Annotated in this window: 45 protein-coding genes and 1 pseudogene (1 of these 46 running past the window's edge); 33 read left to right on the top strand and 13 right to left on the bottom strand. The window is 38.7% G+C overall.

Going from position 1 to position 57,671, the window contains the following annotated elements:
• From ADICYQ_RS29385 to ADICYQ_RS18610, 6 genes are all read left to right on the top strand, one after another.
• On the top strand, window positions 1-120 hold the final stretch of the coding sequence (locus tag ADICYQ_RS29385) for an HAD family hydrolase (protein WP_200861910.1). 252 nt of this gene lie to the left of the window's left edge; the window shows 120 of its 372 coding nt (coding positions 253-372); its start codon lies beyond the left edge, outside the window; it ends in the stop codon at window positions 118-120.
• Window positions 110-388, top strand: a complete 279-nt coding sequence (locus tag ADICYQ_RS29380; RefSeq protein WP_200861909.1) for an HAD family hydrolase — start codon at window positions 110-112, stop codon at window positions 386-388. The genes ADICYQ_RS29385 and ADICYQ_RS29380 overlap by 11 nt, the downstream gene beginning before the upstream one ends.
• Window positions 389-823: 435 nt before the next feature.
• Window positions 824-1,825, top strand: coding sequence for an alpha/beta fold hydrolase (locus ADICYQ_RS18625; protein ID WP_020892062.1), 1,002 nt, complete (start codon window positions 824-826; stop codon window positions 1,823-1,825).
• Window positions 1,826-2,479: 654 nt separating this feature from the next.
• Window positions 2,480-2,962, top strand: coding sequence for a hemerythrin domain-containing protein (locus ADICYQ_RS18620; protein ID WP_040417099.1), 483 nt, complete (start codon window positions 2,480-2,482; stop codon window positions 2,960-2,962).
• Between the two features lie 10 nt (window positions 2,963-2,972).
• Window positions 2,973-3,413 (top strand): RrF2 family transcriptional regulator, encoded by a 441-nt coding sequence (locus tag ADICYQ_RS18615; protein ID WP_020892060.1) that lies wholly within the window; start codon window positions 2,973-2,975, stop codon window positions 3,411-3,413.
• 19 nt (window positions 3,414-3,432) lie between these two features.
• Window positions 3,433-3,831, top strand: a complete 399-nt coding sequence (locus ADICYQ_RS18610; protein WP_020892059.1) for a group III truncated hemoglobin — start codon at window positions 3,433-3,435, stop codon at window positions 3,829-3,831.
• Window positions 3,832-4,040: 209 nt separating this feature from the next.
• Here the strand turns inward: ADICYQ_RS18610 and ADICYQ_RS18605 are convergent, their stop codons facing one another.
• From ADICYQ_RS18605 to ADICYQ_RS18585, 5 genes are all read right to left on the bottom strand, one after another.
• On the bottom strand, window positions 4,041-4,640 hold the full coding sequence (locus ADICYQ_RS18605) for an SCO family protein (RefSeq protein WP_020892058.1): 600 nt from the start codon (window positions 4,638-4,640) through the stop codon (window positions 4,041-4,043).
• Between the two features lie 37 nt (window positions 4,641-4,677).
• The gene (locus ADICYQ_RS18600) at window positions 4,678-5,442 is read right to left on the bottom strand and encodes a formylglycine-generating enzyme family protein (protein ID WP_020892056.1); all 765 of its coding nucleotides are present in this window, start codon (window positions 5,440-5,442) and stop codon (window positions 4,678-4,680) included.
• Window positions 5,442-6,914, bottom strand: a complete 1,473-nt coding sequence (nirK, locus tag ADICYQ_RS18595) for a copper-containing nitrite reductase (RefSeq protein ID WP_020892055.1) — start codon at window positions 6,912-6,914, stop codon at window positions 5,442-5,444. Before nirK ends, ADICYQ_RS18600 begins: the two co-directional genes overlap by 1 nt.
• A 460-nt stretch (window positions 6,915-7,374) precedes the next feature.
• Complete coding sequence (locus ADICYQ_RS18590) at window positions 7,375-8,601, bottom strand: M56 family metallopeptidase (RefSeq protein WP_020892054.1); 1,227 nt, start codon at window positions 8,599-8,601, stop codon at window positions 7,375-7,377.
• Entirely contained in the window at window positions 8,598-8,969 is a 372-nt protein-coding gene (locus ADICYQ_RS18585) for a BlaI/MecI/CopY family transcriptional regulator (RefSeq protein ID WP_020892053.1), read from the bottom strand. The genes ADICYQ_RS18590 and ADICYQ_RS18585 overlap by 4 nt, the downstream gene beginning before the upstream one ends.
• A 334-nt stretch (window positions 8,970-9,303) precedes the next feature.
• Here ADICYQ_RS18585 and ADICYQ_RS18580 point away from each other — a divergent pair, with 334 nt between their 5' ends.
• Entirely contained in the window at window positions 9,304-10,509 is a 1,206-nt protein-coding gene (locus ADICYQ_RS18580; protein WP_235114798.1) for a hypothetical protein, read from the top strand.
• 83 nt (window positions 10,510-10,592) lie between these two features.
• Here ADICYQ_RS18580 and chrA read toward each other — a convergent pair.
• A pseudogene (gene chrA, locus ADICYQ_RS30875) lies at window positions 10,593-11,809 on the bottom strand (chromate efflux transporter).
• 9 nt (window positions 11,810-11,818) lie between these two features.
• Complete coding sequence (locus tag ADICYQ_RS18570; protein ID WP_020892049.1) at window positions 11,819-12,799, bottom strand: isopenicillin N synthase family dioxygenase; 981 nt, start codon at window positions 12,797-12,799, stop codon at window positions 11,819-11,821.
• Window positions 12,800-13,036: 237 nt separating this feature from the next.
• On the opposite strand from ADICYQ_RS18570, the gene ADICYQ_RS26260 reads away from it, so the two are divergent.
• Together ADICYQ_RS26260 and ADICYQ_RS26255 are read left to right on the top strand one after the other, a co-directional pair.
• A complete protein-coding gene (locus ADICYQ_RS26260; RefSeq protein WP_051160280.1) occupies window positions 13,037-13,309 on the top strand; it encodes a hypothetical protein in 273 nt (90 codons plus the stop codon).
• Window positions 13,310-13,365: 56 nt separating this feature from the next.
• Window positions 13,366-13,803, top strand: coding sequence for a hypothetical protein (locus ADICYQ_RS26255; RefSeq protein ID WP_020892047.1), 438 nt, complete (start codon window positions 13,366-13,368; stop codon window positions 13,801-13,803).
• A gap of 16 nt (window positions 13,804-13,819) precedes the next feature.
• Here ADICYQ_RS26255 and recO read toward each other — a convergent pair whose 3' ends face one another.
• Window positions 13,820-14,485 (bottom strand): DNA repair protein RecO, encoded by a 666-nt coding sequence (gene recO, locus ADICYQ_RS18560; RefSeq protein ID WP_040417085.1) that lies wholly within the window; start codon window positions 14,483-14,485, stop codon window positions 13,820-13,822.
• 33 nt (window positions 14,486-14,518) lie between these two features.
• Complete coding sequence (locus ADICYQ_RS18555; protein WP_020892045.1) at window positions 14,519-15,097, bottom strand: thymidine kinase; 579 nt, start codon at window positions 15,095-15,097, stop codon at window positions 14,519-14,521.
• Window positions 15,098-15,669: 572 nt separating this feature from the next.
• Between ADICYQ_RS18555 and ADICYQ_RS18550 the strand changes: the two genes are divergently transcribed.
• Complete coding sequence (locus tag ADICYQ_RS18550) at window positions 15,670-16,767, top strand: DUF8457 domain-containing protein (protein WP_040417083.1); 1,098 nt, start codon at window positions 15,670-15,672, stop codon at window positions 16,765-16,767.
• Complete coding sequence (locus ADICYQ_RS18545; protein ID WP_040417081.1) at window positions 16,767-17,456, top strand: 2'-5' RNA ligase family protein; 690 nt, start codon at window positions 16,767-16,769, stop codon at window positions 17,454-17,456. The genes ADICYQ_RS18550 and ADICYQ_RS18545 overlap by 1 nt, the downstream gene beginning before the upstream one ends.
• A 27-nt stretch (window positions 17,457-17,483) precedes the next feature.
• Here ADICYQ_RS18545 and ADICYQ_RS18540 read toward each other — a convergent pair whose 3' ends face one another.
• Both ADICYQ_RS18540 and ADICYQ_RS18535 read right to left on the bottom strand, forming a co-directional pair.
• Entirely contained in the window at window positions 17,484-19,346 is a 1,863-nt protein-coding gene (locus ADICYQ_RS18540) for a sialidase/neuraminidase family protein (protein WP_020892041.1), read from the bottom strand.
• 4 nt (window positions 19,347-19,350) lie between these two features.
• Entirely contained in the window at window positions 19,351-20,448 is a 1,098-nt protein-coding gene (locus ADICYQ_RS18535) for an acyltransferase family protein (RefSeq protein WP_040417079.1), read from the bottom strand.
• Between the two features lie 75 nt (window positions 20,449-20,523).
• Between ADICYQ_RS18535 and ADICYQ_RS18530 the strand changes: the two genes are divergently transcribed.
• The 10 genes from ADICYQ_RS18530 to ADICYQ_RS18490 all read left to right on the top strand — a co-directional run bounded on the left by ADICYQ_RS18530 (window position 20,524) and on the right by ADICYQ_RS18490 (window position 36,491).
• A complete protein-coding gene (locus tag ADICYQ_RS18530) occupies window positions 20,524-23,136 on the top strand; it encodes a family 20 glycosylhydrolase (RefSeq protein WP_020892039.1) in 2,613 nt (870 codons plus the stop codon).
• Between the two features lie 458 nt (window positions 23,137-23,594).
• The gene (locus tag ADICYQ_RS28950; protein WP_020892037.1) at window positions 23,595-23,795 is read left to right on the top strand and encodes an RNA polymerase sigma factor; all 201 of its coding nucleotides are present in this window, start codon (window positions 23,595-23,597) and stop codon (window positions 23,793-23,795) included.
• Window positions 23,792-24,121 (top strand): RNA polymerase sigma factor, encoded by a 330-nt coding sequence (locus ADICYQ_RS28945; RefSeq protein ID WP_020892036.1) that lies wholly within the window; start codon window positions 23,792-23,794, stop codon window positions 24,119-24,121. The genes ADICYQ_RS28950 and ADICYQ_RS28945 overlap by 4 nt, the downstream gene beginning before the upstream one ends.
• A 462-nt stretch (window positions 24,122-24,583) precedes the next feature.
• Window positions 24,584-25,999 carry a hypothetical protein gene (locus tag ADICYQ_RS18520; RefSeq protein WP_040417076.1) on the top strand — a complete coding sequence of 472 codons (1,416 nt, stop codon included), beginning with the start codon at window positions 24,584-24,586 and terminating at the stop codon, window positions 25,997-25,999.
• Between the two features lies 1 nt (window position 26,000).
• Entirely contained in the window at window positions 26,001-27,443 is a 1,443-nt protein-coding gene (locus tag ADICYQ_RS18515) for a hypothetical protein (RefSeq protein WP_040417098.1), read from the top strand.
• Window positions 27,444-27,830: 387 nt separating this feature from the next.
• Window positions 27,831-31,025, top strand: a complete 3,195-nt coding sequence (locus ADICYQ_RS18510) for a SusC/RagA family TonB-linked outer membrane protein (protein WP_020892033.1) — start codon at window positions 27,831-27,833, stop codon at window positions 31,023-31,025.
• Window positions 31,026-31,042: 17 nt separating this feature from the next.
• Window positions 31,043-32,524 carry a RagB/SusD family nutrient uptake outer membrane protein gene (locus ADICYQ_RS18505; RefSeq protein WP_040417075.1) on the top strand — a complete coding sequence of 494 codons (1,482 nt, stop codon included), beginning with the start codon at window positions 31,043-31,045 and terminating at the stop codon, window positions 32,522-32,524.
• Between the two features lie 97 nt (window positions 32,525-32,621).
• A complete protein-coding gene (locus ADICYQ_RS18500; RefSeq protein ID WP_040417073.1) occupies window positions 32,622-34,118 on the top strand; it encodes a sulfatase family protein in 1,497 nt (498 codons plus the stop codon).
• A 129-nt stretch (window positions 34,119-34,247) separates the two neighbouring features.
• Entirely contained in the window at window positions 34,248-35,258 is a 1,011-nt protein-coding gene (locus ADICYQ_RS18495; protein WP_040417071.1) for a sialidase family protein, read from the top strand.
• Window positions 35,259-35,303: 45 nt separating this feature from the next.
• Complete coding sequence (locus ADICYQ_RS18490; RefSeq protein WP_020892029.1) at window positions 35,304-36,491, top strand: sialidase family protein; 1,188 nt, start codon at window positions 35,304-35,306, stop codon at window positions 36,489-36,491.
• A 68-nt stretch (window positions 36,492-36,559) separates the two neighbouring features.
• On the opposite strand, the gene ADICYQ_RS18485 is transcribed toward ADICYQ_RS18490, so the two are convergent.
• Both ADICYQ_RS18485 and ADICYQ_RS18480 read right to left on the bottom strand, forming a co-directional pair.
• On the bottom strand, window positions 36,560-37,435 hold the full coding sequence (locus ADICYQ_RS18485) for an AraC family transcriptional regulator (protein ID WP_020892028.1): 876 nt from the start codon (window positions 37,433-37,435) through the stop codon (window positions 36,560-36,562).
• Window positions 37,436-37,526: 91 nt separating this feature from the next.
• Complete coding sequence (locus tag ADICYQ_RS18480) at window positions 37,527-37,967, bottom strand: c-type cytochrome (protein ID WP_020892027.1); 441 nt, start codon at window positions 37,965-37,967, stop codon at window positions 37,527-37,529.
• A gap of 99 nt (window positions 37,968-38,066) precedes the next feature.
• Between ADICYQ_RS18480 and ADICYQ_RS18475 the strand changes: the two genes are divergently transcribed.
• The 12 genes from ADICYQ_RS18475 to ADICYQ_RS18430 all read left to right on the top strand — a co-directional run bounded on the left by ADICYQ_RS18475 (window position 38,067) and on the right by ADICYQ_RS18430 (window position 56,843).
• Window positions 38,067-39,386, top strand: a complete 1,320-nt coding sequence (locus tag ADICYQ_RS18475) for an amidohydrolase (RefSeq protein ID WP_051160278.1) — start codon at window positions 38,067-38,069, stop codon at window positions 39,384-39,386.
• Between the two features lie 815 nt (window positions 39,387-40,201).
• Window positions 40,202-40,393, top strand: coding sequence for a hypothetical protein (locus tag ADICYQ_RS18470; RefSeq protein WP_020892023.1), 192 nt, complete (start codon window positions 40,202-40,204; stop codon window positions 40,391-40,393).
• Window positions 40,360-44,475: a PAS domain S-box protein gene (locus tag ADICYQ_RS18465; RefSeq protein ID WP_316929324.1), complete on the top strand. Its 4,116-nt coding sequence runs from the start codon at window positions 40,360-40,362 to the stop codon at window positions 44,473-44,475. Before ADICYQ_RS18470 ends, ADICYQ_RS18465 begins: the two co-directional genes overlap by 34 nt.
• A gap of 2 nt (window positions 44,476-44,477) precedes the next feature.
• On the top strand, window positions 44,478-44,654 hold the full coding sequence (locus tag ADICYQ_RS26875) for an ATP-binding protein (RefSeq protein ID WP_020892021.1): 177 nt from the start codon (window positions 44,478-44,480) through the stop codon (window positions 44,652-44,654).
• A complete protein-coding gene (locus tag ADICYQ_RS18460; RefSeq protein WP_020892020.1) occupies window positions 44,651-45,058 on the top strand; it encodes a response regulator in 408 nt (135 codons plus the stop codon). The genes ADICYQ_RS26875 and ADICYQ_RS18460 overlap by 4 nt, the downstream gene beginning before the upstream one ends.
• A 262-nt stretch (window positions 45,059-45,320) precedes the next feature.
• Window positions 45,321-48,488 (top strand): CheR family methyltransferase, encoded by a 3,168-nt coding sequence (locus tag ADICYQ_RS18455; protein WP_020892019.1) that lies wholly within the window; start codon window positions 45,321-45,323, stop codon window positions 48,486-48,488.
• Between the two features lie 492 nt (window positions 48,489-48,980).
• On the top strand, window positions 48,981-50,483 hold the full coding sequence (locus tag ADICYQ_RS18450; RefSeq protein ID WP_051160277.1) for a hypothetical protein: 1,503 nt from the start codon (window positions 48,981-48,983) through the stop codon (window positions 50,481-50,483).
• Window positions 50,484-50,672: 189 nt separating this feature from the next.
• Window positions 50,673-52,175: an Alkaline ceramidase domain protein gene (locus tag ADICYQ_RS18445; protein ID WP_020892016.1), complete on the top strand. Its 1,503-nt coding sequence runs from the start codon at window positions 50,673-50,675 to the stop codon at window positions 52,173-52,175.
• 75 nt (window positions 52,176-52,250) lie between these two features.
• Window positions 52,251-52,418, top strand: coding sequence for a twin-arginine translocation signal domain-containing protein (locus tag ADICYQ_RS27820; RefSeq protein WP_020892015.1), 168 nt, complete (start codon window positions 52,251-52,253; stop codon window positions 52,416-52,418).
• Entirely contained in the window at window positions 52,415-53,785 is a 1,371-nt protein-coding gene (locus tag ADICYQ_RS18440; protein WP_200861907.1) for a N,N-dimethylformamidase beta subunit family domain-containing protein, read from the top strand. Before ADICYQ_RS27820 ends, ADICYQ_RS18440 begins: the two co-directional genes overlap by 4 nt.
• A gap of 57 nt (window positions 53,786-53,842) precedes the next feature.
• Complete coding sequence (locus ADICYQ_RS18435) at window positions 53,843-55,330, top strand: neutral/alkaline non-lysosomal ceramidase N-terminal domain-containing protein (protein WP_020892013.1); 1,488 nt, start codon at window positions 53,843-53,845, stop codon at window positions 55,328-55,330.
• A 43-nt stretch (window positions 55,331-55,373) separates the two neighbouring features.
• A complete protein-coding gene (locus ADICYQ_RS18430; protein ID WP_081652393.1) occupies window positions 55,374-56,843 on the top strand; it encodes a neutral/alkaline non-lysosomal ceramidase N-terminal domain-containing protein in 1,470 nt (489 codons plus the stop codon).
• Window positions 56,844-57,671: the final 828 nt, after the last annotated feature.

Below are 57,671 nucleotides of genomic sequence, written 5' to 3'. Positions count from 1 at the left end.
ACAGAAGACTGCCTGATTAAAGGTGTGAAATCCTTTATTGAAAAGCTAAAAGCGAAAGAGTATAAAATCGGATTGGCAACTAATTCTCCAAAAAAGAATAATCCCTGTTGTGTTAAATAAATTAGATGCTTTGCATTTATTTGATGCTACTTTATCAGCGGAATCAGAATTAAAAGGAAAGCCTGACCCTGCTATTTATTTCAGTGCTGCTGAAAAGTTAGGTGCTGACCCAGCAGAATGCATTGTAATTGAAGATTCTTTTTCAGGAATGTTGGCCGCAAAAAATGCAGGGATGAAGGTCATTGCTTTTACAAATGGAGGTAAAGTCAGAAATTTTGAAATTTCAGACCATCAAATAGACAGCTTTGAAAGTGATGAGATACCATAATGGGAACTTTAATTAATGAGCCAAAATTTACGGCTTGGATTTTTTGAGTCATCCAATTCCCAGTAAATCTCAAAATTTTCGAATTAATCCCTGCTTTAATAATTCCTTTTTCTCAAGATTGAGCTCTTGGCTGAATAGGGTACTGACGGCTGTTTTGAGTTCAATTGCCAATTCCTGATGGTATACTGATAACTTAAGAGAGGTGTTGTCTTTTGATCTTGGACGGAAATTTGCGGAGATTAAATACACATTGAATTTTTAATGCAATTCTAATTTCTGTCCGGTAGGATGCTATATCTAAAAATAGCAAATGGGTTGCGTGTGATTTTATGGCAATAACCGAATTATTAAACCCTTATGTGAGGAAAGCGTAAGGCAGTATATCAAGTGCCCAAATAACATTTATGATCAGAAAGACACTTTAATGAACGTAAAATGACAAAAAGAATATTAATCGTAATCTTATTTTTAAGTAGCTACCAGTACACTTCAGCACAGGATGACAATTTGCAATGGTTAGATATTGAGCTTTCAAATTACCAATATCCCTATGCTGTTTCCTATTTGCCATTGGACATCCAAGAACAAGATTTGAAGATGGCTTATATGGATGTAAAGCCAGATCATTATAATGGGAAAAATATTGTTTTATTCCATGGTAAAAATTTCAATGGCGCTTATTGGGAAAGGACCATCGAAGCATTGACAAAAGAAGGGTATCGGGTGATTGTTCCTGATCAGGTAGGTTTTGGCAAATCATCAAAGCCAGCCCATTTTCATTATACTTTCCAACAGCTTTCACTAAATACCAAAGCATTACTTGATTCCTTGAATATCAAGGAAACGGCTATTTTAGGACACTCTATGGGAGGGATGTTGGCCTCTCGATTCGCATTAATGTACCCTGAGACAACTGAAAAGCTAATTTTAGAAAATCCCATAGGACTTGAAGATTGGAAACTAAAGGTTCCCTATAAACCTGTTGAGTGGTGGTACCAAAATGAATTGAAAAAGAATTATGAAGGCATTAAAAAGTATCAACTTGAAAGTTATTATGATAATAAGTGGAAACCAGAATACGACCAATGGGTAAATCTCTTGGCAGGGTGGACACTTAATTCCTCTTATGAAACCATTGCATGGAACTCGGCACTTACTTATGATATGATTTTTACTCAGCCTGTAGTTTATGAGTTTGAAAATATCTCATCACCCACCTTATTTATTATTGGGACTAGAGACAGAACTGCACTTGGTAAACCTTTGGTAACTGAAGAAGTTAGGGAAACCATGGGCTTATACAGTGAATTGGGTAAAATAACCCAAGAAAAGATTCCCAATGCGCAGCTAGTAGAACTTCCAGGGATTGGGCATTTACCTCATATTGAAGATTTTAATGGGTTTATTAATCCATTAATCACCTTTCTAAAAGAATAGTTTTTAAAACAGAATTTTGCGATCCTAAAATGAAATGATTACATCCAGCAATAATAGGTTTATTGCTGGATTTGCTTTTAAATATTGTAGCCAATAATTATTGAGTTATTTTCCCATCAAAGGAACTTAAAAGTTAATCAAAGCGGTTTATTTGATGTCTATCCTGAATTAATTTGCTTGACACCCAATTTAATTAATTCAGGAAATTGTTGTCCAAATTAGCCATTTGGATTTTTTCAGTTGCTAGATTTTCTTGATTTGAGAAATGGGTTAGGGAATTTGTGACCTTGAAATCCAAGTTGTTTTAGGGGAGGGATTTAGTAGGCACTAGACAAAATATTTCATTGAAATTTATTTTGAAAGGATAAGGTGCTAGGTTCAATTGTAACTTAAGTAAGTATGTTTGTTTTATAAACGTATCTGAAGTTTAGGGTATAAAACCCAGGTTTGGGTTTTCAGTTGTTGGGTTCCTAATTAAGTGATTATCCTATGGTTAACCTTATTCTGTAAAGTGGATTGGATCTGGCTGTAATGGATATTGTGGTACAGTTCTAATTAAAGATAAAAATGTCTTTTTAATTACTTGTATACTCTTTATCTTTGAATAGTTTTTAAATATTGGGCGATTATTCGCCTATAAAAAGTAAGCCTGTTATGGGAAAACCGCTAAAGAGACACCCGGCATTTGTGCCAGTTTCTAGAGATCATCATTTTGGCTTGTTGTTAGTATGGAAGGTACGGCAGGGGCAAGAGAAAGGAATTCAACCTGAAAGATTACACAATTATGTGAAATATTTCTTCTTAACGCATCTGGAACCTCATTTCTTTCTAGAGGAAAAAGTGATATTCTCGTATATGGCAAAAAATGATTTGCTTAGAAAAGAAGTAGAAGGGCAACACAAGGAGATTAGAAAGTTATTCAAAAAACTTGATGTTCTCAAAGAAGATGAATTGTCAGCGCAATTGACGGAACTTTGTGTGCTCGTAGAGGCACATATTCGTTTTGAGGAAAGGAAGCTTTTCCAATATTTGCAAGTAGAATTACAAAGCAAAGAACTAGAGGAAATGGAGGAGAAAGTAGCGGCAATCCACAAACCCACAACAGAAGAGTGGGAGGATAAATTTTGGGTTAAATAAATTAAAGAATATGTTTTCTAAAGCATGTGAATATGGAATTAGGGCAGTTATTTACATTTGGTCCCAGAATACAAAAGGAGTGAAATTAGGAGTCAAAGACATCTGCAAAGAGATAGATGCTCCCGAGTTTTTTACTGCCAAAATTCTACAATCTCTAGCGAAACAAGATTTAGTGAGTTCTACAAAAGGACCCAATGGGGGTTTCTATATAAGTGATGACCAAGAAAACATGAGGTTGTTGGACCTTGTAAAGGCCATTGATGGCGACAAGCTTTTCAAAGGATGTGGTCTAGGTTTAAAGCAGTGCTCAGAATCCCATCCTTGTCCTATTCACAATGACTACAAAGCAATTAGAGAAAATTTAGCTAAATTGCTTTCAGAGAAAACGATAAAAGGACTTGCAAAGGAAGTTGTTTCTGGAAAAGCTACTTTGTCAACTATTCTGGAATAATCTTTAACTGAATTGTAAGGTGGGGAACGAAAAAGAAGATTTAGATTCAATAGATAAAATCAAGAAGTTGGTGGATCTTTTTTACGGAAAAGTAAGGGAAGACACACTGATTGGGCCAATTTTTGAACAGAAAATAAAAGGTAATTGGGAGAAACACCTTGGAAAGATGTACCTGTTTTGGCAGACGGTTTTACTTAAGGAGCATACTTATTATGGAAGTCCCTTTCCGCCGCACGCAAAATTACCGATAGATAAGCAGCATTTTGAGCGTTGGTTGTTTTTATTTCAGGAAACACTCAGGGAGAATTTTTTTGGTGAAAAGGCAACTGAAGCCCTCTGGAGAGCAGCAAAGATGGCTGAAATGTTTCAGATAAAAATTGCGTATTACCAAGGAAGAAATATGAGCCCTCTAAGTTGAAATACAAAAACCGTTGCTTATAAAGACGCCTTTTTATTAACCTAAATTGGCGATTTATTTGTTGATAAGACCACATCAAAAACAGCCAAATAGTGCTATTTTTGAATCAGTCCTAGTGATAGATTGCACAGGTTAATCAATGTTCTCAGCCTTTAAAAAATTTGGAATGCCTGGATGAAGTCGGGAAATACTTTTGAACAGCATTGGAATTAAATTTTACTAATCTCAAGAATTTGGTCAACAATCTCATCATTTTCTAATCCCAGCCCTTCTTTTTGGAATTGCAATACTCCTTCTTTGTCAAAGACACTAATGATATTAGAGTGAGAAAAATCCATAGGGTTTATCTTTTTGTATTTTACAGATAGGATGTTGGCAAAATCTCTTACGCTGTCTTCGGTACCTTGAAGAAATAGCCATTGATCAGCACTCATTTCGTTTTCAGCTGCAAATTTCTTTAGTCTTTCAGGAGTATCAACCAAGGGGTCAATACTTACCAATACATAGCGAGGTTGCGTCGCTGCTTTAGTCCCAACTTTTTCTTCAATAAAACGCATATCAGCAACCAATCTCGGGCAAGCAGTTTGGCATGAAGTATAGATCATTACAACCACTAGTGGCTGCCCTTTAAGGTCTATGAAAGATATTTGATTACCATCTTGTGTATTCCAGTTGCTGGGTAAATTGTAAATGGACATTTCATTCAATTCCTGGACTTCTTCTGGCGTTATTTTGGTTGAAGGTGTTTGTTCTTTGCAGCCTTGAATGAATACTACAAGTGCCAATATTATTGTGATTGATATCTTCATGAGCGTGTCAATTATGGCAGATTATGCCGCATTAAATTTATTGTTTGATGTCTTTAGCACATCTGAAACCTAGGTTGGTCATACTGTAACGGGCCTTTAAACTAGAGCGCATAGCGTACCGCATAAAAGCTGCATAGTTCATCAGATCATTGGCACCTAATGCACCACTTGCACAAAATAAGCCTTGATCTGTATTGCCATTGTTTCTCGACTCACCTGTAATGATGATAGAGTTGAAATCAAGCGTCCACTCCCAGACCAATCCATGTAAATCATATACCCCGTAGACATTACTTGGTTTACTGCCTACTTGTAGTAAATAGGTTTTTGGGGTTTCATAACTTCTTAAAATCGCTAAATTATAAAGGCTATCTCCTCGGGCATCTTCTTTTACTTCATTGGCCATGGCTATATATTCCCACTCATCGACTGTGGGTAAACGTTTGCCTTGACATGCGCAATAAGCCTTTGCCGCAAACCAGGAAACTTGAATAACTGGACTGTTTTTCAATACTGATGGATAGGATAGATCATTTTCCCAAACTTCTAAGTATCTTTTGTCTGCAAATAATCCTTTTACCTTAGATTTTTGCCATTCCGGATATTCTTTCACGAATTCCAGGTACGCTTCATGTGTTACAGGAAGTGGGTCAATATAAAAGGCACTTACATTTACTTCTTCATTTGAGTTGCCATAGAGTGGGAGGTAAGACCCCCCATCTATTTTTTTCATCGCATTTTCCTGACCAAAAGTGGAAAAATGGATCAATGCAAGTGCCCCTATTAATACCCAATTTTTCATTATCTTTGTGCTTTTACCATTTGCGGTGTGACGACTTTTCCACTATTGCCCCAGCTATTGTATACGTAGGTCAAAACATTGGCAATCTCGCTATCATTCATTTGTTGCGCAGGCATTATACTATTATAAGTCTTACCGTTAACAACTAGCTCACCTGACAAGCCATGGAGCAATATCCCTATAGAGCGATCTACATCTGCATTGAGATAATCTGATTTAGCAAGTGGGGGGAAGGCATTTGGAATCCCTTCACCGTTTGGCTGATGACAAGCAAAGCATGCTTGCATGTAAAGGTTTTTACCGGCAATAAGTTGCTCTTCTTTGGTAAGATTTGCAGGAGCTTCAATTTCCAGTTCACTTTTAGGCATATTCTGTATTACGCTGCCTTCTGGTTGATATATCCCTTCCATTATTGCGCCGGCAAAAATCTCCTTGTTCTCTTCTCCGGACACGGAAAGAATACCTAAAGCCCCTTTATTAAATGCCCTGAAAATACTATGGTCTACAATTACCAGATTGGAGGGTACATCTGCCACAAATTCTACAATAGCAGATCCGCCAGCAGGAACCAGAGTTGTTTGAACATTGTGATTGAATTGTTCACCTCCTTCAAGGTAAACTTTGTCAAAAATCTCACCGATAACATGGAAGGAGGAAACTAAATTTGGGCCTCCATTACCGAAAAATATCCTGATGTTTTCACCAACTTTAGCTGTGATACTGTTGTCACCTGAGAGGCCATTAACCTTTCCATTAAACAATACGTAATCAGGGTTTTCATCAATGGCTTTTTGCATGCTAAATGGTTGTAATCCTTGCTGTCCAAATTTTCCTTCTGTATAAAAGTCACCTTGCATTACATAAAACTCTCTATCCACAGGAGGTAATCCTCCCTCTGGTTCAACCAATATCAAACCATACATGCCATTTGCAATGTGCATACCAACAGGTGCTGTTGCACAGTGATATACGAACAGGCCTGGGTTGATAACTTTAAAAGAGAACACCTTTTGCTGGCCTGGAGCAACAAATGAAGCTTCCGCTCCACCTCCTTGTCCTGTTACCGCATGAAGGTCTATATTGTGTGGTAGTTTGTTGTCTGGGTGGTTGCTGATAGTGAATTCTACGACGTCACCGACTCTCGTCCTGATGAAGGAACCGGGTACTGAGCCACCAAATGTCCAATACATATAGGTGACTCCATCTGCCATTTCACCCTCCTTTTCGATGATTTCCATTTCAACAAAAAGTTTTTTTGCAGGCCTGTTTCCAACTGGTGGTGGTACGTTTGGTGGTGCGGTAAGTGTGGCATGTTCTTCTCCAAATACCTTTATTTTAGAATAATCAGCAACACTTTTTGGCGTGTACCTTTTTTCTGATTCATTGCTTTGGCATCCAACTATTATTACTGGAATTAAAAGGATAAAAAGATAAAAATATCCTCTAAATGAATTCAATTTTTTTATTTCCATGATAAACTAGTATTTATATAGGTTGTGATTTTTTATAAGCTTCTTTTGGTACTGTTTTATGTGGTAAAGATAGTAAGAGAGCGTTCCACCTGATAAAGCAAAAATTAGGTCAGATCATGACATTTGTCATGTAATGAGATATTAATTGTAATAATACATTTTATTTTGAATAAATAAAAAATATAATTATTTACATCTTTAATAATGTTATAAAAAATTACATTATTTTGAATATATGTAAATGTACCATATTAAAATAGTAATGACGAGTGGAACGTGGTATTTCTACTTGGTTTTCATTGTCTTGATTAAAAGACTGTTAATCAGGTCGGTTTTTAATCACCTGTATAAAAACAAAGGTTACATGAATAATTGCATGTAACCTTTGTTAGATGACCTTATCAAAGTTTTTAATGCTACCCGCATTGACTAAAGGTCTAATTTAATTGGATGCTAAGTTTCAATTTTGTTTTAATTTTACGGTTTTATAATCTTTGAAACTAACAATAAGGGTTGCTGTTGAACTTGTTTTTATAGTGAATTTTCCATTAATATCTGTTACAGTTCCTACAACTACCGAACTTGTTTTAGTTTGCTCGACTATAATAGTGGCACCTGGAAGTAGGTTTCCTTTGGGATCTTGGACCGTACCTTTCCACATTCCATTGGCATATTTGGCATTAACTTTCAATGCATTCTTATTTGAATGGATTTCTCCATTGCTTATTTCCCCTTGAAATTCGGGTTGTTTGTCCAACGTGATGTCTTGGATCTCAAACAATTGTGTCTGAGTATTTGGAGGAATCGGATTTGGCTGATGGGCACTGATCTTTAATGAAAATCCAGTAACTATCAGTAATGTTGATAAGCTGAAATAAGCGATTCGAAGGCGCATAGTCGTTTTCTTTAAGGGTTTATTTAACATGATTAAACGGTGTTTTAGTGTGGAAGAAGATATGGCACTTGTCAATGCCATCGGGGTGTTATGGACAGTGAGTTTTAGAAGGAGTTTTTTGTATTTTATTGGGTGGACAAAATTTTGCACGTCTTGGTCGGCAAGGTATTCATGGTTAAGCACCATGGCTTTCTTCACCATAAATACAATTGGATTGAACCAAAAAACCACAGTAAGGAACTCCATTATTGCCAAATCAATATAATGGTTTTGTCTGATGTGAGCGAGCTCATGTTTTAGGATCATATCGGTCTTTTCGCTGGCTTCCCTATAAGTTGAGGGATGCATGAAAATGAATTTTCCAAAACTAAATGGAGACAAGACTTTTTCTGATAAAACAAGCATTGCACCTTTCATGGGCTGTAATGAGTCCTTTTTGGTCCAGTTGATTAACCTGATTAATGCACTTGATTTTATCGCGAGAAGGATAAAAGACACGGTCAGGTAAACCGTTAAAAGCCAAAATAGTGGAGAGATGCCCGTTGAAGGCGAAGGAATAACCTGAGAGGGATGAGCTTGCTGCTGGGCCAGTTGAAGATAGCTCGTCTGGACTGCGATTTCCTGTGGCAGAAATACGGGAATACTAAAGAAGGGAACAAGCATGGCTGCAGGTATCAAAAATATAAGCACCCAACGGTTTAATAGAAATGTTTTCTCTTTGGCCAGAAAAAGGCGAAAAAGCAGCATAAGGATTGCCGAACAAGCGATAAATTTGATTAAGTCTACCATCATTTTTTTCTTCTTTCAATTTCCGTTTCGACGAGTTTTTTAATTTCTTCCAATTCTTTTGTGGTTAGATCAGCTTTTTTGGTGAAAAATGAGGCAAACTGAAGAGGAGAATCAGAGAAAAAATCCTTAATGATGGTCTTTACCTGTCCAGAAAAGTAATCCGGCTTCTTTACAAGTGCATGGTATTGTCTTGAATTTCCAAACAATTTGAACCCCACATACCCTTTTTGCTGCATGCGTTTCAGTAATGTTGCCACGGTGCTGGGAGCAGGTTTGGGTTCCGGAAGAACTTCCAATAGTTCTTTCATAAATATGGGCTGGTTCGACCAGATCAATTCCATCAGTTTTTCTTCGGATTTGGATAAATTCATTCTATGTTTGCGTAATGTGTTCTACAAATGTAGATAAATATTTTATAACTCAAAATTTAAGTTGACTTTTTTTTCATAAATGCTTACTTACCAAATGATTCAATAGAATAAGTGGCCTAAAACAATATAGACATGATCAGCTTTTCTTTTTCTCACCAAAATAAGACGATAGCCAGGTTTTTAGCATAGCGCCATATAAAAAGATAAAACTATCTTAATTTATATGTAATTTTGTTTTATATGATTTAGTGAGGTTATTGGTTAGGGCGTTGATTGCACGAATGTCCAATACAAATACAGTCGAATAATGAGGAAATCCTGGGTTTTAATTTCAATGCTTAATTTTTTTATTGCGGCTGTTATGGGCTTGTTGCTTAGGGCGGTTTTTGTTTGGGAGCTAAACTGGTTGGATTACAAGAACATGCTACATGGCCACTCTCATGTTGCCCTTTTAGGTTGGCTATATATTGGGTTTTTTTTAATGATCCACGGTAGATTCCTAAGCAAGGAAATGGCCTCAAAACCCATCTATTCATGGCTATTTTGGTTGACTCAAATGGCTGTAACTGGTATGATGGTAGCCTTTCCCTTGCAGGGCTATGCAGGGTTTTCAATATTTTTTTCTTCCCTTCATATTCTTTTAAGCTACCTATTTGTTTTCAGGGTATGGAAAGACCATAATAAGGAAGATGTACAAATAACCCTCTTATTGAAAACCGCATTAAGCCTTCTCGTCCTATCTACACTTGGTGTCTGGGCGGTAGCTGTGATTATGGGGTCCGGAGGTGGTGGTGGGATCCTTTACCAGGTAGCCATTCAATTTTATCTGCACTTTCAGTTCAATGGTTGGCTATTATTTGCGCTCTTAACCCTTGTTTTAAAAGACTTCAAACCAGTAATTCCTTGGTCAGGTTTTCGTATTGTTTACTGGTTGATTTTAAGTAGCCAGATTTTGACTTTTGCATTGGTATTGTTCTGGGCCTATAAGTGGAATTGGGCTTATTACATCAATGCTGTCGGGGTTGTTATTCAGCTTGTTGGCTTAGGGGCTATTCTTTTTTCAAAAAAGATAGCTGCACAAAAACCATCACTTTCTTTCTCTTCAGTAGCGAAACAATTTTTGATGCTGGCTTTAATTGTAGGGCTTATTCGGGTGGCTTTTCAAACCCTGTTGGTAGTGCCGGTGCTAGCCGAAATGGCTGTTTTTCTTCGCGTATTTATTATTGGTTTTATTCACCTTAATATGCTGGGATTGTTCTCTGCCTACTTGATGTTTTCCTTTTTTAATACCTATGCTTCAGGATCTTCTGAAGATGTGTTAAAACCAGCGATATGGCCATTTTATTTGGGGTTTATAGGTTCTGAAATGCTTTTGTTTGCCCAAGGCTTTTACATTTGGCAGAAATGGGGCACTTTGACTTATTTCCATGAAGGCATGTTTTTACTCAGTTGCTTTTTACCATTAGGGATTTTTATTTATATGTATCTATTTCATCGAAATAGCCACAATGGCGTTGAGATGCTATCAATAGAGGTGTAATTCTTACCAGTCATTGGCATTAAAATAGTCAATTGATTTAAAGAAGAATTTCATGAAATAAGAATGACTTCTTCGCATTTCGGCTAAAGAAAAAAATTATTCATTGTCCATTGGTAGATCAGTCCTATGCCTGCTCCTAATACGATGATCAAAGGAGAAGGGATTTTACTGTACCTTAATAAAATATAGGTGCCTATGATAATCATTATGTTAATGAAATTGTTTTCCATAGGTTCAAATAAAAGGTAAGCTGCGGCAATTAGCATTCCGCAACTGACCGCATTTATACCCTCTAAAGCTGCTCTTACAGGCCGGTATTTTTTTAAGGCGTCCCAAAATCGAATCACGAAAAATATAAGAAAAGTACCAGGTAGGAAGATGCCGGCAGCAGCCACTAACCCTCCTGCAATCATTCCTGGGGCTCCCCATTCTCTCATGGACAATGCTCCAATATAAGAGCTAATACTAAAGGTTGGTCCCGGAATGCTTTGAGAAATGGCATAGCCGGTCAAGAATTCTTCTGAGCTCAAGTAGTGTTTAAACTCCACAAATTCTGTGTAGAGGTAAGGGACTAGCACCTGTCCTCCTCCAAAAATCAGAGACCCATTTCTGTAAAAAATTCTCAAATAATCTAACTGGCAAAAAATTTTGTGTAATGTCCCAAAACAGCTGCACCTATTAATACCCCCGCCCACAAAATAAAATTAGACCAGGAAATATTTATTTCCGATTTCTCTTCTATAATAGGTTGTTTGTTGTAGTTATGCGTGGTAATTAACCCACCTACAAGTAACATAATAGGGAAAATAAAAGGGGAGTTGTAAAAGAAGGCGATAAAAGCTGCAATCATCATTAGGATGGCAGCTTCTACTGTATGGATCATTTTTTTAATCGTGATCTGAGAAGCGTAGATAATGTACCCTATCGCCATGGGCTGAATGAATTTCGCAAAGCCCAGCTCTCCTTTGGTGTTGGACTGCAGGTACTCTATCAAAAAGGCTGTGGCGATCATTAGAATGGTAGCAGGGAGTACCCATACCAGTAAAGAAAGATAGGCCAAAAACGGCCCGCCAACTCTAAAGCCTATTGCAGATATGGTCTGTGTTGAGGTAGGCCCTGGCAATACCAAACAGAGGGCATTTAATTCTAGCAGGTCCTTCTCTGTGATAAAGCCTCTTTTTTTGACCATGATATCTAAAACCATGGCCAAAAAAACTTGCGGTCCACCAAAAGCTGTCAGAGAAAGTACGAGCACATCTTTCAGATATATATAATACCGTACCTTCCTGATGTCCGTCATAGGGGTGTTTTATTTTTTCAGGCCTAACTCTTTTAATCTTTCCTCTAAAAACTCACCTGCGGTGCAATCTTCAAAGGCTTTTGGGTGGTCCTCATCTACACATGAATCAAGGCAACTCAAATCCATTTCTGAGCGCGGGTGCAAGAAAAATGGAATGGAATACCTACTTGTATGCATGAGCTCTCGTGGTGGATTTACCACTCTGTGAATGGTGGATTTGAGCTTTTTGTTTGTCAATCTTTCCAGCATGTCTCCTACATTTACGATCAATTGATCGGGTAGGGCTGTGATAGGGATCCATTTCCCATCTCTTCGCAGCACTTGAAGGCCATCAGCACTGGCTCCCATTAGTAAAGTGATAAAGTTGATGTCTCCATGTTCAGCAGCACGTACAGCATCCTCTGGGATTGAATCGGTGTCTTTTATAGGGAAGTAGTGAATCGAGCGTAGGATAGAATTGCCATGTTCGATTTTGCTGTCAAAGTAACTTTCCTTAAGTCCTAAATTTAGGGCAATGGCCTGAAGCATGATTCTCCCAGCAGCCTCCAAAGTCTGAAATGCCTTCAAGGAAGTCTCTTTAAATCCAGGGACTTCTGATGGCCAAATGTTTGGGATATACTCTTCTTTTACGGGGTCATCATTTGAAATCATATCAAGTGGCTGGCCAACGTGGTAGAATTCTTTTAAATCACCAGTGTTTCGGCCCTTAGCATGTTCTTTTCCTTTACCAGCATAGCCCCTTTGAAAGCCCATTTCTGGCTTTTCATATTTGGATTTTATCTCGTCAGGTTGTAAGAAAAAATCTTTTATAGCTGCATACAAGTCGTCTTGTAGGCTTTGGTCCAGACCATGATTTTTTATAGCCACAAAACCAATGTTCTCGTAAGCTTCTCCTAGTTTCTTTACAAAGGCGGCTTTTTTACTTCTGTCACCAGAAACAAAATCTGCCAAGTCAAGACATGGAACCTCTTCAAATAAAATTTCGCCCATTTGATTTTTAAGTTTAACGCAAGGTAATTTTTTTATTGTTAAAAATAAATACCTTTGAAGCCGGATTACAGAATAGATTTTCAATTGGTGACTGAAATTGAAAGAAATGATAATATTGAATAGGCAGGACCGAAGGATGTAGTCATAAAATAGGAAATAGCCCGTTTAGTAGTGTTTTCTCAAAGTATTAAAATAGCTGAAGTATCTTTCTCCTTAGATTTTTATGAACAACCCAATATGAAATTTTACCATAATTGTATCGGACTGGCACTTGTAGTAGTAGCCATGATTTCTTGTGATTCTTCAAGTAATAAATCGGAAAACTTGAGCGAGGAACAAGTAACAGATTCAATTGCCTCAGTTGAAGAAGTAGTCGAAAAAATTTCCTTTGGACAACTTCAAGCTGAAATGAATCCAGATGCAATGCTGGATATTTACAACCCAATAGGGAATGAAAATTTCAAGGAAGGGAAAGTTTCTTTTCTTTTAATATTCGAAACCACGGGTTAGGTAGAGAAAACCCATTAATGCTATCCTTAAATGGTGCCTCGCCAAAACCGTATAGCATGCCTAATTTTCTAATGGATTTAAACAAAGGCACTTATAGGGCAGTGGCTTTTCTGCTCAATGAGGAAGGGCTGTCCTTAAAAGAATATGGTAATTTTTCTGCTAGAGATTTTACGGTCGGAGAGTCCAGGCCTTTTCCTGAAGACGATGCTCCATATGTCATTTTACACCTTCCAGCTGAGCAGCAAGCCTATGCGCCGGAGGAAGCTGTGATTGTGGACTTTCTTTATTTGGGCGGAGGACCAGAAAGCGATGGTGTGAAAGTGAAAATCGAGATAGATGGGCAGGAGTACTATACCCAAGAGATAGCTCCTGTGCAATTGTCAAAGCTCTCAAAAGGACCACATAGCTTGAAAATCAGTTTGGTCGGTGCGGCCAATGACCAAGAGATAGGTGGTGTCTTTGCTAGCGAAACACGGAATATTATAATAGAGTAAGTAGTATCTATTTATTTTAAGATAGCAGGGTACGTAAGACGGTTAAAGATTTTATCTCCCCAAACCCGTCCATGTGGATTTTATAGAACAATATCCAGTCGTCTAATAATTGCCTTTTGGCATTTCCTGGAATCACTGGTGGACTGTGGTCTTCACTTTCTAGGATTTGATCCAGAAATTGAACCTTATTGTTATATATCCTTCCTGATTGATCTACGGGGAGCTGTAAGAAAAAATCAGCAGCATCTTCAGGTTCAAAACCCAGGTAGCGGGAGGTGCTTATCAAAAAGTATAAGGGGAACAATGCTGGCTGGTAATGTTCAGCATCTAAGGTTAAGATTTGTTTTCTGAGATGATCAAAGAGCAATTCGTTTTGATAGTTGTCATAAACAACCTTACCCATTATTTCTGCCACAAACATGCTTATTCCTGACCGAATAAAATCGAAAGGAATCCGCTGAAAACTGCTATCTGATTTTATTTCAGCTATTCTGTTGATGTTGGCATTCTCTTTATCGTATACAACGAGGTCAACAAGTGTTAATGGTTGGAAAAGGGCGACTTTAGAGGAAGATTTTGTGCTCCTGACCCCGTTTACCACATAAGATTTGAGCCCTAGTTCCCGGGTGAATATTTTGGTGATTATTGATGTTTCTCTGTATTTTGTATATCCAATTACAATACCTGTTGTTTTTTTTAGTCATTGGCCCATTACCTAAAGGTCATAAAAACATTTGCGACATCGGGCTTCATAGCTTTCTTTCTCTCCCAACATCACCTTGTTTTTGTCGGCTGACAGTCTGTAACTAAAAGAAGCAAGATCACCGCATTTCATACAGATAGCATGTACTTTAGTGACATATTCTGCAATGGCCAATAGTTGGGGCATTGGCTCAAATGGATTGCCTTCAAAGTCCATGTCCAACCCAGCAATGATTACCCTTGTACCAGCATTTGCTAGTTTTTCTACAACAGGAATTATCTGAGCATCAAAAAACTGAACTTCATCTATCCCCACGACATCACAATTTCCAGCAAGAAGCAAAATGTCTTCTGCGAATTGTACAGGCGTGGATCGGATTATATTTTCATCATGTGACACTACATTGTTGTCATCATACCTTTTGTCTATGGCGGGTTTAAAGATCTCAACCTTTTGCCTGGCTATTAAAGCCCTTTTTAAGCGTCTGATCAATTCTTCCGTTTTGCCCGAAAACATTGAACCACATATTACCTCCAATTGACCCTTTGGCCCTTTATTTCCGGTTTTTCCTAAAGATGGTTCAATAAACATAAATTATGGATAAGGTAAAAAATCTTTATAATTGATTAGATCAAACATAGCGATTGAATCAATACCAATATAAATTTGAGTAATGTTTAAACAGCCAAAATTAATTGATTTATATTTATTAATAAAAATTAAAAGAAGATTAAGCATCAGATTATGAAATGGCCAGCCCAAGCGCCTTTCAATAACGGATGAAATTGCAATTAAATAGGCTGGTTTCAGTAGTGCGAGAAGGGTTTAACCTTCACATGTTTCTGAATTACTTGGTTTTTGTTCTTTTTGCCAACAAAGGCAAGAACTGAAGATTTTACCAGCGGAATGCTACCATAGCTTTGAACAAAACCTTTTGCCAGACTGAATTTTATTTAAAATTTAGCCTGGAAGTAACACCTTTGAGGATCCTAGAAAAGCACTAAGTATTTGATATTGAATGATTTTATACTTTAGTATTGATGTGATTTACAGGTTTTAGAAAGTCGTAGGTGAATTTGAGGTTTACAATTCTATCAGCTTCTTTATTTAAAGAATAAATTACATAACTTTACCTCTATATAATAGGGAGAAATTCAAGTAATATGACGAAACAAATGATTTTAGATCAGGATTATATTGACAGTTATTCCAGAGATTTTTCTCAAATAATCTGCGACAATCATTTTACCCACCGGAAGTACATTAGTGGACAAGAAATAATTGAGCTAACCCATTCTTTTCAGCTTAATTTAATGGTTATCAGAGAGCTTTTTGAGGATTGGCAAAAACAGACCGATTCATTCTCAAAGAATCCTTATTTTGATTTCCAGGACAATGTTGTAAAAGAAGCCTTGTCCACTTTTATGAATGTGCTTTCCAGATCCATTAAAATAGAAAAGATAGATTTTGAGCCTTTATTGGGGCGTGCAGTGGGAAAAACCATTCTCCTGGCGGTGGATCCGGTAACTTTTATAGAATCAGTATTAGAAGAGGGACACAAAGAACCTGCTTCCTATGTAAAGGAATTGAAAAAATACATAAAATGGTACCGGGAGTCTTGGGTGCCTGCTGCAGAAGATTGGGCTGCAGATACAGGAAGCCTCTTTTGGAAACAAAAACTATATGAAGGGTTTGAAAAAGAATCAGATGATTCGTCTCAACCTTTGGCATTGCTTGCGCCTTTACAAGAAGTATTAACCTTGAACTTTGATACGCTAATTAAAGATATACCTGAGGAGTCCAAACCTGATGTTTTCGCTGAAGTGGAAAAAGAGGTAGAAGAGGAGCCTAAACATTATATTGTTGAAAAAACAGAGGTTGTTATTGAAGAGCAGGAAGTCGAATCCTCAAATCATATTCAGGAAGACGAAGCTCCGACTGAAAAGCGAATTGAAACGATAGACCCGTCAATTGTGTGGGCTAAGTTTGATGCCGAGGAAAACCCTTATATGAAAGGAAGTATTTCTCATTTGAAAGAAGGAATGGGGATCAATCAGCGCATAATGTTTACCAAGAGACTATTTCAAGGTAATCCGGATTTGATGGATCAAGCTATTTTTGAGTTGGATGCAACAGATAGTTTCTTTGAGGCCATTGATTTACTTAACAGAAGTTTCGTTTTGAGCCTGAATTGGGACATCCATTCTGAGGAAGTGCTGGAATTACTTCAATTGATATTTAGAAAATATGATGAAGTTTAATGGAACTGAGGAATCATTATGCCAATCTGCATAATTCAGCCCTGTCCATTATAAATAAGGAGGGCTTCTCTCAAGATGCAGATTTAGACAATCCTATGGATCTAAGGAGGGGTTTGACACTGCTACTTAGGCCTAATTTGCAGGTGAAAGAAGCATTTGAAACGTTTATTCATAAAGCCCAACATATTCTTCCTGATCAATATTTTTATCAAGCAGCTGACCTGCATGTCACTGTAATGCCTATCATCTCTTGTTACGAGGGATTCTCTTTGGAGAAGCTGGACCTGGATAAATACGAAAGCCTTATTCAAAAGGCCTTAGAAGGAATAGGTAAAATAGAACTTAACTTTGAGGGAGTATTCACCTCTCCTTCATGTTTGATTATAAAAGGTTATCCACTAAATGATGCGCTAACTCGTTTTAGGCAAAACCTCAGGAATAGTTTTGCTACCTCGAAGGTGGAGCAGTCTTTGGACAAGCGTTACAAATTGGTCACAGCACACAGTACTGTGGTTAGGTTCAGCAAACCCATAGAAGAAGTGAATGCAGTTTTAGCTTTAGTGGATGCCTTTAGCAACCACAAATTCGGACAACAAGCTTTTGACCAAGTCGAATTTGTTTTCAATGATTGGTACCAACGAAAATCCATTGTTAAGACATTGAATACTTATACACTTCCCTTTCGCTAAGTTTATTAGGAAGTTCTATAGTGGTTATTATTTTGGATGGACTGATACATTGTCCACAAAAAATATCCCCAATGGTTCTTTTTTGTCAGCTCCGGGCAATGGAGGTACCAGGTCTTCATTGGGAGTTTTTCTATTGGGAAGGTCTCTGTATTCTCCTGTTCTAAAGGAAATCCGCTCGACTGATTTTACAGCTTCTGTAAGGGGGAGTGTTTTAGCCACTAATTTCCCATTCCAATACAGGTCAAATTGCCCATAAATACTGGCATGTAGGTCCAATTTTATACTGTTCCATTTGTTGAGGGTGACATTCCCTAAATCTACTTCTTCACTACCTGAGAAATAGGCAAGATTTCCAGATGAAGTCAATTTTAACCGTACTGGTCGATTTCCAAACTGGTCTGTAATGTCCATTTCCAATGTGCCCTTATTGGTATCAGGTACCATAAAATCCCAACTGATAGCTACATCTTGACTGGTCTCGAATACTCGGATCGCTCTTGCGTAATCGTATGGATCTTCATCTGAGAGTTGCAGTGCCAGCCCATGTTCTTCGGTTGAATTCACTATATTGACAGGAGCCCATTTGGGTGAATAAATGTTCCAGTTTGGGATTGCTTCATTCTCTACAAGTTGGTCAAAGTCATCATCAACAGGACCATTGACAGTGTATCGGATGGGTGTAGGCACCTTACTTACCCACATGTCTTCTTTGTTCATGCTATAAGTTAGCCACATGTCATCGCCAGGAGGGTTTCCATTGCCTTTTACGATGCCCCTTACATAACAAGGTCCAAAATCCTTCCACCTCCCATAAAATCTTCTGGGAGGGACTTCGCCTTGAACCAAAACCATGTCATCAAAAATCACTCCATCGTCTGAACTGATGACGATAAGTGGGTACCGGTATTCGTCAATGTCAATGGGATTATAGGTTAATGCGTACCGATCGTCTTCAGTCTGCTGTCCCCAAACTTTCCCTCCGGCCATTGTAAGTGTTGATGCCTTAACTGGTGTTGAGAAGTGCTTGCCTCCATCTGTTGATAAAGCGGTTACAGACCGCTTCCAAAAACCAACTATTTTTCCATCTTTACGGGAATAATAAGAAAAGGCTTCGCCTCCACGTTCCCCTGTATAAAATCCATCCAGACCATTGTCTTCATCCCGCCACTGCAAGGTGATTAAAGTGTCACCTAGTAATTCCTCGCAGGCAGCGATAAAAGCCTTGTCTTTTGAAGTATTGTAGAAAGGAAAGGAGGTGTTGGTAGAATCCCAATCAGTGTGACTATTGTACCTGATGAAATATATAGGCCCATAACTGCCATCCTTATTCACTTCTCTTACCACCCTGCCTATGCCACCTTTCTCAAATGGATCTTCCGTATGTCCATAAAAAGCTATGGTGAGTAATTTTCCATTTTTGCTAGTGAAAAACCCCATTCTCTGGTGCATCATATAGCCATCGTATCCTGCTGGGATTTTGACCCCAGCAGGCGGCTGGTAGGGTGGGAAAATCACTTCTGGTTTAGACCAATTTCTACCATCGGTGGAGGTCGTCATTAAAGTCTGTCCAGGAGCAATGTGTTCGTCTACAGGATTACTTAAGTACTGCTGATAAAATTTCCCTTCCCAGTAGGCAAGGTTGGAGGCATGATTGTAAGTCCAACCATAATCATCAGCCAATTTAGGATTTGTTCGATTTACCCGTAACGTTTGCCTGCTATCTACGCCTATTGCATACCTCAGCCTGCCTTCATGCCTATCGGGATCAACACTGTTGCCACCTATATAGCGTACCGGCTCGTCGATACTGCCCGTTTGGCTAAAACCTGCCAGAGGTAAGCCAAACAGCAACAATAAACAGCAATAGAAACTAAAGTTACGGGAAATCATTGGCTTATAGTTTAATGAAGATCTTATTCTTAAACAGTAGGTATGCCGGTATGAAATTGAGCATGACAAATAAGATGGCATATATCATACTTACCAGATTTACAGGAAGTCCTATTCCTGTAAATACATCAATAAAATACATGTTGAGCGATTGACCACCTATTTCAAGCGTGTAAAAAAGCAATGACAAGACGTCCGCTAAAACGTAGACTGTAATTGCATTGGCTCCAAAAATGATACCCACGGAAGTACCTTTCTTTTTACCGAGAATATCTACGACAAAATAACTTGCACCTAAAGCAATAAATCCTGCTCCACCGGTGATCAAAGTAAAAGAACTTGTCCATAGGTGTTTGTTAATAGGGAAAACCTGTGCCCAGAGTAAGCCAGTTAATACCAATACCAATCCTATAGCCATCAGGTAATTTGATTTTAAATTTTCACCTTTTACAGATAACAAAATTCTACCGGCAAGAAGACCGAGAATACCTGTAACAATTGCTGGAAGTGTAGTGAAGAAACCTTCTGGATCCCATGTCACTTCCCACATTCTTCCTGGTAAGAACATTCTGTCAATCCAGGCCGCTAAGTTTCGCCCTGGCTCTAACATAACTACTCCTTCATCTGGCGTAGGAATCAAGGTCATGCATAACCAATAAAATATTAGAATTCCCCCACCAAGGTAGGCTTGCTTTTTCCAGCCAACATTTAAAAACAAAAATGAACTCGCTAGAAAGACAATTGATATTCTTTGTAATACTCCAGCGATCCGCATATTTGAAAAATCGAAGTCGGGAATAAGGTTTAGAAATATTCCCAGAACAAATAGCTTTATAGCTCTTGTGATGATTTTCTTATACATTCCTCCTTTAGGAACACCTTCATCCAGTCTTTTAGAATAGGCAAATGCCACTGAGACGCCCACCATGAAAATAAAAAATGGAAAAATGAAATCTGTCATGGTCATTCCATTCCATTCTGCATGCAATAAAGGTGGATATACATGGCTCCATGATCCTGGATAATTCACCAAAATCATGGCGGCAATTGTAAAACCCCGGAGTGCATCCAGAGATATTAATCTAGTAATTGTAGGCTTCATACAATATATTTTTTTATTTAATAGTCAATTTAATACCATGAGGTGTAATAATAAGGCTACTTAAACATTTTAATTATGAATAAAATCACTCGGATCGTTTCCTTTTTACTTTTAATAAACTGCTTTTTCGCTTGTCAATCCTCACCGGATTGGAATGAGGCTGTTGATGATATTTATATTGATTGGGGAATAAAAAGTAACTTTACGGCCGAAGAGGGTCAATTTGAAGCCAGTTTCGGAATTGAAAATCGCAGCCAATTGACGCTCGGAGAAGATGGTTGGGCCTTGTTTTTTAGTATGTCTCCAAGAGGTATATTGTCCACCCAAAATGCAAACATTACGCACCTTAACGGAGATTGGTACAAGCTGAGCCCAGAAGATGGTTTCTCATTGGCTCCAGGTGAGCGTGTTGAGATCCCTTATTTAGGAATCGAGGGAGTCATTAAAGAATCGGACGCTCCAATGGGTTTGTATTTTGTCTTTTACAGTGAAGATGGAGAATCTGAAGAGATTATTGCTGTGAATAATTTAGAGGTTAAGCCTTTTACAGAAGACCAACAGCGCTTGAGAGGTACCATGGATAAAGAGGCCCCTTATTCAGCCGAAAGTCAATATGAAAGCAATGAGAATTTAGTGAAATTGAATAAGGAAGAATTATTCCCAATAATACCTACTCCTTATAAAGTGATAGAAGGGGATGGTGAATTTAAAATCGATGAAAAAACGACTATTGGATTTGAAGATGGACTTTCAAATGAAGCAGAATATCTTGGTGAGAAGCTCAGTTCCCTTGCTGGTGTTAAATTTTCAACTCAAGCCGGTACTACCAGCAATAACGGGATATTATTAAAGCTGGCAAATATTGAGGTTAATGGGAAGAAAGAAGAAGCTTACCAATTGGATATCAACCAGAATGGGGTGACGATATCAGGAACTGATCCTGCAGGAGTTTTTTACGGTGTGCAAAGTTTACTGGCCCTTTTAGGAAATGATACTTATTTGAATCCACAATTGCCTTTCACCTTACCTTATGTTGCTATAGCTGATTCTCCAAGATTTGGTTTCAGAAGTTTGCATATGGATGTGGTAAGAAATTTTCAAACCAAGGAGACCATTAAAAGGACCCTTGACATTATGGCACATTATAAGTTGAATCATTTTTTATTTTATACAACTGAAGATGAAGGATGGAGATTGGAAATACCAGGTTTACCTGAGCTTACTGAAGTAGGCGGACAAAGACAACATGCCAAGAGTATGCATGAGCCATCAGTCCATCCAGGATATGGGTCTGGTCCATTTTCCTATATGGAAGGAAAACATGGAAGTGGCTTCTACACTAAAGAAGAATTTATTGATATCCTTGAATATGCAAAAGCGAGGCATATTACAGTGATTCCAGTATTGAATTTCCCAGGACATGCCAGAGCGGCCATTAAGTCTATGGAAAAAAGATACCTGAGATTAATGGAAGAGGGTGACACAGAGGGAGCGGAAGCTTATCGGCTTATAGACCCGGAAGACCAGTCGAAGTACATGTCTGCCCAATCATTCAAAGACAATGTAGTGAATGTGGCCAGTGCTTCAACATATGACTTTTACCTCAAGGTAGTTGATGAATTGACGAAGATGTATGAAGAGGCTGGTTTGGAGCTTAAAAAGATGCATTCTGGAGGAGATGAAGTAGCAGAAGGTGCCTGGACTGCCTCACCTCAGGCCAAAAAGCTTATGGAAAAGCTTCCTGAAATCAAAGATCCTAAAAACCTGCAAACTTATTTTTTCAGGACTTTATTGGAAAAGTTGGCAGATAGGGATTTAGAAATGCATGTTTGGGAAGAAATGGTGCTATTGAAAGATGAGTCTGGAGTTTATACACCCAATCCGGAATTTGCTGACAAAAAGGTAGTTCCTTATATATGGAACAATATGTTTGATTATCCTGATCTGGGATATCAGTTGGCAAATATGGGCTATGATGTTGTATTATGTAATGTGTCCAACTTTTATTTTGACTTGGCCTACAGCAATGACCCTGAAGAACCGGGTTTATATTGGGCTGGATTTGTCAATACCAAGAATGCTTGGGCCTTTGCTCCATATGATTGGTTCAAGACCACTTATAAGACCAGTATGGGAGAGGTAATTGATCGGGATGAAGAGTTTAAGGATATGGTAAGGATAAAGCCTGAAGCTAAGAAAAACATCATAGGATTGGAAGCGCAGCTATGGACTGAAACAGTGAAAGGTAGGGATATGGCGGAGTACTATATGTTTCCTAAAATGCTTGGCTTTGCTGAAAGTGCCTGGGCAGCGGAACGTGATTGGGAAAAGGAAACTGATTTGGTTAAAATGGATCAAAGCATTGCTAAAGGCTGGAATCAATTTGCAAATAGAGTTGGGCAAACAGCATTTTCGAGACTGAAATGGTGGAATGGTGGTTATAATTATCGAATCGCTCCTGCTGGTGCCAAAGTTGTGGATGGTAAAATGTATGCCAATGTAAATTTCCCTGGCTTGCAAATAAGGTATACCACTGATGGTACTGAGCCTACAATGACAGCTAAAGAATATACTGGGCCAGTAGAGATCAGTGGAGAAATTGTTCTCAAGGTTTTTGATGATACAGGCAAAGGAAGCAGAGCCATAAAAGTTTCACCAAAGAATTGGGAGCTAAGAGAGGCTAAGTAAAACCTAAATAAAATTCTGATTTAATAAAGTAATGTATGGGTTTTCATGTATTAGGTAATTTTAACATACTTTAACAGAATAATATATCGTTAAAATTAAATTAACCAATAAAAATCACCAAGCTAATTGAGTGGATTACCATTTAATTAGTTTGGTGAAAAGGTTAAAATTTAAAATGAAAAGTTAACCTATCAAAATTTAACGCAATTTTAATTTTTCGGTAATATTCTAGTGTTTTCAATAAACTATTCATTAAATTTTTGTTAATTTTTTCATAAGACATTCATTTACAATTATTAGTGATTTAATTGTTTTCGCAAAATGAAGATTTAAATACGTGATTTGCGCAGAAATTCCCAATTTATTCCTTGATATTCATAAATAATTAGGTGGTCGTAAAGAATTATATATTCTAAGGGGCCACCAAATAATTTACCAAAACAATAAATACTTGGAATATGGAGCAACCTGACAAAAAAGTAATGGATGGTTTTCGAAATGGCGACAAAAAAGCTTTTGAAGAAATTTACCAATATTACAGAATACCTGTGATTCGCTTTAGTGTTTCCATAATTAAGGATGAACAGGAAGCGGAAAATATTTATCATGAAGTATTCATGAAAATTCTTAAAAGAAGAAAAACATCAAACCTGAATTGAATTTCAATTCTTATGTTTTTACTTCTGTTAAAAATGAGATTTTCGACTACTTAAAAGCCTTAAATAAAAATAAGACTTTGAAGGAGCAGTTTTGGGAAAGGATTCACCAGCAGGAAGATGATTGTGGGCAGGTGAAAGAGGAACAGCTAACCAAAATGGAAAGCATCATAGGCAATCTCTCACCCAAAAGGAGACAAATCCTTGAAATGAATTATTTCGAGAAAAAATCTTACAATGAAATTGCAGATTTATTGATGATTTCTAAGAATACTGTGAAAAATCAGTTGGTTAAGGCGAAATTTATACTTCGCAGAGAGATGGAGTAATTTGGATTTAATTTCATTGTCCAAAAAAATAACATTCCTTTTCCATTTTAGTTTTTGTACATTTTTTCTAATGCATTCATGATGCTTTAGCCTATTTTTTATCTTTTGCAGGTTAAAGGTTGGGATTGTTTCCCATACTTGACTTGCAATAAATTGACGTTGCTAATTTTTTCGTAAGAAGACCGGTTGTACATTCTGTTTGCTTGGATTTAGCAAACAATAGGAATGCTCATTTTTCTTTGTTAGTGACCAAACCCTTTTAAAAGTCACTTTTATTTTTGCCCAATTTACGGTCAATCATTCTGATCTGTATAAATTTATCTGATCAACTTGAAGATTATTTTGCAATATTGTATTAAAATCCCATAAAAAAGTAGGAGGAAGTAATATTTTCATGGTATAACTTTAGTGTGTAGTTTTTTTACAGTATTTTAATTAATCTTTACTTTGAAAAAAAATCCCATGTCTAAAGTTTGGTTGTTTTTGTTGCTGTTTCTAATGAGTGCTCAAGGGTATTCTCAAAATACATTTATAGGTAGCAATAGAGAACTTTTTGTAGATGACTTTTTGATTGATCAGCTAGAAGGAGCAAGCATGGAGATGCATGCTCCAATAGATGAGGGTGTTGCCTTCAATTTGGACAATCCTTGGGAAGGAAAGTTTTCATTGTACTCTACCATTATCAAAGACGACTCCATTTACAGGGCCTACTATCGTGGATTGCCGGATGTGATTGAAGGCAACGATAGAGAGCTGACCTGTTATGCAGAATCCAAGGATGGAATAAACTGGTACAAACCCAATCTCGGAATTCATGAAGTCAATGGGTCTAAGGACAATAATGTGATTTTGGTTGATAAGGAATTGACGCATAATTTTAGCCCATTTTTGGATACCAACCCAAATGCAAAGGCCAATGAAAAGTACAAAGCATTGGCTGGTAAGAAGGTAACAGGTTTATATTCCCTTTCCTCAGAAGATGGCATACATTGGGTCAAAACTAAAAATGAACCTGTTATAAATGAAGGTAATCTGGATTCTCAAAATGTTAGTTTTTGGTCTCCTGGAGAAAATAAATATTTGGTGTATTTCAGAACCATGGATTCGGGTTTTAGATCAGTAAGCAGGGCTTCTTCAGTGGATTTTGAAACTTGGGATCAAGGGGTTGAGATGAAGTATGGTGAAGCTCCATTGGAGCACCTGTATACACAACAGACCAGTCCTTATTTTAGGGCTCCTCAAATATACCTTGCCATTGGAGGGAGGTTTATGCCCGACAAACAAGTTGTCACTGATGAGCAAGCTGCACAGATGGGCATTGACCCTAATTATTATAAGGCTTGTTCGGATGCTTTTTTAATGTCCTCAAGAGGAGGGGCTGTTTACAATCGTTATTTTATGGAATCCTTTATTCGGCCAGGAATTGGGTTGAGCAATTGGGTCTCCCGTACCAATTATCCAGCTTTGAATGTGGTACAGACCAGTGATTCTGAAATGTCCATTTATGTCAACCAGGATTATGCACAGCCTACTGCTCATTTGAGAAGATATTCGATGAGGTTGGATGGGTTTTCTTCATTATCTGCTGGATACGATGGTGGTAACATGCTCTCCAAACCATTTGTGTTTGAAGGCGGCGCTTTAGAGTTGAATTATTCGACATCCGCTGCCGGGGAAATATTCATTGAATTGCTGGACGAGAATGGAAATAAAATCCCAGGTTTTTCTAAAGAAGAATGCCAGCCAATTATAGGGAATGAACTGGCAAGAACCGTTTATTGGAACAAAAATACTGATGTTTCCAAACTTTCTGGAAAGACTGTCAGAATGAAGATATACTTAAAAGATGCAAACATTTATTCATTTAGATTTCATTAAAATGCAAGGATTCAAAAAACATACAATGCTCATTCTTATGCTTTTAATTCAAGGAGTTGCCTTTGCTCAGGCTCCAAATATTGGGAGCAATAGAGAACTTTTTGTGGATGAGTATTTAATAGCGGATCTGAATGGGGCCAAACTCAAAATGCATGAGCCAATAGATGAGGGAGCCGTTATAAAATTTGAAAAACCCTGGGAAGGTGCTTTTTCCGCCTACTTTACTGTCATCAAGGATGGGGATACCTACAGAGCATATTATCGAGGTGTACCTGAGGCAGGAAGTGATGGTAATGACGGAGAGGTAACCTGTTATGCTGAATCTAAGGATGGCATTAATTGGACCAAGCCAAATCTAAATCAATACACCATTAAAGGGGTCAAAAAAAACAATGTAATATTGGCAAATGCAGCTCCGGTTACCCATAATTTTAGTCCATTTTTGGACAGTAATCCACAAGCGAAAAATGCGGAAAGATACAAAGCGCTGGGTGGAACCAAAGACAGTGGATTGGTAGCTTATGTATCCAGTGACGGTAAAGAATGGAAGAAATTGCAAGAACAAGCAGTATTCACCAAAGGAGTTTTCGACTCCCAAAATGTGGTTTTTTGGTCCATAAGTGAGGGTCAATATGTTTGTTATTTCCGAACCTGGACGGGTGATGGCTACAGTGGTTTTCGTTCCGTTGGAAGAACCACCTCCAAGGATTTTGTCAATTGGTCCGAACCTGTTCAAATGAGTTTTGGGAACAGGCCATATGAACATTTATATACCCAGCAAACAAGTCCTTACTATCGTGCTCCTCAAATATATTTGGCAATTGGTGCAAGGTTTATGCCCAACAGGAAAGTGGTTAATGATGAAGAGGCTAAAAAATTAGGTGTGAATCCAAAATACTATAATGATTGCTCTGATGCCATATTGATGTCTTCCAGAGGTGGAGGGGCTTATCAAAGGCAATTCATGGAGTCCTTTATCAAGCCAGGCATAGGTTTGCAAAATTGGGTTTCCCGATCCAATTATCCCGCATTAAATATCGTGCAAACCGGGGAAACGGAAATGTCTATCTATGTCAATCAAGATTATGCCCAGCCAACGGCTCATTTACGAAGGTATTCGATGAGATTGGATGGTTTTGCTTCTTTGTCTGCAGGATATGATGGGGGCGAAATGACCACAAAACCATTTGTATTTGAGGGAGATGTTCTGGAGTTGAATTATGCTACTTCAGCAGCAGGTGAGATTTTGGTGGAGTTGCTTGATGAAGATGGAAATAAGTTGCCAGGTTATTCCTTGGAGGAATGCCAGCCCATCATAGGAAATGAAATCTCAAGAACTGTTTATTGGAATAAATCCAATGACCTGTCCAAATTGGCTGGAAAGGCAATAAAAATGAGGATTTATTTAAAGGATGCAGATGTTTTCTCATTTAAATTTAATTAGGCTTTCAATAAATAATGGATTTATGCTAAAGCTTTTTTTCGATGTTTTATTTTTTGGCTTCTGTGATTCTCGCTTATTTCATTAACTACTGTTTATTAAAAAAAAGCAGTAAAAACCTTTTGATCGACAGTTTGCAAAGGCCAATAAAATAGCAATACCTTATTGTTGCTATACTTTTTTGTTTTTAAATTTGGTTTTTATATGGAGGAAATTTGGTTTAATCCATATAACTAAAATAGCTTTTTTGTGTTTAAAATGCCTCTTTAATAACAATTCGAGGACTTTGCAATATTGTATTGATAATTTAAAAGAAAGTATAAGTAAACGGTTAATTCATATAATATCTTTGGTATGTGCATGTTTGTGCAATACTTAAATCACTATTATATGGAAAAAACTATACAAGAATTACGGCTATTTGGGCTAATGATCCTTTTTGTGATCATGGCCGGATCGGAGGGTTATTCACAGAATACCAGGGAAGTTTCCGGGACCATCACTGATGCGTCAGGAGAGTCTCTTCCAGGTGTGAATATCCTGGTAAAAGGCACCTCTGTAGGTACGGTTTCTGACATTGATGGAAGTTATAATATAGCTGTTCCTCAAGACCGGAATACACTCGTATTTTCATTTATTGGGTTCACCAGTAAAGAGATGAGTATTGGTAACAGCAGTACTATTAATGTAAATCTTTCTTCGGCTCTTTCTGACATGGATGAGGTAGTAGTCATTGGTTTTGGAGAGCAGTCTCGAGAACTCTTAACTACCTCCGTATCCAAAATGGATGAGCGGGTTTTAGAAAATATTCCCTATTCCAATGCTGCTTCAGCCATGCAGGGAACCTTGGCAGGTGTGAGGGTGCAAACTACCTCAGGGCAACCGGGAGCAGCACCTAGAGTAATTGTAAGGGGAGGGACTTCTATTAATAACCCTAATGGAGCAGCCCCTTTGTATGTAGTAGATGGAGTAATCAGGCCAGATATTAATAATATTGCTCCAGGTGATATTGAGACCTTTCAAGTGTTAAAGGACGCCGCCTCCACCTCTATATATGGAGCCAGAGGATCAAATGGGGTAGTGGTAATTACTACTAAATCAGCCAAAGCCGGTTTTATTTCAGCCACTTATTCTGGTAGTTATTCCTTGTCCCAACCAGGAAGCTTGTATGATCTAGCTTCTGCACGTGATTATTTGACCTTCGCCAGAAGGGCAATGCTTGTTCAAGACATTTTCCCTGATGCTTCTTTTAGAAATACGAACCCAGTAGGATTTGGAACAGGCAATGACTTGACCAATAACACGGCCTATACGACGCAGTATTTAACTTCTGAAAACGAGTACAAGCTAAGTGAAGGGTGGGAAAGCATGCCAGACCCAATTGACCCTTCCAAGACTTTGATCTTCCAGGACACCGATTGGCAGGACGTATTGTTCAGAACGGCTGCAATACAGAATCACCATGTTTCGGTTTCTGGAGGTACAGAAAAGGCAAAAGTGAGTGCTAGCTTAGGATTCTTAGACAATCAGGGAATAGCCATTACCACTGGCTACAAGCGGTATACGATGAATGTCAACGGAGACTTTAAAGTGAGTGATAAATTTAGCTTTTATGGGATAGTCAACTATGCCAATTCAAAAGACAATCAGGTAAACAGTATTACCAATATTTTTGCCAGGGCAATAACCTTACCGCCCACTACTAAATACAAATTTGAGGATGGTACTTTGGCACCTGGACAGGCATTGAGTGAAGGAAATCCTGAGTATGTTTTGAGAAACAGAGTCGCGGAAAACAGGTCAGAGAACTTGACTTTTTCCGTTGGTTCCAGGTGGCAAATTACACCAGAATTAAGTTTCGATCCACAATTGTCTATTTACAATAGAACAAATGATTCCTACACCTTTCAACCAGCTGTTTTGAACGGCCCCAATAATTTGGTAGACAACAGGTCGGCAAGTGCTTCCATTTCTAAATGGAGACAAACACAGGTGGATGCAGTATTCCATTATTCTAAAACCATTGGCGATGCACATAATGTGAATGCTACTGCAGGTTATGCCTACTTCGGGAGAAATATATCCTCATTAAATGCTTCAGGACAGGGTGCTTCAACAGACCTTATCCCGACATTAAATGCGTCTGCTGAAGCGACAAGCGTTAGTAGTTCTATTTCAGATCAGGTTATTCATGGTTATTTTGGTAGGGTAAATTATGATTATAATTACAAGTATTTGGTATCTATAAATGCGAGGTATGATGGCGCATCTAATCTGGGAGCAAACTATCAATGGGGCTTTTTCCCTGGGGTAGCCTTAGGTTGGAACATGCACAATGAAGATTTTTGGGAAGCATTGCCACAAAATATTTTTAGCAAACTTAAAATTAGATCCAGTTATGGTATCAACGGTAACATTGGGAATTTAGGAGATTTTTCAGCTCAGGGTGCTTATGGAGTAGGTGCAAGGTATGGGGGATACGCAGCCATTCAGAATACCTTGATTCCCAATCCTGAATTGAAGTGGGAACGGTCAAAAACTTTGAATTTTGGTGCAGACCTTACTTTATTTAATCGTTTAGGAATCGTTCTTGACGTTTATAGAAGAGTAACGGATAACCTTATTACTGATTTGGCCTTAGCACCATCCACTGGTTTTGGAAGTACGCTGACTAACTTTGGTAGTTTGGAAAACAAAGGGGTAGAATTAGAGGTGAATTACAATGTTTTACCGGCAGTCTCTGACTTTCAATGGAATTTGGCAGCCAACTTTGCCACCCTTCAAAATAAGATATTAAAACTCCCGGAAAATGGAGCAGATAATAACCGCGTTGGAGGGTTTTATGTATGGGATGATGGCTTGGGAGATTATGCCTGGAAAGGTGGTCTTCAGGAAGGTGGTCAACTTGGAGAGTATTATTCTCACCTAGAGCTAGGTGTTTATCCAACCGATCAAGATGCAGAAAGTGCACCAAGTGATATTTATAAAAGATATCCTGACGTCTCTTTTGGAGGGGATTTCATCTGGGACGATTTAGACAATAATGGGGTAATAGACGAAAAAGACAAAGGGTATGTAGGAACTGAATTTCCAACCTTAACCGGTGGGTTTACCAATACCTTTTCCTATAAAAACCTGATGCTTTCCCTACGAATGGATTATACTGTAGGTCATACGATATACAACTATGCACGCGCATTTATGGAAGGTCAGTGGAAGCTAAACATGAACCTTACCCAGAATTTGGTCGACAATGGCTGGCAAGAGCAAGGCGATGTGGCTGAATTACCAAGGTACGATTGGGAGAGCACAAGGGCACAATACAACGTTTTCCCAACTCGTACAGGGCAGGGGTATTATGAACCCGGAGACTACCTGGCTATAAGAGAACTAAGCTTAAGCTATAACTTGCCAAAAAGCGTATTAACGCCTATCAATTTGGAAAATGTAAGGCTTAGCCTCACGGGTAATAACCTGTATTATTTTACCAAATACCAGGGGCTTAACCCTGAATTTGGTGGACAGGATTATGGACGTTACCCTATTCCTAGAAACTTTATTTTTGGTCTAAATATTACCTTTTAATTTAAAATAAAGGAATCATGAAAAACTTAAATATAGCTTTAATTATAAGCCTATTTCTATTCGGCTCCTGTTCCGACTTGCTAGATGTTTCACCTACAAGTGTGATAACTACAGAGTCTTTTTGGAAGTCAGAAGGGGATGCAGAAGGTGCCTTGATCGGAATGTATGTCAACCTCAGAAGTATTTCTACCTCTACTTTGTATTATTTGGGAGAAGCAAGAGCTGATGTTGTGACTTTGGGAACTGTAGGTGATGGCGGATGGTCCAAATATTATATGAATCGTTTGCAACCTGATGATGCTGGGCCAAGCTGGCAAAGTTTATATACTTTAGTGAATAGCGCTAACCTGATCCTTAAGTATGTACCAGAGATTGATTTTGCATCTGAAGATAGGAAAAATACCATCCTGGCGGAGGCCTATGCGATGAGAGCATTTACCTATTTTGTAATGACTAGAACCTGGGGAGATTTGCCTTTGCGAATGGACCCAACGGAAAGTGAAAATCCTGAGTTTACTCAAATTGAAAGAACAGCTCAAAGCGAAATATTCCAGTTTATTAAAGAGGATATTGATCAGGCTTTACAATTATTTTCTGACAATAATTATGCAGAAAACAAGATGTTTTGGTCCAAACCTGCCACTAGCGCACTTAAGGGAGAGGTTTACCTTTGGACGGCCAAACAAATGGAGGGTGGAAGTGCAGATTTCCAAACTGCTCTTGATGCATTTGAGGACATTCAAACTACAAATATATCCTTGTTGGATAATTACGAAGATGTCTTTAAATATGAAAATAAAGGCAATGATGAGATATTAATGGCTGTAAGATTTGCTGAACTAGAATCTGCCGGTAATAATTATTTCAACGCCATGTATCTCATAGGAAGTGCTATCCCTACCAACATATCCGACGAAGCAAAGGAAACAATTGGCGCCATAGGTGGCGGCAGCAATAATATAACTGTTCCTACCGAATATGTGAAATCCTTGTTCACCAATGATGACCAAAGGAAGGATGCCTCCTTTTATGAAATATTCACTATCGGGGAAGAAGATGCCTTAACTTATTACACGACCATAGTCACAAAGGGAAGTGGTACAGTAATAGGGGGTAGCAGAAACTTTATTGATGACATTATTCTATACCGATATGCTGATGTTTTATTGATGATTGCTGAAGCAAAGAATGCCTTAGGTGAAGATCCATCAATGGAAATTAATCAGGTCAGAATGCGTGCTTACGGTGATCAATACAGTAATTATGCCTTTACTTCTGGTACTATAGAAGAAAACGATGAGATCATTCTTGAAGAAAGGCTAAGAGAATTGGCATTTGAGGGCAAAAGATGGTGGGATTTGGTGCGCTTCAACAAAGCCATCGAAATGCTTCCTTCTCTAAGTGAGAAGGACGATCCAGAACAAAAAATCCTATGGCCTATCTCTACTGCGGTGTTGAGTTTAGAAAACAAAATAGTTCAAAATCCTGGTTACCAGTAATACCGGAAAGCTAAAGATAAATTACAATTAGACTCCTTATTAATTGAGTCTAATTGTAATTTATTTACTTTTGGAAAGATTGAAACTCAGAAAGAAAATGATTATTAACCAATTGAAGATAGGTTTGGCATTGCTTGCACTTTTAGGTGTGACTACTTCTGGGTGTGGATCAAAAGAAACAGTAAGTCCCAGACCAAATATCTTACTGATTGTTTCTGAGGACAATAGTTCAGATTTAGGCTGTTATGGGAATTCGCTCGTACACACTCCAAACCTGGACAAGCTTTCTAATAATGGCGTAAAATTCCTTAACGCTTATACTACCTATGCGGTATGTAGTCCCTCAAGGAGTAGTATTTTCACAGGCCTATACCCGCATCAAAACGGGCAACTTGGATGGGCTACTCACTATTATGCATTGTATTCAGGAATAAAAGTTTTGCCCAATTACCTTAAAGAAACGGGCTATAGAACAGGAATCCTTGGTAAAATTCACGTTAACCCTGCTGAAAGGTTCGATTTTGATTTCGAAGCATTACCAGGGTCAAATTTCCAAAAGGAAAGCTTAAAGGATTATGCCACACAGGCAAAGGAATTTGTCAGTCAATCGGAAGACCCCTATTTTTTGATGGTGAATTTCCCAGATGCACACCTGCCATTTCAGAACGAAGTGGAAGGCTTACCTACCCAGAAAGTGGACCGTAATAAGATTAAGGAAACGCTTCCTTTTGTCGGGGTAAATAATGAAAGATTGCTGGACCAGACAGAAGCTTATTATAATTGCATGAACAGGTTGGATGAATCCATAGGGATGTTATTGGACAGTTTAGGTGATTTATCCAATACTTGTATCATTTACCTTAGTGATCATGGTGCTCAATTCAGTAGAGGTAAACTTACCAATTATGAAGGAGGGCTGAAAGTTCCTTTTATAATTTCCTATCCTGAAAAAATTAAAGAAATTGGTTCAAGTAGAGATGAATTGATTTCTGTGATTGATATTTTGCCTACAGTATTAGACTTGACTGAGACTTTAGGAGATTTTAATTTACCAGGCAGGTCGTTAATGGATTTATTTTCAGAAGATGAAACAGAATGGAGAACACATCTTGGAGCAGATGGAGAAGGGGCCTCTCCTGTGTTTTATTTTCCTAGAAGAAGTATAAGGGGTGATCGGTACAAGCTGATTCATAATATAGATGTTGGTAGAGGAGAATTCCCCGCGTTTACTGCCTATGCAAATCCTGATTTTGGTTCTGGTGCTACGATTGAAGAAATTGCAGCCTCTGATGCGAAGGTTCGTCAGGCTTATGAAACCTGGAGAAAGCCTCCGGAGTGGGAATTGTATGATTTACAGGAAGACCCCTGGGAATTTGAGAATTTAGCAGATAAGCCAGGATTAGAGGCAGTTTTAGTTACCATGAAGGAAGCGCTTGATGCCTGGAGAGAAGATACAAGGGATCCTTTTTTATCAGCTGAGAAACTAAAAAAATACACCTTTGAAATGGATTCAATAAACACCCTTTACCCAGATCATAGTTACCGTAAAGTAGAGGGTTTTAAATGGGGCTATTTGGACTATCTTAACAATTAACAGATAATTGAAGCAGCGTTATTTTGGTACTTTATCTGAATTTTTGTGTAAATAATATTTAGTGAATTTGGCAGTGGGTAAATCTCAAAATACTTTTAAAGAATAAAAATTAATTATAACCCAAGAAATATGAAAACTAGTTTTTTACTATTAATAGTAATTTTCCTCCAGTTGACGCCTGGGTTTTCTAATGAATCCTTAAAAGATTCTTTAGAGGTGGAGAAAATTTGGGACAAGGCACCTCACAATGCCTTTCCTGATATGATCAGGTTTAAGGGTGATTTTTACATTGCCCTTAGAGAAGGAAATAACCATATGCCTGATAAGAGTGGTGCCATCCGAATCTTAAAGTCAAAAGACGGAGAAGATTGGCAAAGCGTAGCCTTATTGGAAGAAGAGGACAGAGATGTTAGAGAGGCACGATTGTCTATTACTCCCGAAGGCCGTATAATGGTGCTGACTGCAGTGGGTGTTTATGACGATGGGTACAAAATTTTGTATCCAATGGTTTCATTTTCTGACACCAAAGGAGAGGGATTTTCTTCCTTGGAAAAAGCAAGCATAGACATGGAGCCTTCCCTGGATTGGATATGGAGTCTAACCTGGCACAATAATATTGGATATGGTATTGTTTACCGAAATTACAATGCTGCGCGCGAGGTTCATTTACTTAAAACCACTGATGGCATTAATTTTAACCATGTAGCTCAATTACCCATAGATGGTGGTCCAAATGAATCCACAATCAGGTTTGATGAAAACGGTAAAATGTATGTTTTGGTCAGAAGAGAGGATGGTGATAAAATGGGAGTATTGGCAAAAAGTGAGGCTCCTTACACGGATTGGACGACAAAAAAATTAACCAAACGACTGGGTGGTCCCAATTTTCTTTTCCTGGATAAAAACACCCTTGTGATGGGAACTCGGGATTACCGAAAAACGGGTGCTAAAACAGTTATTTACCTCACTGACCTTGAGGGTAATATTAATAAAACCATGGAAGTGCCAAGTGGGGGAGATACGAGCTACCCTGGTATGGTCATTTACAAAAAGAAGCTATGGTTTGTTTATTATTCCAGCCATGAGGAAAAAACCAGTATTTACCTGACTAAAATTCCGATCAAGGATCTTTACAAATAATGCCTGAATAACGAAGAAAAAGATTATATCAAATTAATAATACCTATGAAAAAACACTTATTAATAATTGCTGTCTTGATTTTAAACAGTTTTGCAGTGAATGCTAGCAACGCTTCGGACAGCACAAGAGCAGCCGAACCGGCCACCAAGGTAAAAGATTTTATTATTTACCAGGACAATAGCTATTATGCTACCTTCCCTTCTGTTGTCAAAAAAAGCAATGGAGAATACCTTGTCGCCTTTAGAAGAGCACCTGACAGAATGGTGACCTTTAAAGAGAAGGGGAATAGCCATGTTGATCCTAATAGTTATTTGGTAAGTGTGTCTTCCAAAGATGGGATCAATTGGACCAAAGAGCCTGAATTGATTTATTCACATGCTTTTGGAGGTTCACAGGATCCCTGTCTTTTACAACTAAAAGATGGAACCCTGTTATGTGCCAGTTATGGCTGGGCATTCCTGGAAGATGATGGCCTGGAAAATATAAAGAAGCCTCATTTTGCCAATAGTAAAGGCACAGTGTTTCTAGGAGGCTACCTGGTGAAATCTATTGATGGAGGAGATACCTGGAAAGGCCCGATTTACCCACCATCTATCGCCCCTGAGGTAAACTATACGCCTATGGGAAATAAAGTACCTGCCTATAACAGGGGCGCCTTGTATGAAGGGAAAAGTGGAAGGATATTTTGGATTGTTGCAGCCAGTGATACTGAGAAAAGAGGGAAAACCTCTAATTACCTTTTGGTTTCCGATGACAAAGGAAATACTTGGGAACACCTAAGTACTGTTGCTGTAGATGATGAGGTGATCTTTAATGAGGCATCAGCTTATGAAACTCCAAAAGGTGACATCATTGCGTTTATCCGTACAGCTAAATTTGATGATCAGGCAGTAATAGCAAGGTCCAAAGATGGAGGCAAAACATTTGATCAGTGGGAATCTATGGGCTTTCAGGGGCATCCACTGCAAGCGTTAAGACTTCCAGACGATCGTGTCTTTTTGATTTATGGTTACCGCCACAAGCCTTATGGTATAAGGGCGAGAATTTTAAATCCTGAATGCACTGATTTTGCTACGGCAGAGGAGATTATAATTAGAGAAGATGGAGGAAGCACAGATATTGGCTATCCATGGGCTGTGAATATGGGCGATGACAAAGTATTGGTTACTTATTACTTCAATACAGACAATAAGAACAGGCACATTGCCGGATCTATTTTGAAAATAAACTAATGGTTACTGGCCAATTTGCAGTTAATATCTCTGATAAGGAGGTTTTAATTGCAAATTGGTTTTTTTTATCAAGCTACTTCTTGAATATTGACCATTTTTCTAAAATCTGAAGGAGTCATTTTTTTAAGCTTTTTAAATTGGCGGTTGAAATTGGCCAAATTATTAAATCCACAAGCAAAAGCCACTTCTACGATATTTATATCCTCATTGGACAACAACTTACAAGCATGCCCAATCCTTACCGTGTTAAGGTACTCCACAAAGGTGATTCGGTATTGCTCTTTGAAAAAATTGCAAAAGGTTGTTACCCCCATGTTCGCCATCGAAGCTATTTCTGAGAGCGTTATTTCCTGATCGAAATTGGTTAAAATATGGTTTTTGATCTTAGTAAGCCGGTCAGAGCCTTCAGGCTCGCTATCTATATAGCCAGGACTGGCCAATAATTGATACTCTTTGTTCCGTGAAAGGATATCAAAAATGGAAAGAAGTCCTGAAAGCCGCTGGATTCCATTCATATCGACCATTTCTGTCATTAAGGCGGTGATTTTTTCCTTTGTTTTCCCTGTGAATGCCATTCCTCTGCTAGCAAGCCCCAGAACATTTTTGATGTTTTCCATTTCTGGAATTTGCAGAAAATCAGCGCCCAAAAAATCAGCTTGAAACTGAATAACAATGGCTTCTGCTTCATGGTCTGCCGCCCCATTGGAATAAATAGGGTCATTCACCCAAACGTGAGGAAGATAAGGACCCATACAAACCAAATCTCCCGGTTCAAAATAGCCAATGTGGTCTCCCACCATCCTTCTTCCGGTACTTTTCAAAACCAGAACCAGTTCGTACTCCGGATGATAATGCCAGGGGCAAGGGAAATAGGTCCCTTTTTCCTTAAAGACTATGAACGATTTGTCAAATTCTTGCGGTAGTCTTACTTCTATGGTTTTCATAGCTTTTATGTTTAACACTATTAATTTACAGAAAATAGCATCAAATAGAAACTATAAGTGTGGCAAAAGGTGAATAATTAGTATTAGGTGGTTAACTGGGAGTGTCCAGAGATAGGATATAATAAACCATGGTTTGCGCATCTTCCATGCTTAAATTGGGGTGGGCAACCATCACCGGGCTTCCCCATGACCCAAATCCACCCGAAATAATTTTTCTGGCAAGTAAGTCTCTATATGCGGGTTGTATAGGGTAGCGCTTGGCAATGTCTGTAAAAGCAGGCCCTTTGGACTTTTTATCTATTCGATGACAATCGTAACAACCTGCATAGGCGATTAGTACTTCTCCTTTTGACAAGACAGCCTCAGGTACTTGCTCATCTTTTCCCGGGATCTTTCTAATATAATTTTTTTGTCGAAGCTCTCCTTCTGAAAGTATATGTTCCTCCTTCCCATTGGAATCACATGAAACCAATATCAGGCTGGCAAAAATAAGCCATAAAGGCACCCATCTACTAAGGAAAGCTTGAACCATCACCAAATCTAATATAAAAAGATAAACTTGTCCTTATATTTTTTATCAAAAATTCACAAGCCATGGCAATCTACTGCCTGTTTATTTATAAATTTGGGTATGAGGAGATTATTTAGGTTTACGTTTAGTTTGGCAAGCATTGCCAGTCTCGGACTTGCAGGTACCGCACTTGCTCAGAGCAAATTGGAAAAACAGGTTAACGAAAGTGCCAAGGAAATAGAGGGTCAGGTTATTGAGTGGAGAAGGGATTTTCATGAGCATCCTGAGTTGGGCAATGAAGAAATAAAGACGGCAGGAAAAGTGGCTGCCCACCTAAGGTCACTAGGTATGGAAGTGACTGAAGGGATTGCAGTAACAGGCGTGGTAGGGATTCTAAAGGGTGGAAAACCTGGGCCTACAGTAGCTTTAAGAGCAGATATGGACGCATTACCCGTTACAGAGCGTACAGATGTACCTTTTAAGTCTCAGGTAATGACCACCTACAATGGACAAGAAAGCGGCGTCATGCATGCTTGTGGCCATGATTCTCATATGGCCATTCTAATGGGAGTTGCAGAGGTGCTTTCAGGAATGCAAAAGGAATTGAAAGGAACAGTTAAATTTATTTTTCAACCTTCCGAAGAGGGCTTAGAAGACAAAAATATTGACACCTGGGGTGCCAAGCAGATGGTGGAAGAAGGAGTGATGACCGATGTTGATGTGATTTTTGGTCTCCATATCAACTCTCAAACACCTGCAGGAGTTATCAAATACAAGCCTGGACCAGCCATGGCTGCCGTAGATGAATTAGAAATAACGGTTAAAGGAAAGCAGGCGCATGGTGCTTATCCCTGGTCCTCCATAGATCCGATTGTCACCGCTTCTCAGATTGTGATGGGATTGCAAACAGTGGTAAGTAGAAATGTTAAAATTATTGAGATCCCTGCAATCGTTACCATTGGCGCTATTCATGGTGGCGTTAGACACAATATTATACCCGAGAAGGTTGAGATGATCGGTACAATCCGTACCTATAGCCAGCCACAACAAGAATTGATTCACCGTCGAATCAGGGAGATTGGAGAAAATATCGCCAAAAGTGCTGGGGCAGAAGCAGATGTTAGAATTAAAAAAATGTACCCAGTTACTTTCAATGATGTTGAATTGACTGCCAAAATGCAACCTACGCTAGAGAGGGTTGCAGGTAAAGACAATTTATGGGTGCATGATCCGGTAACGGGGGCAGAAGATTTTAGCTTTTTTCAGTTAGAAAAACCCGGGCTGTTCTTTTTCTTAGGAGCGATGCCTGTAGATGGTGATCCTGAAGAAGCCCCTTCTCACCATACCCCTGACTTTTACCTGGATGAAAGCGGATTTGTGTTGGGCGTAAGAGCATTGTCTCAATTGACAATTGACTATATGGAAATGTCGAAGAAATAGGTTGGTAAGGTTTATTTAAATAATAGGCCTCAAATAGTGATTGTTATTAATGGGGAATAGAGGCACTATTCCCCATTTTTATTTTTTTAGGTTGAGAGATATGCGAAGTGAAAGAATAGGTTTTTCACCAAAAATGGACGTTGTTTTAGTTAAAGATTTTGGCCTTTCTACAATTGTTTTTATTAAGTCTCATTTTGTGAATTATTGAGATGGTAATAAGATGGAGGAAAAGGAAATATCGCAAATAAATGAGAAGCAAATCGTAAAAAATACCTTGAATTTCGCAATGGATTAATAAAGCCTGTCCCTAGCTCATTGCTAAGTAATTTGATCACATTATAGTAAGTCATTTGCTTAACTGGGATTTAGTCCAGAATAGCAATAGGATTTGTAATCAGTCCTAAGGTAAAACCCCCTCTAAATTGGCTTTCCCTAAAAGACTGACAATATGCCAGAAACGCATTGACCTTAAGCGTAATGATCGACTGATTTTCAATTGAATCCATCACTCCTGATGAAAAAGTCTGGATCGGTTATTGCAACCATTTATACGAAATACCCGGTAAAACTTTATAATTAGCAATCTTCATTGATGCTTTTATAAACCGCAACGGGAAGTCTAAATACCTGACATTCAAAATGTAATAAATAGGTAAGAGTTGTTAATTTTTGTGTACCTTATACAGGTGTAATAGGTAGGTGCCTTCGTTTTATTGGGGATAGAAGGCCTAATATCGTTTTATTTGCTTCCCTGTGAAAGCGCATTTTATCCTAATATTTGCTTTCACTCCATTGTCAACATAAAACGCTTTATTATGGGAAAATATCTAGCAAAGGAGTTACGCATTTCCAATAAAGAACTTGTTTTCCAAATAAAGGAAAAAGAAAAACGAGCTTCGGAACTTATAGATTTAAATGAAAAACTTTTTAAATCTGAATCGAATTTAAATAAAGCCAACCGTCTTTTTCTTTTATCAGCCATATTAATAAAACCATTACAAGAGTAAATGACCAGCAAACTTTATTAAACGAAGCTTGTAGGATAGCTGTTGAGATCGGCGATTTCAAAATGGCCTGGATTGGGATGGCAGACAACCCGAATCATAAGGTTAAACTAGTCGCAAGTCATGGGACAACAAAAGAAGATATAAAGCTACTTTCTGACGAGGAATATCATATAGATGATTTGTCAAAAGCCGATTTGCAGGAATCGGAGTATCTTACAGTTCCAAATATTCAGGAGGAAGAACATGACCGCTGGAATGAATATGCCGGTGCACGTGGTTTTATATCTGCCATTTCACTCCGGATAAAAAAAGCAGGAATGGTGATTGGCACCTTTAATATGTATTCGGCAGAAACAAATTTATTTTCTGAAAAGGAAATTAAAATGCTCAAGGAGGTCGTAGACGATATATCCTTTGGAATTGATCTTTTTGAAAAAGAGGAGGCCCATAAAAACACTTTAAAACTAGTAGCAGAGAATGAATTGCGGTTTCGCGCGCTGATTGAAAACAGCCCGGATATGAAAACCCTAATTACCAAAGAAGGCAAAGTATATTATTGTAGCCCCTCTGTAAAAAAATCGCTTGGATATACATTTGAAGAATACCTTGAACTTAATCGACAAGATTTAATTCATCCAGAAGATCTTTTGGAGTATTTGGAAAATTGGGATAATATACTGCATTTGCCTGGTCAATCCTTTTACTTTCGACAAAGGCGCCTGCATAAAAATGGAAATTGGGTATGGTGTGAAGGAAGTGTTACCAATATGCTTGAGCAAGATGCCATTAAGGCATTGGTGTCAAACTTCAGAGACATTTCTGAAAAAAGGGATGCGGAAAAACTGCATGAATTTGATATAAATAACCTTAAAGCATTAAATGATAGCACCTTTGATTTGATGTGGAGTGTAGATTTGGATTTTAAATTGATCACCTCCAACAATTCGTTTGATAAAATGATTGAGCGTAATTTTGGTGACAAAATCCCCAAAGGAGGCAGCATACTTTTAGCAGCATATGCTCCAGAAAGGCTCAATCATTATAAAAAGCAATACAAAAGAGCATTTTCGGGAGAAGTTTTTGTGGAGGCAGAGCATAGTTTTTTTCCTGTTGAAGCTTGGTCTGAAATCTTCTATTACCCTATAAGGAAAGGAAATGAAATAATAGGCACAGCCTGCTACTCCCGTGACATTACCAATATAAAAAAGGCGGAGAATGAACTTCGCAAGAGTAAGGAGTTTAACAGCGGCGTTATTAACGCACTAAGTGCCCATATCGCTGTTTTAGATGCTTTGGGCTTTATAGTTGCAGTAAATGACTCATGGAAAAAATTTGCAATTGATAAAGGGGATATCGATTTTCTACACGCCGAAATAGGAAGTAATTATTTTAAGGTTTGTTTGAAATCCGCGGAATCCGGGTATGCAATTGCGGCAGAAGTGTTAATGGGGATTAGGGAAGTGTTAGAAGAAAAAAGAAAGGATTTCTATCTTGAATACCCTTGCCATTCTCCTAAGGAGCAACGTTGGTTTGGGATGCATGTGAAGCGATTTGAAATGGACGAAGCATTGGTAGTGATTGCTCACCAGGAAATTACGGAACGAAAACTTGCTGAAAACAAGCTTATAATTACCAATAATCAACGAAAACGTGCCCTTAGGGAGCTGTTTAAAATAATGGATTCATCACTAGATGTAATTTGTGCTGTGGACGCCCAGGGTAGATTTTTAAAAGTGAGTGCTGCAAGCGAAGCCGTTTGGGGATATAAGCCTAAGGAACTTATTGGCAAACCTCTCATCAATTTTGTTTATGGACAAGACGATGAAAAAACACAACTAACAGCCGCGAGTTTGATGGAGGGTAACCACCTTGGTCTTTTTGAGAACCGCTATGTACGAAAAGATGGTTCACTGGTTCCCATCGAATGGTCTGCCCGCTGGGACATAAAAGATCAGGTAAGGTATGGAATTGCAAGAGATGTTACAGAGAAGAAAAGATTAGAAAATGCTTTTGTAATTGAGCGACAGCAATTCTTTGATTTGTTCTCTAAGGCCCCCTCTAGCATGGGCGTATTAAGCGGTCCCAATCACCTATTTGTGATGGCCAATCCACCTTTCTTACAAACGATTGGTAAAGTGGATGTCATTGGTAAATCTGTATTGGAGATGTTGCCTGAAGTCTTAGATCAGGGGTACATTGCTATTTTAGATAAAGTTTATCAAACAGGTAATGCTTTTTCTGCTAATGAAATGCTGATTAAGTTAGATGTAGAAAATAAAGGTGAACTTGTTGATAAGTATTTAAATATTTTATTTCAACCTCACCGAGGAGCCGATGATAAAGTGGATGGTATTCTTTTCTTTACTGTAAATGTGTCAGAACAAGTGCTATCACGAAAAACCATAGAGGAAAGTGAAGCGAGGTTAAATGAAGCCCAGGCACTTTCTCATATAAGTAACTGGGGGATAGATTTAGTTACTGGAATACACACCTGGTCAGCAGAATTTTATGCTATTTTCGGGATCAAACATGGAGATTTGGAACCTTCGGTTGCAGGTTATTTATCCTTTATTCATCCTGAAGATGCTGAGGATGTTAAACAGATAATTCAAAAAACTTTAGAGGATTATGAAGCAGCACATTTTTATTCCAGAATTATTACAAAGGATGGGCTTACAAAATACATTTACAGTGAATGGGATTTTGAATTTGACAAAAATGGTAATCCGCTTCGCTTTTTTGGGGTTTTGCAAGATATAACAGAGCACAAACTTATTGAGGAAAAAATAATAGAAAGCGAAGCTAAATTAAAGGCTGCACAGGCAATAGCCCATATCGGTAGTTGGGAATTGGATTTTGAAACCAAGGACCTAATCTTATCTGATGAAGGAGCCCGGCTGTTTGGACTCCCAGCTAATCAACACGAATTGTCATCTGAAGATTGGGTAGATTTTGCACATCCTGATGATAGAAAGATGATACAAAATAAAATTGAAAAATCACTTTTGAGCCTGTCTCCTACATCCTTTGATCATAGGATTGTTCGTAAAGATGGAACAGTTAAACATATTCATTCAGAAAGTAAATTCCGCTTTGATATTGATGGCAAGCCCAGTGGGATTAATGGCACCATGCAGGATGTGACAAAAAGCTTTAAATCAGCAGAAAAACTGAAACACAGTGAAAGGCGTTTCCGTGAATTTTTTAAATCTGCACCCGAAAGCATTGTTGTAATTGATACAACGACCATGACTTTTGTCAAATACAATGAGAATGCACTTGAGCTACTGAAATATTCTGCCAAAGAACTTATGAAGAAAGGGCCTGCTGACATAAGTCCTATGTTTCAGTCAGATGGACGATCCTCAAAGAGTAAGGGAAGAGATTTGATATCGAAAGCGGTTAAGGGTAAAAAGACAGTTTTTGAATGGGTGTTAATTGATGGGAATGGAAAGGAATTTACAAGTGAAGTGCGCCTCGCTTCTTTATCAAATGTTAACGGTCCCTTGTTAATTGTCAATTTTGCTGACATTACCCAGAGAAAAGAAAATGAAAAGGGGATGGTAGCCATCACCTCGGATCTTATGCAAAGAAACAAAGACCTGGAACAGTTCACTTATATTGTCTCGCACAATCTGCGAGCACCGGTAGCCAATATTATGGGGCTTTCAGAGGCATTGCGGACGATAGACCTGGAGGAGGCTGAAAGAGAAGAGTTGATGGATGGTCTTTCTGTATCTGTGGTCAAGCTCAATGGAGTGATTTTTGACCTCAACAATATTTTACAGCTTAAAAACAACCTATCAGAAAAAAGAGAGCGCGTTTCTTTTTCAGATCTGATTGAAAATATCCAGTTAAGTATCAACGATCAGATAATAAAGCAGGATGTTCTGATTCGAACAGATTTCTCAGAAGTAGGTACAATGATGACTTTAAAGAGCTATCTCTACAGTATCTTTTACAATCTTATCTCCAATAGTATTAAATTCAGGCAACCTAATCAATCTCCTTCCATTGCAATTAAAAGTTTTAAATTTAAAATAAAATTGAAATTCACTTTTCGGACAATGGTCTGGGCATAAATATGAAGAAGGAAGCTGACCAGATTTTTGGTTTATACAAACGATTTCATGAAGATACTGAAGGGAGAGGGATTGGACTATTTATGACAAAAACACAGGTAGAAACTTTAGGAGGGAAAATCAAAATAGAAAGTGAAGTAAATAAAGGTACCTCGTTTATTATTCAATTTCCGATATGAATTCAGGACGTTTTATTCTAATTGATAATGATGCAGTGAACAACTTCCTTTGTAAGCTTTATATCAAGCGGGTATCGCCAGAAATAGAAATAGTAGATTTCATATTGGCTAAGGAATGTTTTCGATATTTGGAGGAAGCCTATTCCAATAATTCGCCAAAGCCAACTGTTTTGTTTTTGGATATTATTATGCCAATTATGAGTGGATGGGATTTTCTTGAAAATTTCAATTTACTTGACCAAAAAATTAAAGACCAAATTACGATTTACATTCTTTCGTCTTCAGTAGATAGCAAGGATATAGATTTTTCAGCCAATAATAAGTATATTAAGGAATACCTTGTAAAACCCATCACCCTAAAGGCAATAGAAACAGTATACAAGGAAAATAATTTTGCTAGTTGAGATTTCATTGACGCCCTCTCATAATAGAAGTGCTATTGTGATTTTTGGGATTAAGGAATAGTAACCCTTGGTATTCATTATAGAATCAGGTTAATTTATTCTTTTTTGTGGAATAACATGTTAAAAACAATTAATTCAATATAAATGTAAAAATAAGGAAAGGTTCCCCTTATTAAATTTTATTTTTACCTGATATTTTATAATATTGTTTTACTTTGAAAATAGCTAATTGCTGTCTTCTTACCAAAGATAAAAATCACCTATGGACAAAAATGAAATGTATATAATTGCCATAGGAGCCTCAGCCGGTGGTATGGAGGCGATTCATTTGCTTTTTGACCATACACCCGAAGACGGTGTGTCTTATGTGATTATCCAACACCTTTCTCCAGATCACAGAAGCTTTATGGCAGAACTACTTGCCAAACATAGCAAATTAAAAATTTTTGTGGCTGAGAATGATATGGACATTAAGCCAAATTGCGTTTATTTGATGCCCAAGGGTAAAAATATGACCATCCAGCATCGGAGGTTAATAATGACAGATAGCTATGCCATTCAACCCAATATGGCCATAGATATATTTTTAAATTCATTGGCAGAAGATCAACGTGATAAAAGTATTGCTGTTATCCTCTCAGGTGCGGGCTCCGATGGAACAAAAGGAATAGCCGCCATAAAAAAATTCGGAGGAATGGTGATTGTGCAGGACCCTGTTAGCGCTAAATTTAACGGTATGCCTACAAGCGCAATTCAGTCAGGTAATGCTGATGTAATTCTTGCGCCAGAGTTAATTCCTAATGAGATCATTGCTTATTTGAAAAGGGATCAGTTGGTTAACAATTTTGTGGAATTGACTGACAATGATGTTTTGGCTTTGGACGATATTCTTGACCTTATCGAGCAACAAACACCACTGGATTTTACCGATTATAAGCGCCCAACCATTTTAAGAAGGATAGCCATACAAATGGCTTACCATAAGGTGACAACCCTGGAAGCCTATTTGGTATTTTTAAAAGCGAATCCACCCGAAATAGCTATACTGGCACAACAATTTCTAATTAGTGTTACTAAATTTTTTAGAGATAAAGAAGCCTTTGAAATATTAAGTGAGAAGGTTATTCCAGAAATTATCCAAAGTAAATTGGTTGTGGATTCGCTGAAGGTTTGGGTGGTAGGATGCGCTACTGGTGAAGAGGCCTATTCTATGGCTATATTGATAAGGGAACACCTGACCTTACTCAAAAAAGATCTTGAGGTGAAAATTTTTGCAAGTGATATAGACAAATCGGCACTGCGTCATGCGTCTAAGGGAGTATATGCCGCCTCAATAGCCTCCGATGTATCTGAAGAGCGGTTGGATAAGTTTTTTATTAAAAACGAAAATACGTATACAGTACGGGGCAATATAAGGAAAATGGTTATTTTTGCGGACCATGACATTGTGAAACAGCCTCCTTATGGAAAAATAGATTTGATTAGCTGTCGGAATTTGTTGATCTATATGAATCCTATTTTGCAAAAGAGGATTCTGGCCTCCATTCATTTCTGCCTTAATTTGGGTGGGTATTTATTTATTGGTCCCAGTGAAAGCCTGGGAGAATTGAAAAAATCTTTCCAGGAGATAGATAAGAAATGGAAAATTTATAAAAGTAGGGCGCCAGCCCTTAATTTAAGAGACACCACTTATAATACCCCTGCCTTGAATCCTCAAAGGGTAAACCCGGCACTTGATTCAAGGAGGCCAAAAGCGGTGCTAGCAAACATTCTATCTGAAAGCATCAATCAAACATTTCTGGAGGTGTCTGGTTATGAGGCAGCTATTTGTGTGGACAGCGATTTTATGATTGTCCAATCTTTAGGCAACTACGAAAAATACCTGCTCCCCAAACTTTTTAATTTTAATTTACTTGAAATGTTACCGGAGGAACTTTCTATAGCTACTTCAACCACTTTGAGGAAGTCCCAGGAAATAAACAAGAAGGTGCTTTTAAAAGAGGTTAAATTTAAAAAAGACAAAACAACACAATCGGTAAATGTTTTTGTAGTTCCCATTTCGGCTGATCCTACTTTAATAAATGCTGTTAGTCTAGTGCTATTTAGTGAGGGAATAGAGACAAATGAGGATGAAAATGAGGCTGAACACTTTCAAATTGAAAAACATACACAAAGCTACCTGGGAGATTTGAGAATTGAACTTGCAGAAACGAAGCGGCAACTCAAATTGGCAAATGATTCCCTCGATGTTTCCCAAGACAATATTTCCTCTTACGGAGAAGAATTAATATCGAGCAATGAGGAGATGCAAAGTACCAATGAGGAACTTCAATCTGTAAATGAAGAATTGCAAACAGTTAATAACGAATACCAGTTTAAAATTAAGGAGCTGGCCGAACTGAATGATGATTTAAACAATTATTTTAAAAGCACTACAATCGGTCAACTCTTTGTTGATAAGAAGCTTGTCGTAAGGAAATTCACACCCTCATCCGTAAAACACGTTAACCTTAAAGAAAGTGATGTGGGGAGGTCACTTAGTGATATTTCCACCAATATAAAGTTTGCTAATCTGCTAGAGGACATAAATGAAGTAATTGCCACCTCCAAAGTATGCGATAAGGAAATTCAAACTGTAGACGATAGGTGGTATCAAATGATCATAATGCCATATGTCCGGCAACAGGACAATCAAAATGATGGTGTTGTCATTACCTTTAATGACATAACTGAATTAAAAATGGTGCAGGAAAAACTTTACAAGATCAATGAAGACCAGGGCAATTTTATTTATTCTGCTTCCCATGATCTGAAAAGCCCGCTTGCCAATATCAGTGGGCTTATTGATTTTTTAAAAGAAGCGCATGATCCGGAAGGCATAAGTGTAAATGAAATAGCTGATTTGATCGGTGTAGCAATATCCAAACTCAAAGAAACAATTAATGAGCTATCAGTTATCGTTAGAATTGAAAATGAAATCAATGAAGTTGAGTTAATAAACGTAAACAAGCTATTTGAAGAAGTAAAGTTAAGTATTAAGGACAAACTTACTGAAGCCAAGGGAAAAATAAATATTGACTTACAGGTGCCAGAAATTACATTCTCTAAAAAGAATTTGAGAAGCATTATTTTCAATTTATTGAGCAATTCACTGAAATACAGGTCTCCTGACCGTGATCTTGAATTGACCATTAAAACAGAACAATCGGACGAGTATATAATTTTATCAGTTCAGGACAATGGTTTGGGGCTTGACCCAAATAATATAAATGATATTTTTTTGAAGTTCAGCCGCAAACACAATCATGTGGAAGGAAGTGGAATAGGCCTTTACTTGGTAGATCGAATAATAACCAATTCCGGAGGGAAAATTGAGGTGGAAAGTGAATTGGGAAAGGGTACGATTTTTAAGGTGTATTTCAAGCAATAAATCGTTCCTGAAACGATTTAGTCCGTTTTTAAGGTGATCTTGCCTCGGACTCATGTTATGTAAATATTGCTATTAAAAAAGCTTGTGATTATCGATCAATGATTATCCAATTCATTGAGGGTTATTGTTTTATTTAACCGAAAGGTTGCTTTTTAATAATTGTTTAGAGACTGTAAGCTTTACAATGTGATTTATCAATTTCTTCAAATCCCAGTTAAACAAAATAAGGCATAAATAGCCAAAATCAATTTAATATAACTGGCTATCCCCAAAACATCGCATTAAAATAATATTGAGCCCAAAAAAATAAATTGGGTCACTTTTTAATCATATTTTGGCTATTTTGGGTACTAAAGAAGCCAGTGCCAATTTGATTCCTCAAAATTAATTGTTCCAGCCATAGTTGAATTAATTCTGTAGCTCTTTTGGGTAAAGCTTTTTATAAAATTCAGATATTTCATTAAGAAAAACACCAATAACGACCACTTTATTATGATTGAGAGAAAGTTTAACATATTGAAATTAAAGCAAAAGCTTTTCACTGGGCTTCCAGTTTCTTGTTTTTTAATGTTGTTTCTATTAATGGGGATGGGGAAGCTATCCGCTCAAGGAACAAATGCCGATAAGGAGTTTAGAGCAGGTGCCGCCCTAAGTGTAATTACACCAAAAATTGGCACCTCAATAAACGGTAATTTTCAGGAAGGTTTTACGCAAAATATTCATGATGATACCCATGCCAGAGGATTGGTATTGGATGATGGGCAAACCAAAATTGCCATTGTAACCCTGGACCTTTGCATGGTCTACAGGGAAACATTAGACAAGGCTAAAAAGAGAGCTGCAGAATATACTGACATCCCTGTAGAAAACATGTTGATTTCAGCGATCCATACCCATTCTGGAGGCACAGCTTGCGCTGTGTTCGGCAGTACTCCTGATCCTGACTACCTGGTCTTTTTGGAAGAGCGAGCTGCTGATGCCATCATCAGGGCCAATAACAACCTGGAGCCGGCGAAAATTGGTTGGGGAGTAGGTCACGAACCGAGTGAAGTATTTAACCGACGATGGAAAATGAAAGACGGCATTACTTTTACCAATCCTTTTGGTGGTGAAGATAAAGTAAGAATGAACCCAGGATTTGAAAATCCAGACCTTGTAGGGCCTGCAGGACCAATTGATTCAGAGGTGCCCATTGTTTCTGTTCAATCAATTGATGGTGTCCCCATTGCGATACTTGCTAACTATTCCTTGCATTATGTGGGAGGTACTAAAAGTGGAGATATTTCTGCAGATTATTTCGGAATGTTTGCCAATAGCATTGGTCAAATGATAGGGGCAGACCATAAGAACCCTGGCTTTGTGGGTATCATGACAAATGGTACTAGTGGAGATATCAATAATATTAATTTTGGAGGAACCGCTCCTAAGAAAATGCAACCTTATGAAAAAATGGAGATTGTTGCAAATACTGTAGCAGCTGAGGCTTATAAAGTTTATCAAGACATTACCTACCACGATTGGGTACCATTGGCAAGCGCACAAACGGAAGTGAGACTTGGCGTAAGGAAACCTGATGCAGCGGAATTAAAACGTGCCAAAAAGATTTTAGCCGAAGTTGAAGGAGAGAAATTGCTTAATAGAGATGAGCTTTATGCAAGAGAAACCGTTTTCCTCAATGATTATCCTGATAAAAAGGACCTTATCCTCCAGGCCTTTCAAATAGGTGATTTGGCTATTACAGCAGTTCCCTGTGAAGTTTTTGTTGAGATAGGTTTGGAAATAAAAGAGAAAAGTCCGTTTGGACAAACTTTCAGTATTTCTTTGGCAAATGGTTACAATGGTTATTTACCGACACCTCAACACCATGAATGGGGTGGATACGAAACCTGGAGAGCAAGATCAAGTTACCTGGAAGTAAATGCTTCCAATGTAATTACCTCCAATTTATTAGGACTTTTGGATCAATTGAAATCTTCAGCCATAACTTCAAGGTAAATTACCTGGGAAATAACACCGGATAAAAACGGTGTTATTTCATTCATGCCCCAGCATAACAAAACCACCAAATAGATGTAATTGAGTTACTGCTCTAAATTGGATTACTTCTTTAGCTATTTTAGTACAAACCTTTATACATAAGCCGATAATTTCTTGAAGACCACCACCACTAACAACCTAATCATTATGAGTGAAAAAATGGATAACAAATTGAAATCAAAGCGAAAGCTTGTCTCAGGACTTCCAGTCTCCTGTCTTTTATTGTTGTTTCTAGCATTGGGAATTGGGAGGCTATCCGCACAGGAAACGAAGAGCGATAGGACATTTAAAGGTGGAGCAGCTTTGAGTGTAATCACTCCTAAAGTAGGGACCTCAATAAATGGTAATTTTAAGGATGATACTGTTCGGCATATTCATGATGATACCCATGCCAGAAGCTTGGTTTTAGATGATGGAAACACGAAAATTGCGATGGTCACTTTAGACCTCTGCGTGGTTCATAGGGAGACCCTAGACAATGCCAAAAAAAGGGCCAATAAATTTACTGGAATTCCAATTGAAAACATGTTGATCTCAGCGATCCATACCCACTCAGGGGGTACGGCCTGCTCCGTATGGCAAAGTGAGCCAGATCCGGATTATTTGATCTTTTTGGAGGAACGCACAGCTGATGCCATCATCAGGGCCAATAATAATCTGGAGCCTGCAAGAATTGGATGGGGAGTAGGACAGGAGCCCAGCGAAGTATTTAACCGTCGATGGAAATTGAAAGAGGGCATTACTTTTACCAATCCTTTTGGTGGTGAAGATAAAGTAAGAATGAACCCAGGATTTGAAAATCCAGACCTTGTAGGGCCTGCAGGACCAATTGATTCTGAAGTGCCTATCATTTCCGTTAAGTCCGTTGAGGGTAGAACTATAGCTATTTTAGCCAATTATTCTTTGCATTATGTAGGGGGTACAAAAAGTGGGGAAATATCTGCTGATTATTTTGCAATGTTTGCCAACCGCATTGGAGAATTGGTAGGAGCAGACCGTCAAACACCTGATTTTGTGGGTATCATGACCAATGGTACCAGTGGAGATATTAACAATATCAATTTTGGTGGAAGTGCTCCAAAGCCCATGAAACCGTATGAGAAAATGGCTATCGTTGCCAATACTGTAGCAGCAGAGGCTTACAAGGTTTACCAAGACATTACCTACCACGATTGGGTGCCATTGGCAATTGTTCAAAAGGAAATATCTCTGGGTGTCAGGAAAGCGGATGCCAAAGAATTAAAAAGGGCCAATAATATTTTAGCGGCTGCCAAATCAGATGGTTCATTTTCGAGAGATGAGCTGTATGCTCGTGAAGCTATTTTTCTCAATGACTTTCCGGATCAGAAGCAATTGATTCTTCAAGCTGTTCAAATAGGAGATTTAGCTATAACGGCTGTTCCCTGTGAGGTATTTGTAGAAATAGGCTTAGAGATTAAAGCGAAAAGTCCTTTTAAACAAACTTTTTGCATTTCGCTCGCAAATGGATACAATGGCTATTTACCAACACCAAAACATCATGCTTGGGGTGGTTATGAAACCTGGAGGGCACGGTCCAGTTACCTGGAAGTAAATGCTTCAAATGTGATTACCAGTAATTTACTTGAGCTTTTAGAGCAGTTGAAATCTTCGGCCTTAACTTCAAGATAAGTAATCCGGGAATTACATCGATTAAAAAAGATCTTCTTAAAATCATAAGATAAGTAATACCATTAAACACTAACAATGGCTAAGAATAATAAACTCACCCGAAGAGATGCAATAAAATTAAGTGCTGGAAGTGGAATCGCTTTGGCACTGGGCACTACCAAAGGTTTTTCTGAAACTGCTGCGAAACGAAAAACCTTATACAAGAGGAAAACAAAAAGGAGGGGACCACCTCCTGGCAGTTGACCAGAGTAAGGCCTGACGATAAAAAATACCGATCTGCTCTTATAGAAGGGTATTGTTCCAGACAAAGTATTATGGCTGGAGAAACGTTGGATATCATGGTGTCTGTAGATCCTGAAGAGGATTATCAGATTGATTTTTACCGGACTGGTTATTACAATGGGACTGGTGGCAGGTGGATGAAAAAGACAGGGCCCTTAAAAGGCAAACGTCAAGTAACTCCTACGCCCGGAGACATGAATATCCATGAATGTACCTGGGAGGTTTCCAACAGTTTGACTATCCCTGAAGATTGGTTGAGTGGGGTTTATTTGGGTAAACTCCGCACTTTGCCTAAAAGCCCGAGAGAACCCTACTGGGAGAGTTATATTATTTTTATTGTCAAGGATGAGCGCGAGACGGACCTATTGTTTCAATGCTCCGACAATACCTGGCAGGCGTATAACAAATGGCCTAATAACTATTCCATTTATACTCATCCAAAAGGAAACCAAGGCCCCTGGGCAAAGGTAAGCTTTGATAGGCCTTATGCTCGTCAGGGGCAGTATGAAGGCATTGTAAACGACCCGCTTTCTTTTGGTTCGGGAGAGTTTATTTCTTTTGAAATGCCTTTTGCCTATTTTCTGGAGGAGCATGGATATGATGTGAGTTATTGTTCCAATGTAGATCTATTGACCCCTGATAGAGGGCTCAAAGCCAAAGCTTTTTTAAGCATAGGACATGATGAATATTGGGACATTCGACAGTTTAGAAGTGTAGAGACCCTAAAGGCTAAGGGGGTGAATTTGTTGTTTTTCTCTGGAAATTCTATTTGTTGGGTGACTCCTTATACGGCAAGCGAAGCAGGCCAACCTAACCGTAGAATATTTAGAGGAGGGCCCTATGGTGCCAACAATGATTATGCAGTGTTAAGGGAGAAACTAAATGGTCCTTTTCCTGAAAGAGGACCTGATGAAGGTTTGCTAATGGGAGTGAGGAATACAGAGCCTATTAATGGTGGAGGGGATTGGACAGTGAAAAAACCTGACCACTGGATCTTTAAAGGGACAGGGATGAAGGAAGGAGATACGATTCCAGGCCTTATAGGTTGGGAGTATCATGCCAATGCCGCTGACATTGAAGGGCTGGAGGTTGTTGCTGAAGGATTGGCCTGGCAAGGTGGCGATAACCCTTGTCCTTACCAGTCTGTCATTTACCCAGGACCAAAAGGAAATTTTATTTTTAATGCCGCTACCATTTTCTGGGGGATGGGATTGAGCAGCCCTCCCGGGCATACTTTGCCATGGTCTCATTACAGTAGACCCCACGGACCTGATCCAAGGGTCCAAAAAATCACCCATAATTTGTTAGGAAAAGCCATTAAGTCATAAAAAGGTAGTTCGTTTAATTTTAATTTACCAATAAGAAAATATTTTATCCCATAAATCATGACATCAAAGGCAGGCAATAGCAAAAATGGCCCGGTGCACCGCTTTAAACTTTTAGTCTTCACAGCTGGAATTATACTTTCTGGATTGGCCGTGGCACATAATGTAAATGCACAGCAACCGAGTTTAAAATCTGGAATGATGGAAATTGAAATCACACCATCAGAAGCGGGTTACCCTCATTATAGAGGGCCGAGTACAGGGGCACACGATCCATTGTTTGCTAAAGCAGTGGTATTTGAGCAACAGGACGAAAAAGTGGCTTTAGTGGTAGGAGATCTTTTATGGGTTGAAAGAGACCTGTCCGTAAAGGCGAGGATGCGAATTGAAGCCGAAACCGGCATACCTTTTCAAAACATTATAATAGCGGGAACTCACTCCCATACCAGCCCAGCTTATCATCCCAATATCAGAGAGCTAACAGGGACTCTAAGACCTCCATTTGATCAGCAACATGATACTGGCAAAGAAGATTCCTATCCCCAGGAATTGGAGGATGGTATCGTAAATGCGGTGATTAAAGCATATGAGCAAAGGGAAGAAGTAGTACTGGAAGTGTTTGGTGAAGAAGTAAATGACCTGGCCTTTAACAGGCGGTTTATCATGAAAAATGGAAAGTTGATCACCAATCCAGGTAGACGCAATCCATCTATTAGGGAAGTGGAAGGACCTACAGATCCAGAATTGGCAGTTGTGATGATACAAAGGAAGAAAGACAAACACCCAATAGGGACTGTTTCTAATTTTTCATTGCATGCAGATACCTTTGGTGGAACGGCTTTTAGTGCCGATTACCCAGGGTTTTTGGCCAAGAACCTACAAAGCAACTACCACGAAGATTTTGTATCGCTCTTTGCAGCTGGAGCTTGTGGCAATATCAACCATATAGATGTTTCTGGTACCAAAGAAGAAGTGAAAAGTTCATCAGAAATAGGAGATATCCTCTCCTCGGCAATCTTACAAAAACCCAATAAATTCCAGAAAGTCAATGGGACAGACCTAAAGGCAATAGCTAAAGTCATTTATGTTCCCATCCAACACTTTAATCCTGAGGAATTAGAATGGGCCATTCAGGAAGCTGGGACTTCTCCACTTTATGAAGAAACGGCTTTTTTGGAAAGAAGAAGACGTTTAAAAATCAGGTCTCTTGAGAGAATGAGGAGAACAGAAGCGGTACCACCTGCAATTGGAGACCAACCCTGGAGAATTCCATTGGAGGTGCAGGTGTTTCAAATAAGCGAAGACCTGGCCATTGTAGGGCTTCCTGGCGAGGTGTTTGTAGATTTAGGCTTGGCCATCAAGGAAAATTCTCCTTATAAAAATACCATTGTAGTTGAACTGACTCACAGTCATATCGCTTATGTCCCCACCAAAGAAGCATTTACCCGTGGAGGATATGAAACCATCAATTCAAGACTTGCTCCTGGAGGGGGAGAAATGCTAGCAGATACTGCTATAGCATTGCTGCAGGAAATTCACCAGAAATAATAAAAATTCAGCATGCTGAAAGACCATATAAAAAGCGTTTCCTATGCACGATAAAAGCAAAGTAACATTGGACAGACGAAAGTTCATCGGGACGGTGGCTACAGGAACATTGGGTTTGCTGTCCACATCTGTTTTAGCAATGAATGGAGGGCTTGAAGGAGTTTTGGTTGATCCAAATAAGAATGAAAATTTAGCCAAAGTTGGCGAATACCAATGGCAAATAGGCATTGCCAAAGCCTTGATTACACCTCAAAATGACGTTTGGTTGGCTGGCTATGGTACGAAAAGAGTTGCTTATGGCAAAATCCATGATTTATGGGCCAAAGTAATTGCGCTAAAAGACGCGTCAGGTAAAAGGGTGGTAATGGTAACCACCGATCATATGGGCATGTCCAAAACCATCTATGAGCGTGTTTTCAAGAAGGTAGCGAAACAATTCCATTTGGATCGCTCTCAGTTCATGTTGACTTTTTCGCATAACCATTGTGCGCCCTGTTTGGAAGATGACTTGGTGGACTATTATCCCAGTGATGCCCAACAGAAAAAAGAGGTGAAAGAATATACCTTATGGATGGAGGCGCAGTTGATAGCCGCCATTGATGAAGCACTCAATAACTGGCAAGACTGTGAGTTGTTTTCAGGTGGAGGCAATTGTTCTTTTGCAGTCAATAGGAGGGACAATAAGGAATCGGAAGTACCGGATTTATTAGCCAAAGGCATACCTTTAAAAGGAGCAGTGGACCATGAGGTACCTGTTCTTGTCGCCAAAGGCCCAGGAGGTCATAATTTAGCCTTGCTTTTTGGATATGCCTGTCATCCCACCACATTGGATTTCAACACCTGGTGTGGTGATTATCCTGGTTTTGCGCAGATAGCTTTAGAAAATAAATTCCCAGGGACAGCAGCCATGTTTTTCAATGCCTGTGGAGGAGATCAGAATCCTTTGCCTAGAAGAGAGCTAGCACTGTGTGAGAAATATGGAGACATGCTTTCCACTGCTGTGGAGGAAGCACTAGATAATCCTTTGGAAAAAATTTCTTCCCGGCTAAGCACCTCTTTTAATTTTGTGGACCTGGCCTTTGAAGAAATGGTGACTTTAGAAAAACTAAAACCTATAGCTGCTGGCAAAAGTCCCCTTCAAGCGAGGTGGGCCAAGCGGATGATTGCTAAAATTGAAAACGGTGAAACCTTCGCAACCAGCTATCCCTATCCCACGCAAGCTTGGAAAATGGGGGATGAGCTTTTGTTTTTAGGAATTGGAGGAGAAGCAGTAGTAGATTATTCCCTCAGGTTTAAGAAGGAGTTTCCTGAGAAAACCTGGGTTTGTGGTTATGCGAATTATATGGCAGCCTATATTCCTTCCCAGCGTGTTTGGGAGGAGGGTGGATACGAAGGTGGATCACATCTGGATGAATACGGACACCCAGCTTGGAGATGGCGAGGAGATGTGGAAGACAAGATCGCAGCAAGTGTGCAGCAGCTGGTAAAAGATACAAGGTCTGTGGATTCGTAAAGAGGATGTAATTTAGTCATATCAGCAATATGCCGGCGGCTGAGCGGAGTCGAAGCCATAGGTTAACGTATCCGTCATACCTACTCCTTCGGCTCCGCTCAGGAACCGGGTTTAAACCAGATAACAGGTCTGGGGTTTTTCGTACAGGGATAGGGAAGGTTAGTTTGTCATATGATTTTGATCATCACATCGCAATTGCTAAGAAACGGAAGGAAGCCTGGAGGGCTTCAACAACAATAGCCACGGGAGGAACCCGTGGACATCGAATATTCCAATAATTCCCCAACCCCGGAGCGGGTTGAACGAGTCCTCGTAAGGGTTTGTTCAACACCTTCAGTGTTGAGAGTAGTGTCATTTCTCCTGCCCGTGGGTTGCCACCCACGGCTATTATTGTTCAGACCCTTCAGGTCTGGGGTTTACAATAAAGCAAATGAAAATATTAATCATGACCGTCATTGCGAACCCTTTTGGGTTGGGCTGAATGGGGGAAGGGTGTGGCAATCTCTCGTTATAGCAGATTCACACGGTTTTTAAAGACATTGGATTTTACTAAAGTGAATGTGTTTCCAGAAAATTCATGAGCACAATTAACTGCTAATTCGTATTGAGGTTTAGCAAGCTTGGCAAAGTTATAAAGTCATCGCATTTGCTAAGAAACCGAAGGAAGCCTGGGGGGCTTCAACAACAATAACCACGGGTGGAACCCGTGGACATCGAATACTCCAATAATTTCTCAACCCCGGAGCGGGTTGAACGAGTCCTCGTAAGGGTTTGTTCAACACCTTCAGTGTTGAGAGTAGTGTCATTTCTCCTGCCCGTGGGTTGCGA

The organism is Cyclobacterium qasimii M12-11B, assembly GCF_000427295.1.
Lineage (GTDB): Bacteria > Bacteroidota > Bacteroidia > Cytophagales > Cyclobacteriaceae > Cyclobacterium > Cyclobacterium qasimii.
Note: the sequence above shows the minus strand (reverse complement) of the source record. Positions and strands in the feature narration are given on the sequence as shown.

What these genes read in the sequence shown, in the direction of transcription:
- ADICYQ_RS18580 (WP_235114798.1), top strand. Translation starts at nt 9,304, where the DNA reads ATGCTTAATTTTTTTATTGCGGCTGTTATGGGCTTGTTGCTTAGGGCG.
- ADICYQ_RS18550 (WP_040417083.1), top strand. Translation starts at nt 15,670, where the DNA reads ATGACGAAACAAATGATTTTAGATCAGGATTATATTGACAGTTATTCC.
- ADICYQ_RS18505 (WP_040417075.1), top strand. Translation starts at nt 31,043, where the DNA reads ATGAAAAACTTAAATATAGCTTTAATTATAAGCCTATTTCTATTCGGC.
- ADICYQ_RS18605 (WP_020892058.1), bottom strand. Translation starts at nt 4,640, where the DNA reads ATGAAGATATCAATCACAATAATATTGGCACTTGTAGTATTCATTCAA.
- ADICYQ_RS18490 (WP_020892029.1), top strand. Translation starts at nt 35,304, where the DNA reads ATGAAAAAACACTTATTAATAATTGCTGTCTTGATTTTAAACAGTTTT.
- ADICYQ_RS18445 (WP_020892016.1), top strand. Translation starts at nt 50,673, where the DNA reads ATGAGTGAAAAAATGGATAACAAATTGAAATCAAAGCGAAAGCTTGTC.
- ADICYQ_RS18530 (WP_020892039.1), top strand. Translation starts at nt 20,524, where the DNA reads ATGAATAAAATCACTCGGATCGTTTCCTTTTTACTTTTAATAAACTGC.
- nirK (WP_020892055.1), bottom strand. Translation starts at nt 6,914, where the DNA reads ATGGAAATAAAAAAATTGAATTCATTTAGAGGATATTTTTATCTTTTT.
- ADICYQ_RS18435 (WP_020892013.1), top strand. Translation starts at nt 53,843, where the DNA reads ATGACATCAAAGGCAGGCAATAGCAAAAATGGCCCGGTGCACCGCTTT.
- ADICYQ_RS18500 (WP_040417073.1), top strand. Translation starts at nt 32,622, where the DNA reads ATGATTATTAACCAATTGAAGATAGGTTTGGCATTGCTTGCACTTTTA.
- ADICYQ_RS18555 (WP_020892045.1), bottom strand. Translation starts at nt 15,097, where the DNA reads ATGTTTATTGAACCATCTTTAGGAAAAACCGGAAATAAAGGGCCAAAG.
- ADICYQ_RS18510 (WP_020892033.1), top strand. Translation starts at nt 27,831, where the DNA reads ATGGAAAAAACTATACAAGAATTACGGCTATTTGGGCTAATGATCCTT.
- ADICYQ_RS18615 (WP_020892060.1), top strand. Translation starts at nt 2,973, where the DNA reads ATGTTTTCTAAAGCATGTGAATATGGAATTAGGGCAGTTATTTACATT.
- ADICYQ_RS26260 (WP_051160280.1), top strand. Translation starts at nt 13,037, where the DNA reads ATGAAATTTTACCATAATTGTATCGGACTGGCACTTGTAGTAGTAGCC.
- ADICYQ_RS18470 (WP_020892023.1), top strand. Translation starts at nt 40,202, where the DNA reads ATGGGAAAATATCTAGCAAAGGAGTTACGCATTTCCAATAAAGAACTT.
- ADICYQ_RS18520 (WP_040417076.1), top strand. Translation starts at nt 24,584, where the DNA reads ATGTCTAAAGTTTGGTTGTTTTTGTTGCTGTTTCTAATGAGTGCTCAA.
- ADICYQ_RS26875 (WP_020892021.1), top strand. Translation starts at nt 44,478, where the DNA reads ATGAAGAAGGAAGCTGACCAGATTTTTGGTTTATACAAACGATTTCAT.
- ADICYQ_RS18620 (WP_040417099.1), top strand. Translation starts at nt 2,480, where the DNA reads ATGGGAAAACCGCTAAAGAGACACCCGGCATTTGTGCCAGTTTCTAGA.
- ADICYQ_RS18475 (WP_051160278.1), top strand. Translation starts at nt 38,067, where the DNA reads ATGAGGAGATTATTTAGGTTTACGTTTAGTTTGGCAAGCATTGCCAGT.
- ADICYQ_RS18585 (WP_020892053.1), bottom strand. Translation starts at nt 8,969, where the DNA reads ATGAATTTATCCAAATCCGAAGAAAAACTGATGGAATTGATCTGGTCG.
- ADICYQ_RS27820 (WP_020892015.1), top strand. Translation starts at nt 52,251, where the DNA reads ATGGCTAAGAATAATAAACTCACCCGAAGAGATGCAATAAAATTAAGT.
- ADICYQ_RS18480 (WP_020892027.1), bottom strand. Translation starts at nt 37,967, where the DNA reads ATGGTTCAAGCTTTCCTTAGTAGATGGGTGCCTTTATGGCTTATTTTT.
- ADICYQ_RS18625 (WP_020892062.1), top strand. Translation starts at nt 824, where the DNA reads ATGACAAAAAGAATATTAATCGTAATCTTATTTTTAAGTAGCTACCAG.
- ADICYQ_RS18495 (WP_040417071.1), top strand. Translation starts at nt 34,248, where the DNA reads ATGAAAACTAGTTTTTTACTATTAATAGTAATTTTCCTCCAGTTGACG.
- ADICYQ_RS18535 (WP_040417079.1), bottom strand. Translation starts at nt 20,448, where the DNA reads ATGAAGCCTACAATTACTAGATTAATATCTCTGGATGCACTCCGGGGT.
- ADICYQ_RS18540 (WP_020892041.1), bottom strand. Translation starts at nt 19,346, where the DNA reads ATGATTTCCCGTAACTTTAGTTTCTATTGCTGTTTATTGTTGCTGTTT.
- ADICYQ_RS18455 (WP_020892019.1), top strand. Translation starts at nt 45,321, where the DNA reads ATGGACAAAAATGAAATGTATATAATTGCCATAGGAGCCTCAGCCGGT.
- ADICYQ_RS18485 (WP_020892028.1), bottom strand. Translation starts at nt 37,435, where the DNA reads ATGAAAACCATAGAAGTAAGACTACCGCAAGAATTTGACAAATCGTTC.
- ADICYQ_RS18545 (WP_040417081.1), top strand. Translation starts at nt 16,767, where the DNA reads ATGGAACTGAGGAATCATTATGCCAATCTGCATAATTCAGCCCTGTCC.
- ADICYQ_RS18600 (WP_020892056.1), bottom strand. Translation starts at nt 5,442, where the DNA reads ATGAAAAATTGGGTATTAATAGGGGCACTTGCATTGATCCATTTTTCC.
- ADICYQ_RS18430 (WP_081652393.1), top strand. Translation starts at nt 55,374, where the DNA reads ATGCACGATAAAAGCAAAGTAACATTGGACAGACGAAAGTTCATCGGG.
- ADICYQ_RS28950 (WP_020892037.1), top strand. Translation starts at nt 23,595, where the DNA reads ATGGAGCAACCTGACAAAAAAGTAATGGATGGTTTTCGAAATGGCGAC.
- ADICYQ_RS18570 (WP_020892049.1), bottom strand. Translation starts at nt 12,799, where the DNA reads ATGGGCGAAATTTTATTTGAAGAGGTTCCATGTCTTGACTTGGCAGAT.
- ADICYQ_RS18460 (WP_020892020.1), top strand. Translation starts at nt 44,651, where the DNA reads ATGAATTCAGGACGTTTTATTCTAATTGATAATGATGCAGTGAACAAC.
- ADICYQ_RS18450 (WP_051160277.1), top strand. Translation starts at nt 48,981, where the DNA reads ATGATTGAGAGAAAGTTTAACATATTGAAATTAAAGCAAAAGCTTTTC.
- ADICYQ_RS26255 (WP_020892047.1), top strand. Translation starts at nt 13,366, where the DNA reads ATGCCTAATTTTCTAATGGATTTAAACAAAGGCACTTATAGGGCAGTG.
- ADICYQ_RS18590 (WP_020892054.1), bottom strand. Translation starts at nt 8,601, where the DNA reads ATGATGGTAGACTTAATCAAATTTATCGCTTGTTCGGCAATCCTTATG.
- ADICYQ_RS18515 (WP_040417098.1), top strand. Translation starts at nt 26,001, where the DNA reads ATGCAAGGATTCAAAAAACATACAATGCTCATTCTTATGCTTTTAATT.